We start from the raw sequence: 54,350 nt of genomic DNA, 5'->3' as shown, positions 1-54,350 counted from the left end.
AAAGCGGGAATTACATACACTAAAATGCACTGAACTTTCGCTGCTGAAAATTATTTCTTTTTATTTAGTTCTTTTGCGAGTTGCTCCCAATGTTCGGTTAAGTCATCAATATCTATAGGATTTGCAGCTTTTTGTTCGACTAATCGACCATTGATAAAAGCTCTAGACAATATAGTTTCTATTAGGAAGTCTTCATTATTGTCATAGGGTTGGTATTTTTCTTTAAGATTTATATCGAAAAGGCGTGCAGTACTGTTGGACCAGAAAGCTTTCCAACCACTTTTGTAGTCTTTAATTAAATCGTAGGTAGAGATTCCGGTTTGGCGATAAATCAGCTTAACTAAAATTTGCCCTTGTTTTCGAGATAGCTTTTTTAATTTTTCTTTGAATTCATTCTCCATAAAATCTTCAACTATCTTAAAGTATTTCTTTTTTTCCTTATTGGATTTGAGATTTCCCATAGTTTTGTTCATCAAAGACAATCTTTCGGCCGCAGTTTTGGCAAATGGATATACCTTATATACTCTATTTTGTAACAATAGAAATTGTTTCTGTTCTTCAGGATCAAATTTGACTTTGGAAATCACTAACTCTCTCAGATAAATAGTATCCATTTTGGTGGTATCAATTTCGTCGGTATCAACTTCTGGCTCATTTACTACTTGAGCAAATGAACCAAATGAAATAAGAAATAGGATTAGTAGAAATTTGTTCTTCAGCATGCTTACTAATTTTAATGTAAAAATATAGAATATCCTTAACAAGTGTGATGCCAAATTTATATTTTAGCAAAAAAAAATATATGGCAACAAAATCTATACTTACAAAATCATCGATAGCATTTTTAGAAAAGTACTTAAACAATCCATCGCCTACAGGATATGAAGTTGGCGGACAAAAAATATGGATGGACTATTTAAAACCTTATGTTGATACTTTTATAACGGACACTTATGGAACAGCAGTAGGAGTTATTAATCCTGATGCAGAATTTAAAGTTGTAATAGAAGGACATTCGGATGAGATTTCATGGTATGTGAATTACATTACTGATAACGGACTTATTTATGTAATACGAAATGGTGGTTCTGATCATCAGATTGCACCTTCAAAACGTGTAAATATTCATACTAAGAATGGTATTGTGAAAGGCGTTTTTGGTTGGCCTGCGATCCATACGAGAAATCGTGGTAAAGAAGAGGCTGCTACTTTACACAATATATTTATCGATTGTGGTTGTGCTACCAAAGAAGAAGTAGAAAAATTAGGCGTTCATGTGGGTTGTGTTATTACTTATCCAGATGAATTTATGATTTTGAACGAAAATAAGTTTGTTTGTAGAGCGATTGACAACAGAATGGGCGGTTTTATGATTGCTGAAGTGGCGCGTTTATTGAAAGAAAACAAAAAAGATTTGCCTTTTGGATTGTATATTGTGAATTCGGTACAAGAAGAAATTGGTCTTCGTGGTGCAGAAATGATTACCCAAACCATAAAACCAAACGTTGCAATTGTAACTGATGTTTGTCATGACACCACAACACCGATGATTGATAAAAAAATTGAAGGAGATTTACAGATGGGAAAAGGTCCGGTTATAGCCTATGCACCGGCTACTCAGAACATTCTTCGTGAATTGATTGTTACTACTGCTGAAGAAAAGAAAATTCCGTTTCAACGTCATGCGACCTCACGAGTAACAGGAACCGATACGGATGCCTTTGCTTATAGTAATGGTGGTGTAGCATCGGCGTTGATTTCACTGTCATTGCGCTATATGCACACAACGGTTGAAATGGTTCATCGGGAAGATGTTGAAAATGTTATTAAATTGATTTATGAGAGTTTGTTACAAATAGAAAACAATCACAATTTCTCTTACTTTAAATAGAGCTATTAAAATAAAAGTCCCAAAACGTAATTGCTTTGGGACTTTTTTATTCTTCAAATTATGATTTAAAAGCTTCTTTAGTTTTAAATTCAAAATTAGTAGACATTTTATTGGATGAATTGATTAAATCAAAATCAATTGGGTAAACTTCATTTGTAATTGTACTTTCAATTATTTGATTCTCCAATCGGATATAGTCTTCTATCGTTGGTTCAATAGTTAATGGTCGATATTGTTCGTCTTGGCTTTCTGTGATTTTTTTATTTTCTTCAATTGTTTCTTCGTTTGATTTTTTATAATGCGAGGAAATTACTGCTATTGATGCCATTACTTTATCTTCCGATTCTATATTTACCTTTGGTTTAGATAAATAATTTTCTGAAGTTACCTTCCAATCTACTTTTGATTCTGTTTTAGCTCCTTCTGTTTCTAGATTTTGTTGATCCATTTCGATTGATTTTGCAAATGAAGTTGTAACAAACATACTTGCAAAGATTCCTAAATAAATGATTGAATTTTTCATGATTTGTTTTTTTTAATGATGATGATTGATGATGATTTTTTTTAATAATAATTGTAATTTTTTAAAACTAATACCTTGTATTACATAGTAGTTATTTATAAACTTAAACTAATTCCTTATTTTCATGACTTTTAATTATTTACTGTTATAAAACAATAAGACGATGACGTTTAAAAATTGTTACACAAAGTTACGAATAAATAAAAAGACCACGATAAATCGTGGCCTTTTTATACTAATACTGAAAAGTTATTTTAAGTATTCTAATACATTCATCTCAATACGTTGATTGATATTTGAAATATCTGCTTTCATGAATTTTTCTCCCAAAATATTCTCATATAATTCGATATATCGTTCTGAAACCGATTCAATATAAGCATCGCTCATATCTGGAATTTGTTGTCCCTCTTTTCCTTGAAATCCATTTTCAATCAACCAACGACGCACGAATTCTTTAGACAATTGTTTCTGTTCTTCTCCGCAATTTTGCAGCTCTTGATACCCTTCACTATAAAAATAACGCGAAGAATCCGGTGTGTGAATTTCATCAATCAATACAATTACTCCGTCTTTGGTTTTTCCGAATTCATATTTAGTATCCACTAAAATTAATCCACGATTGGCCGCAATTTCTGTACCGCGTTGGTATAGAGCACGCGTGTATTTTTCAAGTATTAAATAGTCTTCTTCAGAAACAATTCCTTTGGCTAAAATATCTTCACGTGAAATATCTTCGTCGTGTGAACCATTGTCCGCTTTGGTAGTTGGTGTAATTATAGGCGTTGCAAATTGATCATTTTCTTTCAGTCCGTCTTCCAGTGTAACACCACAAATAGTTCTTTTTCCAAGTGCATATTCGCGAGCTGCGTGTCCTGAAAGATAACCTCGAATTACCATTTCTACTTTAAAAGGTTCGCAAAGATGTCCGACTGCCACATTGGGATCGGGTGTTGCAATCAACCAGTTGGGAACAATATCGGAAGTTAACTCCATGAATTTTGTTGCAATTTGGTTTAGAATTTGACCTTTATATGGAATGCCTTTTGGTAAAACGACGTCAAAAGCCGATAGCCTGTCGGTCGCAACCATTACTAAAAGTTCGTCGTTAATGTTGTATACTTCACGAACTTTACCGCGATACACTGATTTTTGATTGGGAAAATTAAAATGGGTTGTAGTTATTGTATTCATTATATAGTGTGTTGTTGTGTTGGGCAAAAATAGTTTGTTTTCAACACAAATACAATTATTTATTTGTTTAAAACATATCGTCTGATAAGTTTGTCAAACAAACGATACCCTAGAAATCTTCTAAGGTTTTTCATCAATTTGGCATCAAACCCTATGGAATATTTTTTAAATCCTTTGGTTGGATTTTCAGCAATTTTATATATTTTATCTAAAATTGTAGCGGATAAATCGTGATTGTCACACGTTTTTCGACTCATAATTCCGTCGATACTTTGCATCATATCATTATAAGACTCGACAGTAGATTTTTCGCATTTGGTTACATTTTTTTGAAAATTGGAAGGCACATTACCAAATTGAACCGTTGCAACACTAATATTAAAATCCATAAGTTCGTAAGCCATACATTCTGAAAAACTTTCAACAGCTTGTTTAGTGGGATGGTAAAAACTTCCTAAGGGTAAATTGACTAATCCAGCAATGGAAGTAATGTTAATAAACTGTCCTTTTTGTTGTGCTCTAAAATGGGGAATAAAAGCCCGACAGACCTTAACCACTCCAAGCCAATTGACTTTTACAATGCAATCGATTTTAGCATCTTCTGATAACTCCACAAAACTGCGGTAACCAATACCAGCATTATTGATAATAAGATCAATAGATTGGTATTTATTTAGAATTTCAATTTTTGCTTTTTCAATACTTTCAGAAGAAGTAACATCAAGTTCGTAGCATTTAATGTTTGGAACGTCTATAAATACAGCAGCTTCTTTGATGCAAATCATTGTGGCGATAACATTCCAATTCTTTTCAGAAAAATGTAGCGCGATTTCTTTGCCTAGTCCGCCAGAAGCGCCTGTAATGAGTATAGTTTTAATTTTTGGTTGGTTTTTAGGTTTCCAAATCTATAGTATTTTAGATACAAAACCAAAAAATGATGTTATTTAAAACAAAACTAGATTGAAGTGGTTATTTCTAGTTTACAGATTACCGTTGTAGCCCTGATTGAAGCGAAATCCTTTTTGTTATTTTTAAATCACAAAAAGATTGAAGCGAAAAGCAGGAATTGCAATAACTACAATTTCCAAACCATTCGCTCCAAATTTTAGTATTTAAAAATCTAATTAATCGTGATTTTCGATACTTTTATAAGCATCGATTACCTTTTTAACCAATCGGTGGCGGACAATATCTTTATCATCCAGGTAAATGATTCCGATGCCGTCGATATCTTTCAACACCAACAAAGCTTCTTTCAATCCTGAAATAGTTCTTCGAGGCAAATCGACTTGCCCAGGATCACCGGTGATGATGAATTTAGCGTTTTTTCCCATACGCGTCAAGAACATTTTCATTTGCGAATGCGTGGTGTTTTGTGCTTCATCCAGAATTACAAAGGCATTATCGAGAGTTCTACCACGCATAAAAGCCAAAGGAGCAATTTGAATAATTCCTTTTAAAATGTAATCTTCTAAGGTTTGCGGCGGTAACATATCGCGCAAAGCATCGTATAACGGTTGCATGTAAGGATCTAGTTTTTCTTTCATGTCACCGGGAAGAAACCCCAGATTTTCACCAGCTTCCACAGCAGGACGTGTTAAGATGATTCGCTTGACTTGCTTTTCCTTTAGTGCTTTAACCGCAAGGGCTACACCGGTATAAGTCTTGCCCGTTCCGGCTGGACCAACAGCAAATACCATGTCGTTTTTTAAAACTTGCTCAACCAATTTATGTTGGTTGGGCGTCATGGCTTTGATTAATTTTCCGCCTATGCCGTGTACCAAAATTTTGTCATGGTCGGGCATGCGTTGTTCTTCTTGTGAATTGCTTTGAATTACTCTATCAATAACATTGGTGTCAATATTATTGTACCGTGTAAAGTGTAGCATTAATCGATTGAATCGATTTTCAAACTCATCCAGTTCTTCTTTTTCGCCAAATGCCTTTAGTGTTGTGCCACGAGCAACAATTTTTAACTTCGGGTAATACTTTTTAATTGTTTCAAGATGAGTGTCTTGTGCACCCCAAAATTCTTTTGGAGCGATGTCGTGTAATTCAATAATACGTTCGTTCAAATGGAAGGCGTTTTTTAATTAATTTTTTGCTAAATATTATTAGCTTTGCAATCATTTCAAATTTAAGAAATACACTAATACGTTTCTCATTTAGTTATAAACAATTTTATGTCAATAATTACCCTTACTACCGATTACGGCTTGAAAGACCACTTTGTTGGGGCTTTAAAAGGGAAAATTATTTCGCAACACAACGAAGCGTTGGTTATTGATATTTCGCATCATATTGATCCGTTCAATACTAGCGAGGCAAGTTATATTATTGGTGCCGCTTACAGTAGTTTTCCAAAAGGAACGGTACACCTAATTGGTATTGATATTGAACTAAAAGAAAACAACCAACATGTAGCCATTGAGTGGAATGGGCATTATTTTATTGCAGCCGATAATGGAATTTTGAGTATGTTGATTCAGAAAATTAAACCTCAAAAAATGGTAGCTATCAACATTCACGACCGATTACTTCCAGAAGCTACCGATATGGATGTATTTGTTACCGTAGCGGTTCATATTGCCAAAGGTGGTTCGTTGAGTGTTATTGGGAAAGAAATAAAAACATTGAAAGAAGTAACCGAATTGCAACCTGTTCTTTCTCCAGATTCTATTAAAGGTTATGTGGTTTACATCGATCATTTTGGAAATGCGGTTACTAATATTTCTAGAAAATTATTTTTAGACGTGGCCAAAGGAAGACCTTATGAAGTGAATTTTAAAGGTAAAAAAGTCAAAACCATTTTTGCAAAATATTCAGATATTGAAACTGCCGATAAACAAACCACTACCATAATGGGTAAAAATTTAGTCATCTTTAACGAAGCTGGTTTTTTGGAAATTGGAATTTACAAAAGTAATCCAAAAATTGGTTCGGCTTCTTCGTTATTAGGATTGACCTATAGAGATTTTGTAATGATTAATTTTAATAACTAGTTTTATGTTGGTACGAATCGTAAAATTATCGTTTCACGAAGAAAATATTCCCGCTTTTTTGGAAAATTTTGAATTAATGAAAACCCATATACGAAATGCTCCGGGAAACCGTTTTCTTGAACTGTATCACGATAAAAACAATCCGTGTATCTTTTTCACTTATAGTTATTGGGAAACGGAAGACGATTTGGAAAACTACCGAAAATCGGCGTTATTTGACGAAGTTTGGACGTTTACCAAGAAATTATTCAATGATAAACCCGAAGCTTGGAGTGTTGATAAATTAGTTTCTTTGGAATAAAAAGAACATAGAAAATAGAATAAAGAGAATAGACAAAAAATTAGTGACTTAGCGCCTTTGTGGCAAATTAGATATGAAATCAATATTATTAAGAGAAATTAAATCCTTTTTTGGTTCGCCCATAGGATATTTGGTTATCGCCATTTTTCTGTTACTCAACGGATTATTTCTTTGGGTTTTTGAAGGCGATTACAACATACTCAACAGCGGTTTTGCCGATTTAACACCATTCTTTACCATCTCACCTTGGATATTAATTTTCTTAATTCCAGCTGTGACTATGCGTAGTTTCTCTGATGAGAAGAAACAAGGAACCATCGAATTGTTAATGACCAAACCTATTTCGATTTGGGAAATTGTGGGCGGTAAATTCTTTGGAGCATTTTTACTGATTGTTATTGCTATTATTCCAACATTTATTTACGTTCACGTGATTTCTGATCTGGGAATGCCACAAGGTAATATTGATATGGGAAGCACCATGGGTTCTTATTTCGGATTGTTGTTTTTAATTGCTGGATACACTGCTGTAGGTGTCTTCACTTCTACTCTTTCGGAGAATCAAATTGTGGCGTTTATCGTTTCAGTTTTCTTATGCTTTATTCTGTATTTTGGATTTCAAGGTGTGGCTTCACAAGTCAAAAATTTTGAAGATATCATCGCTTTTTTCGGTATGGATTATCACTTTAAAAGTATGAGTCGCGGCGTTATCGATACGCGTGATGTACTTTATTTTGTAAGTATTGCCGTTTTATTCCTATCGTTGACTGTTTATAAATTAAAATCGTTAAAATCGTAATGGAACATAAGAAACCTAACTTAAAAAATCTGCTTACTATTATTGGTATTATAGTAGTACTGAACTTTGCCGGAAATTTCTTTTTCAAACGTTTCGATTTAACTGCAGACAAACGTTATACCCTTTCTGAAACTTCTTTAATCATTATAAAAGAAGTCAAAGAACCCTTATATGTTGATGTCTTCTTAGAAGGCAATTTTCCGGGAGAATTCAAAAAACTACAAACCGAAACGCAACAATTATTAGAGGAATTCAAAGCCTACAATCCGAACATTATTTTCCAATTTGTCAATCCGTTGGAAAAAGAAGAAGAACGTGATAAAATCATGCAACAATTTTACGATAGAGGTTTAACTCCGCTAAACGTAACGATGGATGACAAAGGCAAACAAACACAAGAAGTTGTTTTTCCTTGGGCTGTGGTGACTTACGGAAATAAAAGCACCAAAGTGCCTTTGTTGAAAAACATGATGGGCGCTTCAACGGCCGAAAAAGTGGTAAGTTCGGTACAGCATTTAGAATACGCTTTTGCCAATGCTTTCAATACGGTATCTAAAACGCGTGAGAAAAAAGTCGCGATTATTAAAGGAAACGGTGAATTACACGAACTTCAAATCGCCGACTTTTTAAAATCAGTTCGTGAAAATTATTACATTGGTCCGTTTACCCTGGATTCGGTTGCCAAAGATCCAAACAATACCTTAAAAGCGCTTAAAAAATACGATTTGGCTGTTATTGCCAAACCTACAGAAGCCTTTACTGATGCCGAAAAGGAAGTGTTAGACCAATTCATTATCAATGGTGGAAAAACCCTTTGGTTGGTGGATCAAGTGAATATGGAAATGGACAGTTTGATGGGAACTGGTGAAAACTTAGCCTTTCCTAGAGATTTGAATTTAAATGATATGTTTTTCAAATATGGTATTCGCATCAAACCCGACTTAGTGAAAGATGTTATGGCCACTCCTATTTCGTTGGCAACAGGTCAACAAGGAAGTGCTACTCAATACACCAAATTTCCGTGGTTGTATTCGCCAATGATTTATCCAACTGAGAATAAAGACAAGTCTAAAATTAGTCCGATTGTAAGTAATTTGGATGGTATCAAATTTGAATTCGCCAGCCCGATTGAAGTACTTAAAAACGATATTAAAAAAACGGTGTTGTTGCAAAGTTCTCCCTATTCAAAAGCTGTTGGAACGCCAATAACCGTAAATCTGAATATGGTGGAAGAACGTCCAGATCAAAAAGAATTTACGGGTAAAGGAAATCTTCCTGTGGCCGTATTGATGGAAGGGAAATTCCATTCGGTATATCAAAATCGAGTATTACCTTTTAAAGAAACCAGCTTTACTCCTATTGGAAAAGAAAATAAAATGATTGTAATTTCTGATGGAAATGTCATCCAAAATCAATTGGACAAAAATTACCAACCGTTAGAATTAGGCTTTGACAAATGGACTAACAATCTGTATGCTAACAAAGAATTCATGATGAATTGTGTGAATTATTTACTCGATGATAACGGACTTATTAACATCCGTAGTAAAGAAGTTGATTTACCTATTCTAGATAAAGAAAAAGTACATGAAGAATATACATTTTCTCAGATCATAACTATCGGAGTGCCAATTGCAATTTTATTGGTATTCGGATTAGTATTTACTTTCCTAAGAAAAAGAAAGTACAGCAAGTAATGTTAATAAAAATCTTTTTGAAATCTATTTCTTTAAGATATATTTGTAAAAAATAATATAAGATGAAGTTTATTGTATCAAGCTCGTATTTATTAAAACAACTACAAGTTTTAGGTAGTGTTATTAACAGTAGCAATACCTTACCTATCCTAGATAACTTTTTATTTGAATTAGATAAAAAAGCGTTAACGGTTTCTTCTTCCGATTTAGAAACGACGATGTCGGCTACTTTAGAAATTGAATCAACCGATAACGGAAGCGTTGCAGTTCCTGCCAAATTATTATTAGACATTCTAAAAACGTTTCCAGAGCAGCCTTTAACGTTTACTGTAGAAGAAAATAGTACGATTGAAATCAGTTCAAATTCAGGGAAATATGCCATTGCGTATGCACCAGGAGAAGAATTTCCTAAATCGGTAATTTTAGAAGATCCATCATCTACCTTGGTTCCTGCTGAAGTATTAGCCACAGCCATTAGCAAAACTATTTTTGCTGCTGGAAACGACGATTTACGTCCGGTAATGAGCGGTGTATTCTTTCAATTTTCTCCAGAAGGATTAATTTTTGTAGCCACTGATGCTCACAAATTAGTAAAATATGCGCGTACCGATGTAAAAGCATCTCAAGTAGCTGATTTTATTATGCCAAAGAAACCTTTAAATATTTTGAAAAGTATTTTAGGTGCTTCTGATGCTGAAGTGAAAATAGATTACAACGATGCTAATGCAACATTCTCTTTTGAAAATTACATTTTAACATGTCGATTGATTGATGGAAAATATCCAAATTATGAAGCGGTTATTCCAAAAGAAAATCCAAATAAATTATTGATTGACAGAACACAATTCTTTAGTTCTGTACGTCGTGTTGCTATTTTTTCTAATAAAACAACACACCAAATTCGTTTGAAAATTGCTGGTGCTGAATTGAATATTTCTGCCGAAGATATTGATTATTCTAACAAAGCAGAAGAGCGTTTGACTTGTGATTACCAAGGCGACGATATGCAAATTGGATTTAATTCACGTTTTTTACTAGAAATGTTGAGCAACCTTCAATCGGACGAAATTCAATTAGAAATGTCCATGCCAAACCGTGCAGGAATCCTTACTCCTGTTGATGGTCTTGACGATGGCGAAACGGTAACCATGCTTGTTATGCCAGTGATGCTTAACAACTAAGATAGATTAACTAACCCAACCAACGGAAACCGTCTTGTTTATAAAACGAGACGGTTTTTTATTTAAAAAATAATATATTTGTTGAGACCATTAAATGGAGAACCGAAAATCCTTAAGAGTAGGAACAAACAAAAACCAATAAATTATGAAACAAAAACTAGTCGCTTTGATGATTTGTCTAGGGACATTCTCAGTAGCAACAGCTCAAAAATTAGACAAATTTGGAGCTGATTTAGCAAAAAAATCGGTTATGGGTAAAGAAATTAGAGTTCCTTACACCGATTTAACAAGTTATTTTGGTTATATCAAACCAGGATCAAAACCAGACGAAGTTAAAGGAGGTAAAAAAATGTATTACATATATGTTTGGATTCCTGTTGCTGCACCAGAAATTGGAATTCGAATGATTTCGCCAGCACCAGAAAACATGAAACCTAGTGATAAAGATTATGTTTCAGCAGATTATACTGCAAATGCTTCTGATACCAAAAGTTTCTTTGATACTTGGGTAACTTTTGAAAGAGCAGACGGAATTTTTAAATTAGAAGATGTTGCTACCAAAGCTAAAACAGCTAAATGGACTACAATTGAAACCAATGACGATTCAAGCGAAATGCCAGCACAACCTTCTGGAAGCAAATACAACTCACTAATGAGAATTACTAGCGATACATCTAACCCTACAAAATCAATTGTTATGGGATTGTATCGAATAGGATTTACAACTTATAAAACAGGTGATGTTCAAGGAAGTTTCTTAGCGCAATTGGGAGCTCCGATTAAATTACCTGGAGTTGCAGTAGCCGTTAAACCTGAAGATTTAGCTACGGCCGCAAAAAATTAATTTTTTTTTAAGCATAAAAGTTAAGCCGCAACTCATTGGAATTGCGGCTTTTTTTTCATTCATGTAATGCCAAAATTGGGATATTACAATGATAGGACATTTTTTCTGTAAAACTAGTTGTAAATAACCATTGAAAGAAATTACGTTTATAAGTTAGCATTGCTAAAACATCTATATTTTGATGCGTAATAAACTCTTCGATAGTTTCATTAACCTTTTCACTTGGAACAATGAAAAACTGAACGGGTTTATCTTTAAAATGTTCTTCCCAATCTTTGTAAGTCGCTACGGTATTATCAGAAGCTTTAGTTTCAACATACAAACATTTGACCATCGCTCCTGCTGACTTAGCAATTTTAATTACGTTACTAAGGGCTTCTTTATCTTTTTCACGGAATCGTGTAGTAAACCCAATAGTTTCAATTTTGTTGTATTTAGCACTTTCGGGAATACTCAAAACAGGTACACTTAAAATAGCAATAGCTTCTCCGGTATTGGTTCCTAGAAACATTTCTTTCCATCCACTAGCACCCGAAGTGCCCATTACTACAAAATCTATTTCATCGTTTTTAATAATTTCTTTTACATTATAAATCAAATCACCATCCATAAGCAGGTGACTCATTTTAATGTGTTCCAAATTATGTTCCAATGCAATAGCGCGAAGTTTCGGAATTTCATCTTTAAATCGATCGAAATTTGCCAATTCTAATGAATCGAAAACCTCTTTATAGTTTTGAGGAGCAAATTGGTTGTCAATAATTGGCAATTCATAGGTATGAAGCAAAATTAATTCACCCTGAATCAATTTGGCCAAACCTAAGGCGTGCACAAAGGCGTTGTTGGCAACCTCAGAAAAATCGGTGGGAAATAAAATTTTTTTCATTGTAATGATGGTATTGGTTTACACTATAAAGGTAGTGAATATCTACTCTTTAGAATATGACAACCATCATATTTACCAATCATTTAACATCAAATGACGCCCATCTTTTTCATTAAAAAAGTAGCACTTTTATTTTTACAAATGCCATCACGAAGTTTATAATCAAAATGCAATTCATTGGACACTATTTCTACTTCAAAACATTTATTGGTAAGTTGATTTGGATAGTCGTTGGTAGTCAAACATACCTCAATGTCGTGAGTGGCAATGGCGCCTATCGCTTCCTTAGTTATCATTTTCTTGATGACTTCAATGGTACCATTTTGCTTATCATCAGAATTGGTTCCTCTTAAAATTTCATCCAATAAAACAAAAGCACGAGAGCTTCCTAATAAATCCATAATCAATTTCAGACGTTTAATTTCAGCAAAGAAATACGATTCACTGTCGGATAAGGAATCGGATAATCGCATCGAAACCAACACAGGCATTGGATGCACTTTAGCAGCATTGGCACAAACTGGAGCACCAACACTGGTCAATACCATATTAATACCCAAACTCCTTAAAAACGTACTTTTACCCGACATATTAGAGCCCGTTAAAATCATAAAAGATTGTGGCTTGAACGTGACATCGTTTCCGATTCGGGATTTAGCATTCAGTAAAGGATGTGCTAAATTAGTGAACGAAATTTCATGATCAGAATTGATTTCTGGAAAGGCAAACGTTGGATTGTTATAACTAAAATTGGATAAACTCAGCAGCATTTCCATTTCTCCAATGATATCCAACCAATGCTTTAAGGAACTGGCATGACTTTTTTTCCAATTGATAAGTGCTTTTAAAGTGTGAATATGAAACAAAAAGGAGCCATTGAAAACAAGTGCAGCCGCAAAATTATTAACGCTGTCCATTCTGGAAAACAGTTCTGATAATTTTTTTAATTCAGAACTAACGTTACCATGCTTAGAATGCAATTGGTATTGCAAATCCTTTAGTTTTTTCGATTCAAAAATTTCATTTTCTATCGATTGAATCAACAAACTATATTGATTAATGGTTTTATTTAATGCAACCGTATTTGAAATTTCAATTTTAATTCTTTTAAAATAACCGCCTAAAATTCCGAGATTTAAAGCAAACAAATAGGAAATCACGGTGAGCATTGATGGGTTAGCCGTAGTCAAATACACTAAAAATGCCACTGTAAGTACTATTGGAGTCGCGAACGAAATAATTGTGTCTTTCAGGCTAAATTCGATACTTTTTGAATTCACCCATTTCATTAAGGTATCGTATACCACTTTCGAATCTTTTCCAACTCGAGCCAATGATGCGAAATCGTGACGCCAATTGAGTTTATCATTCAATTCTTTAATAGCTTCTTGATTTTCTATAATTTCAGCATTAGGCAACACCTTTAAAAGTTGTTTGGCTAAGATGGTTTTTCCAATGTAAGTATTCGTTCGATTTACATTCTGAAACAACGATTGATTGCCAAAAATATCCAAATCAAAACAATACGGATGCGAAAAATCATTGAATTCACTGCCATTAGCAAAGGGCATTTTCTTTTGAGTTACATATTCTAATTCCTCTTTATTAATAGCAATTAATGCTTCCTTCAAACGTTTTTTAGTCCCAACAACTTCATGTTTTTTCATTAAAACAAAAAAAGTAACCAAAAATACGAAAGCCAAAATTAGATAAAAGGAATGGCGATTTTCTAAAAAGCAATACCCCGAATATAAAATCGAAATGCCACACGCAAGTCGGATATAACTAATCATACTGTGTCTTTTGGATACTTCTTTAAGTTCGATTTCTAATTGATTGATTCGGGTGGTATACATTTCCATTTTAAACTAAGGTTTCCAACAAATATAGAATTTATTGCCCTATTGAAACCTTAAATTTTTGAAAGATTTCGTTACTTTTGCACCATGATACATCAAGAAACCATTGTTGCTTTGGCTACGCCTTCGGGTGCAGGTGCTGTTGCTATAATTAGAATGTCAGGAAATGACGCGATTTCGATTGCTTCAGAAGTTTTTCAATCGGTTTCTGGAAAAGATTTATCTCAACAAAAAACGCATACCATTCACCTCGGAACTATCGTTGATGGTACTAAAGTGTATGATCAAGTGTTGGTCTCAATTTTTAAAAATCCGAATTCGTACACCGGTGAAAATGTCATTGAAATTTCGTGTCACGGTTCGACGTTTATCCAGCAACAAATCATACAATTATTACTCCGAAAAGGATGTCGTATGGCGCAACCTGGAGAATTTACGTTGCGGGCTTTTTTAAACGGAAAATTAGATTTATCGCAAGCTGAAGCTGTAGCTGATTTGATTGCATCCGACAACGAAGCGTCGCATCAAATCGCAATGCAACAAATGCGTGGCGGATTCAGTAGTGAAATTGCTAAATTGCGTGAAGAGTTATTGAATTTTGCTTCTTTAATTGAATTGGAATTGGACTTTGCCGAGGAAGATGTAGAATTTGCTGACCGCACACAATTTCACAATTTATTGAACCGAATTGAATTTGTATTAAAACGATTAATCGATTCGTTTGCCGTTGGAAATGTTATTAAAAACGGTATTCCAGTTGCGATTGTTGGCGAACCCAACGTTGGAAAATCAACATTGTTGAATGCTTTATTGAATGAAGAACGCGCCATTGTCTCTGATATTGCAGGAACCACTCGTGATACAATTGAAGACGAATTGGTTATAGACGGAATCGGTTTCCGATTTATTGATACCGCTGGAATACGCGAAACCAAAGACGTAGTTGAAAGTATTGGTATCAAAAAAACATTTGAAAAAATAGAACAAGCACAGGTTGTACTTTTTTTAATTGACAGTTTACAATTGATCATTGAGAATGAGAATACTGTAAAAATTGAAATAGAAAAGATTAAAAATCAATTTCCTCAAAAACCGTTAATCGTTGTTACCAACAAGATTGACAAGTTAAATTCGGAGCAAAGAATTCAATTTGACAACCAATTATCAATTATCAATTATCAATTATTAATTGAAATTTCTGCTAAAAATAAAATGGGTATAGACGAATTAAAAAACCAACTCCTTTCGTTTGTAAACACTGGCGCACTACGAAATAACGAAACTATCGTCACCAATACAAGGCATTACGATTCGTTACTAAAAGCTTTAGAAGAAATACAAAAAGTGAAATTTGGGTTAAATTCCAATCTTCCCTCCGACCTTATGGCTATAGATATTCGTCAAGCATTGTACTATTTTGGCGAAATTACTGGCGAAGTTACTAACGATGAACTTTTAGGAAATATTTTTGCGAATTTCTGTATCGGAAAGTAAAGTAGGTAATAAATATACAAAAAACATCAAATAAAACTCAATAAATCAATTGGTTAGAATTTTATTAACTTGACATTAATTTACTATATTTTGCTACAAAATTGATTTTATTTGTTACATATTTGCTTTTATTTGTATCTTTGTTGCAAATTGTAGCAAATGAAAGTACATGTAAGAAAACGTAAAAATTCTAAAGGAGACAAATTCAATTTATCATTAGAAGTCTATAAAGGATATTCAAAAAATAATGATGGAAGCATCAAAGCTAATAGAGTAACAACAAAATTAGATTACTACCTCTACACCGACCCAAAAACACCAACTCAAAAGACCCACAACAAAGAAGTTGAAAAATTAGTTGATATTATCAGAGCTGAAAAGGAGAAAGATTTTATCAATAATAAATATGGCTTTAAACCTCAAAACAAGGGTAAGGCAAATTTCATAGACTATTTTAGAAAACTGACTAATGAACGTCTAGCGAGTAAAGGAAATTATGGAAATTGGGATAGTGTATTGAAACATTTAATTAAATATAGTGGAGAAAATACATCTTTAGAAAGTATCGATTTAGAATATTGTGAAGGTTTTAAAAAATATTTACTTGAAACGGCAAAAACCAGTTCAGAAAAAAACTTATCTTTAAATTCTGTGACATCATACTTCTGCAAATTAAGAGCAGCTCTCAACACCGCAGTTGATGAAGAACTCATAGTCGTCAATCCATCTTTAAAAGTTTCTATACCTAAAGAAGTTGAAGTTAAAAGAGAATATCTAACAGTTGAAGAAGTTAAACTTCTTTTTAATACTGAATGTAGATATGATGTTTTAAAAAGAGCATTTCTATTTTCCTGCTTGACTGGTTTACGTTGGTCAGACATAAATTTATTAGACTGGTCAGAATTAAAAAAAGAAGGAGAAAATTGGAAAATAACTTTTCATCAACAAAAGACAAAGGGGTTACAATATCATTATATTAATGAGCAAGCAAAGTCACTTTTAGGAGATGATGTGCAAAATTCAGGGAGAGTATTTTCTGGTTTAAGATACAGTGCTTATATGAATGTGGCATTATCGCAATGGGTTTTAAAGGCTGGAATACATAAAAATATAACTTTTCATTGTGCTAGACATACTTTCGCTACAATGCAACTTACTCTAGGCACTGATTTATTTACAGTTTCAAAATTACTAGGTCATAGTGAAATAAGGACTACCCAAGTTTATGCAAAAGTTATAGATCAGAAGAAAATAGATGCTGCAAATATTATCCCTAACTTCAATATTGAATAATAAAATGGCTAAAAACAAGAAAGGTTTAGGAACTTATTCAAACGATGGCTTAGGAAATTTTGATATTGCATTCTCACAGGAAGACATGTCAAACTTAATCTTGAGTATCCAAAACAATGAAAACAATATAAGAATTGATTACACAGAAATTATAAGTAGAATAGATTCTTACTTAAAAAACCATTTTGGAGCTATTCAAAATACTGAGGATTTTGTTAAATGGTACTTTGACAAACAAAAAATAAGACATCTTGCAAAGAATAAAATAAAAGTAACAGAAGACGATATTTTTTCTGCTTGTAAAGAATATGTTGAAAAATTAGATAAAATCAGGAACGGTCATAAAGCAGAAAATTTAAAGCTTAACTACGGAAAAATTAACAATAATAAAATTGTAAAACTTTTACATAGTAAATTACATCCGAGCAAAATTGATGTAAGTATTGAAGAATTTGAACAACATTTTGATGAAAGTTACAATGGTAGTCAAATTAAATGGGTTGGAACTGAAACAGAATTTGTTAATTTGTTTGCATCATTAAAATTTGAAAATACTGATTTGCTAAAAATATTGTCAATTCATTTCATAAACAATAAAAATAAGAAGTTCACGCCACAACAATTGTCGGTTTCCAAATCTAAATCTTCTGATGGAACGAAGTATTTCGGAAAAGTTTTTGTTGAGGAAATACTGAACGAAATTAAAAGTTTAAAAGGTTAGTACCAGTATCCTTAACTGCTACTAACCAATCCAATTTGACTTTCAATAGACCTTTGTTACCATAATTAAAAACTTTAATAATGGAAGCAAATAATATTGAATTAAAACTGGAAAATATTGAGAAACTCCTAACCTCTCAATCATTAATGAACAAGTCAATTTTCAACATTGACGAAGTCTCAATCTATACTGGTTTGTCCAAACTATACTTGTATAAGTTGACATCAAAGAACGGAATCCCACATTACAAACCAAATGGAAAAAATGTTTACTTCAAAAAAGAAGAAGTAGATAATTGGTTACTTCGTAATAGACAATCTACAAATGAAGAATTGAATAGTGAAGCTATCAATTATGCAGTGAATAAATTGAATAGTTCTATATAATAAGGTGTAACTATTGACTGAATATGTCAATTATGGTTGATACTATATGGATAGAATTATCTAATCAATATATCAAAGGTTTAAGAAACAAATCTGATACAATTGATTCAGAAACTGGAGAAGTAAAGTACTCAGTTGGTTATTCTGGCTGCATTAAAGTTAGAGAAGTAAAAGGAAAAATGATAATAGAATGTAGTTTACCAAAACTTTTGAAAGGAGATAACATTTATTCATTAAATTATTTTGAAGTAGTAATGGCTTTACAATTAATAGAAGAGAAATTAGGAATTTCAATAATGAAAGGAACAATAAGAAGATTAGATTGCGAAATTACAGTTGAAAGCATTTATAAACCAAGCACGTATTTTAGATATTTAGGTAATTGTAAATATTATTTAAGAACGGAAATACAAAAAACATCGCTTTATTATTTTAACAATTCAAGAGTAATAAATATTTATGATAAAGTAAAAGAGAGAAAAGACAAAAAAGAACTGTTACCTATTGAATTCGAGGGAAAAAATTTATTAAGATTTGAATGTAGATACAAAAATAAATATTTGAAAACTATTGCCAAGAAAAATTGTTTAGAAGTTCTAAAAGTTGAAGACTTAATCAATCCTACAATTTTCATTAACATTTCAGAAATAATTTTTCAGGAATATAAATCAATCGATAAACTCAATACGCCAGTAATAATAAACTTCAATAATTCAGCTAGATCTAAATTAAATTTAACTAAAAACTTAGCAAATATGGCAATAAAACTTCTTGGTGGCGTACAAGTAGTTCAAGAGATGATTGATGCTTCACGACCATATAATGAAGATGTACGAAGTGAATATTTTAGTAGAAGAAAAAAAGACATAAAAGAAATTGCGACGTATTCAAATATGGAACTAACCGAGAATTTTATATCAGAGATTGACCAAAAAATTCAAGAAAAACATCTTTTGTTATCAAAATCAAAACAAACACAACGAATAAATAATTATGAAAAAAAATAAAATGTTAGGAGAAACAGGAATTGATAAAGAATTATACAATTTGTATGGAGGTATTACTGATGAAGTTGTAATGTTTTGGACAGATTATATACCAAAATTTTATATTGATTGCTTTGGAAAAAGTGTAGCTAAGGACCATATCTATTCTAAAGTCATTGATGTCTATATTAAAATGACTGTAAATATTTTGGTTGATTGCAAAATTTCCAGTCAAAAAAGTTGGAGGTCAGAATCATGTATAAAATTTCAATGGCTATGTCCAACATACCAATTCAGTATTCTATTCAGGTTCTATGTTGAAATGCTAAAATACGACTTGAAAGACCCAGTATTTAGAGAGATACTTATGAGAAAAAATACTTATGAGTATAGAAAATATATAATTTCAAGAATATGGACACTTCCTTTTGATGATATATTAAATTTTTGGCTAAATGAATATTCTGATGATAATTACATGAAATATTTTTCTGAAAGAGAAGAGTATTGGAGACAAGGTGATTTGAAAAAATTAGAGAAAACACAAGAAATATTAATAAAAAAGCTTCTGAAAAAGGCTTAAAATTCAAATTTGACCTTTAAAAGTAGAAATCAAATGAAAAAACCATATAAAAAGCTATTAAAAAAACACAAAATGGTGTTAGAAATGATAAAAATGAAATCCATTTATCTTTAGAATTTATGACGAATTGTAAGCGAAAGTATATGATTTTTATTTTTGGTCTAAAACAATATTCAGTTTGACCAGAAACTATAAGGTTTCATTTACCTTTAAGCCTTTATAATACAAGGTATAGCTATTGACTAAAATTGTTTTAAAACAATAAAAAGTACTCGGAAAAAGTTTAAAAAAATATAACTTTCAACTAGACAAATCCGACACTTTTAAGTCGTTTTATAGATGTGACACATTGGACACATCGGACACTTTTACCTTACATATCGGACACTTTTGAAGGCACTAAAAATTACACTTGCCAGAAACATGAGTTTTTTAAAAATCTATATGTTAGCATTTTACGTGAAAATATTTTTGTTTTAAAACAAAAAAAACAGCTGAAAACGTTGGGTCAAAAGTCAAAATCTGTATAGATTTACAATAAATATATGACTTTTTGTATTTACACCATCGGATATGGAAATCGCTCGATTTCAGATTTTATTCAAATTTTAAAAGATAATCAAATTCAAGTCGTAGTAGATGTTAGGTCTATGCCCTACTCTCGCTATAGACCAGCTTTCAATTCTAAGGCACTAGCAAAAAATCTCACGGATGTTGGAATTGGTTATATGTTCAAAGGAAATGAGCTAGGCGGAATGCCAAAAGATGTTGCTCTTCAAAGCAATGATTTACCAGACTATGACAAGATAAGAAAAACGATTTCTTACCAGCAAGGACTTTACTATTTAGAATGCGGTATTGAGTTGGGATTTAGAATTGCTATTTTATGTGCTTGTTTAGACCACACCGACTGCCACCGGAACAAACTCATAGGGGTTGATATGGCAAGAAAAGGTTACGAAGTTTATCACATTAACAAAAACGGAGCGATTGCTCAAAACGAGAGGCTGTTTTAGTCTCTTTTTTTGTTTTTAAGAGTATAGCACTTATTAAACTACCATTTAACAAATGTTACAAATGAAATATATTAGTTATTACAGAGTATCAACAAAGAAACAAGAAAAGTCTGGACTTGGTTTGGATGCACAAAAGACAGCAGTTCAAAACTTCTTGGATAAAGAAAGTATTTTGATTGCAGAGTATCAAGAAGCCGAAAGCGGAAAAGACAACGAACGACCTCAACTGATTAAAGCAATTGAACACTGCAAATCTACTGGTGCAGTTCTTCTAATTGCAAAGCTAGATAGACTTTCCAGAAATGCAGCCTTCATACTCACATTGAGAGATTCTAAAATTGAATTTGTTTGCGCTGATATGCCTACAGCCAATTCTGTAACAATTGGTATAATGGCAATTTTAGCACAAGACGAAAGGGAACGCATCAGCCAGAGAACAAAAGTTGCACTTGCTGAACTTAAAGCTAGAGGTGTAAATCTTGGTTCGCCACAAAATTTAACTAACGAATCCAGATCAAGAAGTATTGAGGTAAGACGAAATAATGCTTTAGAAGACGAAAATAACAGAAAAGCTACGGCAATGATTATATTGATGAAAGACAGCGGAAAAAGCCTTTATTTCATCTCAAATCAACTAAATGAGAACGGATTTAAAACAAGAAATGGAAAGGAATTTAATCAGATGACTGTTAAACGATTGTACGATAGGTACGTGAATAATAAGTAATCTTGTTTTCAGCCAAATTATTTGACCTTTTCAAACAATTGAGAAAGTGAGATTTCAAGAGCTGTTGCAATTATAGCGAGAGTTGCAATGTTTGAGGTAACTACTGCCTTTTCGATTTTGTAAATATATTGGCGGTCTTTATTGACTATTTTAGCTAATTCAGTTTGGGTTAATCCCTTTAGTTTTCTATAATACACTATCTGCTCCCCAACTTTAATTGGGATGTCATTTTCTATTTTCTTTAATTCTAAATCGGACAAATTACGCATGAGTGCAATTTCCGTGCAAAAACAAGAATATTTGTAACCTTAAAATACTACATTTTTTATATATTTACACTTCAATATTTAAAACTATTAAAATGAAAAAAGTAAAATATGTACTAATTGGTATTGTTGCGTTAGGCGTTATAGGTGCAATTGTAAAAACAAATAAGAAAGACATGAATTCCAAAAATGTTTCAACTGAAAAAATTGAGGATGCACCTAAAAATATAGAGCAAGAGAAAAAATTAATAGACTTAGATAATTCAAAATTTTGGGATGAGTTTGACCCAATAGTGAAAATTAGAATTTATAAAATGATTGAAGAAAAAGATTGTTCTGGCTTACAAGATGAATTTAATACTACAGCAGACAATATGGATAAATTACAATCGGCTGGAAAAAGTGCATCAAGAAATATTGATTTAATGGATTTTTTAGAAGATAAAATGAAGGACTTAGATTGTCATAATTAAAATATAACTACAATTTAAAAGCATCAGTAATAAAAATTATTGATGCTTTTTTGTTTCAAGTCTAAAAAGAATGTTTTATTAAGAAAGCAATGACATTAACAATGTTTATAAATCTAAAATAAAATTACTTGAAATTTGTTTTAAAGCAGTATTTTTGAGGATTGTACATGTTATAAATTAAGAAATCTTATAAATATGAGTCAAGTAAAACCTCAATCAGAGCAAGAAGAAATAAAGATTGAAAATCCATTGGAGAAGAAAATAGAAACTTTTAAAAACATTATTCAAGATTGTAATATTAGTTTTTTGATTGGTTCTGGTTTATCAGTTCCATTTATGGGAACTTTGGGAGGCATTGAAACTTGGCTTACAAGTCTTGAAGAAAACAAAGAAATTTCTATTGAATTAAGGCAATACATCAAAGCATCTTTATATAAAAGTTATTTTGATGTGGCAATGAAAGATAATATTGATATTTTAGATTTCATATATGGCGAAAATGGTTGTTGGTCTTTAAGTTCAAAATCATCTGAATTAGAGAAAACCTATAATGCATATAAAAACTTTTTGAGAATCATTAATCAAGTTTTATATGAAAGACGGAGTAACACCGTAAATAAACAAGTTAATCTATTTACCACTAATATTGATGTTTTTTTTGAGAAAGTAATAGAGGATTTAGATTTACAATTTAATGATGGATTTAATGGAGTTTTTAGAAAGCAATTTCATTTAAGCAACTTCAAAAAATCATTTTACCAAAAAAGTCTGCATTATGATAATATAGCAGAAATTCCAGTTTTTAATTTATTGAAAATTCACGGTTCTGTAACTTGGAAATTAGATAATACAAATATTGAGTTTGCTGGATTAGATGTATTGAAAAATGTGATTAATGCAGCAGGTACATCGGATTTGATAGATATTGTTTCGTTAAGCAATAAAAAGTGGGACGATACCAAAACAAATTTAACTATTGAAGAAATTATAGAGGAAGCAACCACAAAAGACCCTATTCCATCAACTGCTGAATTTATTGAAGCTTACGAAAAGTTACAGGTTGTAAATCCTACAAAAGATAAGTTTAGAGATACGACTTTTAACAAAACTTACTATGAAATGCTTCGGCTTTATGCAAATGAATTGGAGAAAGAAAATTCCGTATTATTTGTAATGGGTTTTTCAATGGCAGACGAACATATAAGAGATATTACGTTTAGAGCCATTAAATCAAATCCTACTTTAAAAGTATTCATTTGCTCATATACGGAACAAGCTAAAGATATTAAGCGGAATTTGCAAAACGACCGTATTGATTTAAAAGACTTTCATAACGTTGAATTATTAAATCCAACAGATGAGTTTGATTTAAAAAAGATGAATGAATTACTGTTTAATCCTTTGTTAGAAAGCATATTATTAAGAAAAAATTTTGAAAAGTAATATGAAAACATCTTTACAAAAGGATTCTATATTTAAGGTTGGTAAAGTTACTTCGGTTGAGGGTAGAACTATTAAAATTGAGGTTGATAAAACTAAAAATAGTTCTCATTTGTTGTATGATGGAGAACTTTTAAGAAATATATCCGTTAATAGTTACATCAAAATAACAAAAGGATTTACTAAAATAATTGGTAAGGTTGAAGGCGAATTTATTGTTGAGGACAAGCAATATTCCGAAAAGAATTATACAAATGAAAGTAAGAAAATAAAACGTTTGTTAATTGTTAGCTTGCTTGGTTTTTTCAGTAAAAAAGGATTTGAAAGAGGTATTAAAGAACTTCCATTAATTAACAATGAATGTTTTTTATTGGAAAGAGAAGAATTTAAAGATGTTCACGATTTTGTAAAGAAAGGCGATGAACCGCTTGTAATTGGTACGCTAACTCACGAAAACGGACAAGAAATAAGCGTTGGTGTAAATGATTTATTTGCAAGTCATATTGGAATTTTCGGAAATACTGGAAGTGGAAAATCCTATACTTTGGCAAAGATTTATAGAGAATTATTTTTGAAATTCATTGACAATAAAAAATTTAAAGAGAATGCACAATTTTACTTTATAGATTTTAATGGAGAATATATTGAAGATAATGCAATTTTAGAAAAAAAACATAAGAATATTTTTTGTTTAAATACGAGGGTTTCAAAAGATATGTTTCCAATTTCAGAAGCCTATATTAAAGACCATCATTTTTGGGCGTTAGTTTTAGAAGCAACAGAAAAAACACAAAAACCATTTCTACAAAGAGCTATAGATAACGAGTATTTAGAAGATAAAATAACGGATAAAGATTGTTTAAAAAGTTTCCTAAAGCAATTGATTGCTAAAATTATTGATAAAGAAGACGATAATTTGAAAACAAATGTAGTAATTGATTTATTGCATAATGTTGAAGATTGCTTAACAAATAGTAATATTGATGAGGTTTTAGGAACACTTCGGGAAAAATTACAATTTCACAATAAAAATAAAACATTCTATTTTATTGCGGACGATGGAAATACTTACTATGATAATAATGCTATACCATATGTTAATGCAGTATTAGATGAAATTGAATTTGATGAAATACAAACCGATTTTTTAATCAAAATTAGGTTAAGAATTATTTTGCAGTATTATCACGAAATAATAAGTGGTTTTTCAAATATTGAACATCTTTCGCCATTAATAAAAAGAACGCCAACCAGAATAAACGATTTAAAAAAAATCATAACAATTCAAGATTTTGTTTCAGAAAAAAATATAACTGTTATTTCTTTGAGAGATGTAAACTTGCAAATGAGAAAAATGCTACCACTATTGATATGCAAACAATTATACGAAACAAAGAAGGAATTAAAAGAACAGGATAAAAAGAACGGACAAGAAAAATATCTAAATATTATAATTGATGAAGCACATAATATTTTATCGTCAGTATCTGAAAGAGAGAGCGAAACTTGGAAAGATTATAGGCTGGAAACATTTGAAGAAATTATAAAAGAAGGTAGAAAATTTGGAGTATTCTTAACCATAGCAAGTCAACGACCGTACGATATTTCAGCAACTATTATTTCGCAATTACATAATTTCTTTTTACATAGATTAATAAACAATAATGATATTACAGCAATTGAACGAACAGTTTCATATTTAGATAAACTTTCATTTGAAACTTTACCTATTTTACCCACAGGAACTTGTATATTAGCTGGGTTATCAGCTCAAATACCTGTAATGATAGATATTAGTAAAATCGACAAAAAATTTGAACCTGATAATAAAACTATGAAACCAACAGATAATTGGGGGTAATAAATAAGAATAATTTAAAAAAATGTTTTATTCGATGTTAAGAAAATGATTAATTAATTAATTTATCTAATAAATGAATTTACAAGAAACACATACAGCGGGTCCTCAAGCGATAGGGTTTGATTATCAATTCTATTACTTTATGTATTTAGCAATTGAGCTTAAACAGGGGCAAAAGATTGGTTTTGAGGTTAAAGATGATGTTCATATCGACAAGCATGACGGAACAACAATTTTGTATCAGACAAAACACACCATTGTAAAAAATACAGATGGGGATTTACAAAATTTAACTACATTAGACGTAGACTTATGGAAAACGTTAAGCAATTGGGTTGATTTTATTAATGCTGATGGGAAAAACTCTAGCTTTCTAAATGAGAATTCATTTATTTTGGTTACAAATAAAAGCGATAATAATAATGATTTTATAGCAACACTAAATCTATTCAAATCAGATAATGATATTGATAAAGTATCCTTGAAAATAAATGAATTGGAAAATAAAACTAAAGATGTTACATTAAAAAAATATCTTAAAAAAGTTAGCAAACTAAGCAAGAACAAACTGAAATTGTTCTTGAAAAAATTAATGATTGAAACTGATAATGACGGAATTATTGAAAAAATAAAAAATAGGCTTTTGGAAAAATATTACTTAGTTGATTTAGTGGATCCAATATTTGAAAGTTTATCGTCAAATCTAAATATGGCAAAATATTTAGATATTAAGGATCGAAAAAAATTTGAGATATCGAGTGAAGATTTTGCTAAACGGTTTGGAAAATGTTTTAAAGTGGCAACTGAAATTAAGCCCTTACCGAGAAGAGAATTCCCTATTTTATTGCCAGATGACTTAGAAAGTCAAATTTTTATAAAGCAATTGCTTGACATAGGAGAAATAAAAACAGGTTCAAACTATATTAGGGACTACACTACTCAAATGCTTAAATTTTTAAATCATTTTACTTATTGGTCTGAGGAAGAAAATTTTATTTTACTTACTGACATAGCAGAATTTAAAAATAATAGTATTCAAATATGGACAAATGAGTTCAAAGCGAAATATAGACAAATAGAGAGACAAATAAATGCAGGCTCATCTATTGATGATTTAGAAGATGAAGTCAAAAATCTAGCTATAGATTTAGTTGACTATATTAGAAAACAGGACTTATCTATACCTGGATTTTCTGCTTTAGGTGTTGAATTTAGTAATGGACATTATTATGCCCTATCCGATAATCTTGAAATAGGCTGGCATTTTGATTGGGGGAACAAATATAAAAAAGAATGAAAGAAATTTACTATGTATATAACAACGAAGCAATAGCAAGTTGTATTTTTTTGTCAATACTGAATAGGGTCGAGAAGTTAGATATTGCACGTTCGTGTCTGATATTGCCTTTTTTATTGGATGATAGAACGGTTAGTTATTTATCAAGAAACCAAGATACTGAATTAGAATTAGAACAATTAATAAAAGAACAGTCACGCTTGTTTACAACTTTTAATAAACGGTATTTATCACTGTTGCCAGTTGCGATAAATTCTTTGATATTATTGAATAATAGTAATCAAGTAAGTTTGGGAAGCGAAATATCAAATAATGCTATCATAAATTTAGAGAGAAAAGATTTAGGAGACAGATTTAATAGGATAGAAGAAGTTATACCGAAGTTTTTATCAATGTTGGAAAAAAATTCTACTGCTCAACTCTACAAAACATTAAAAGTACAATTATGAAATTTATACTTCACGAAATAAAGCTTTGGTTTAAGGATGAAAATTCAGCACCTAAAAGCTATCATTTTTTAGCCGATAAAGTAAATGTTATAACTGGTGATTCAACGACTGGTAAAACAAGTTTTTGGAATGTAATAGATTATTGCCTTTTGTCTGGCAAAGTAACCATTCCAACTGAAATCATAGACAAAGTTTTATGGTTTGGCATTCGATTTACTGTAAATGAAAAAGAAATATCTATAGTTAGAAGAACACCAAGTAATGGCTCAGTTTCTTCTGACGTTTATTTTAATTTAGGTGGTCTGCCTGAAATCCCTGAAGGAAATAAAGAAATTGCAGAAATTAAAACAATTTTAGATGAAGAATTTGGAATTAGTGATGCTTTAAGATTTCCTTATGGAAAAGGATTAGGCAAAACAACATTTAATATTTCGTACAGACACTTTCTTCTTTTTAACTCATTAACACAAACTATTATTGATGCACCTGAAACATATTTTGATACTACATTTTATGGAAAAGAAGAATACGATAAGGCGTTAAGTCATATTTTCGATTTAGTTATTGGTGTAAATGATATGGAAAACATCAAAGCCATTGAACGCTTACAAGAAATTGAAGCAGGACTAAAAGCAATTCAAAATCAAGAAAAGGGTAATCAGAGTAAAATCAAAAATTTTGAAGCAGAAATATTCAAGCTAGTTGAAAAATGTAAAATATATAAATTAGTTGAATACTCAGAGTCTATAGATAGTGTAGATAATGCAATATTGGTGATTCAAGATACGATAGCCAATACGAAAAAAGTTGCCGAAAATTCAAAATTATTTTCTGAAGTTGATGGCTTGTACAAAAGAAAAAATGTAATACAAGCCCAAATTAATGCTATAAGTCAATATCAAAAAGAATACGATATATATAAAAGAAACCTTAACAAATCTGCTGATAGTTTACAGCCAATTGAGTTTCTAAGTCAACAATTGTCAGATCAGTTAGTAGATTCATACGAAACAAAACTGTTTGTAGAATCATTAGAATCTTCTTTAAAAAATATCAAGTCCAATCTTTCAAAAAAAGCTTCGGAACCTCTTAAAGTTACAGGTGATGTAAAAGAATTACGAACGCAAATACAGGAGATAGATAAGCAAATAGCGAAACTGAACGAAATAAAAAAGAATTATCAATCCGAAGGAGAAAAATTTATTGTTCTTGGGGAAATAAAGTATGCTTATGAGCAGTTGTTGAAGAAGGAGGTAAACAAACCTATAGATAAAATCAAATTGAATAGCTTAAATGAGGAAAAAGAAAGATTATCAAAAGTCCCTCAAGAAACATCACAAATTAAATTTTTGATGAAAACAGAGTTGAATCAAAGTATTCAACGAAATTTCAATTTATTAAACTCTTTGCCAACCTATAAAAGTAGCCGCGTAGAGTTTAACAGTGATAAAATGATTCTACAGTTAATTCCTGATGGACAAATGTTTCCATTAGATAATGTGGGGAGTGCCTCGAACTATATGTTTATGCATTTATGTGTCTATTTGGGGTTACATGAACATGTATTAAATATTGAACAGGATCATATACCGGAATTTTTATTTGTTGACCAACCTAGTACTCCATATTATGAAGGGAAAAACGATGATAAAGCAAAACTAATTGACGCTTTTAAATTACTAAACTCTTTTGTTGATTATATCACGGTGAAAAAAAACAAACACTTTCAAATTATAATGGTTGAACATGCGTCTAAAGAGTACTGGATAGACAACGAATTACATTTTTTCCATACGGTAGATGAATTTATTGATGGAAAAGGATTAATACCTAATGAAATTTACAAGAAATAGCAAATGAAAGATATGACATTAGGAAAAATGGATAAACTAATTATCCATTTTGTTGGAAATAAAAACAACGGCGATGGCGTTCGTTTTTCTGATGAACTTACTAATTTTGAAAATATTGAACAGTATTTTAAAAAGTTAATTGAGACTAATTTCAAGTTAGATGAATTGTTTTCTTTTTATTCTTCAACAATTGAATTGAATCCAATGTATCAATTTATTAGTTCAATATTTGAAGATAACAATTCATTTGTAGAGCAGTCAAAAAATAGTGCTCGCTATTTATACGATAAAAGCACACATCCTCAGATTAAAAATGGGGAATTATTAATGGTATATTTTAAAGATTGTAAGATTGGCGAAGATCATGTAGATGCTGTAGGTATATTTAAATCTGAAAATAAAGATACAGTTCTTAAAGTTTGTAGTTCAAACAATGGTTTTAATTTAAAAGATGAAAAAGGGATGAATGTTAATAAATTAGACAAGGGGTGTCTAATTTTTAATATTCAGAAAGAGAATGGCTATCAAATAGCTGTAGTTGATAACACCAATCGTAGTACAGAAGCCCAATACTGGAAGGAACATTTTCTGAATTTACAGCCTATAAAAAATGATTTTCATCAAACTCAGCAATTTTTAGGAATGGCAAAACAATTTGTCACTAAACAATTATCTGAAAATTTTGATTTAACTAAAGCAGAACAAATAGATTTTTTAAATCGTTCAGTAGATTATTTTAAAAATAATAAAAAATTTAACAAACAAGAATTCGAGAAAAACGTCTTTGAAGATGACAGTTTAATTGAATCCTTTCAAAATTTTGATAAAACTTTTAGGAAAGATAATGAAATCGCTCCTCCTGAAAACTTTGAAATTTCAAATAAAGCCGTTAAAAAACAAGCTCGTGTTTTTAAAAGTGTATTAAAACTGGATAAAAATTTTCACATTTACATTCATGGGGACAAAAAACTTATTGAAAACGGAACAGACGAAACTGGAAGAAAATTCTATAAAATATATTATGAAGAAGAAAATTAGCAATAATATATATCTATTCCATAGATTTTTTTTATGTTAATTATGCTGTCAACTAATTAAAATAATATTACTACTTTAGTCTTTAAATAATAAAAAAAATGAACATAATAGCTGACCATAATAAATTAAAACAAGACCCTTTAGCTTCAATTTTAATACAAAAAATCGAAAGTTTAGAATTATCAAATACAAATTTATACTATAATTTTCCATTTTATAGAGGAGAAACTAAAGATGATTTAATACAAGCGCATGTTTTATTTGTTTCTAAAGAATTTGGAGTGATATTTTTTAGATGTATAAATAACATAGAAGCTTTTAATGATACAGAAAAAAAGAAAATGGATGATTTAGATAGCCATATTTATTCAAGAATTAATAAAGTTGATGAACTAAGATTAAAAAGAAGAGAACTGAAAATTAATGTAAGTCCAATAATATTTATTAACACTCCAGAAGAAATAACATTAGATGACTTTGCTAACTTGAATCAAATAAAAAATTTAGTTTATAATAACAAAAACGAAGTTCTCTCAGAAGAGGAATTTGTACTGTTAACATCTGCAATTGAAGGAACTGTTCATTTGAGAAACAAAAAAGAAAGAATAATTACGTCTGATAAAGAACTGTCAAAAGGAGAAATTTTAAACATTATACAAAATCAACATTCTTCATTTGATATTGAGCAAAAAAGAGCTGCTTTAAATATTATTGATTCCCCACAAAGAATTAGAGGTTTAGCAGGGTCTGGCAAGACAATTATTTTGACAATGAAAGTTGCACTGTATCATTTACAAAATCCTGAAGCAGAAATATTATATACATACTTTACTAAAGCTCTTTATGGACAGATTAGATATTTAATTGAAAAATATTATCGTGATTTTTCAGACAATAGAGAACCAGATTGGAATAAAATTCACATTTTACATGGATGGGGTGGAGCTGGATTAAGGGGGGTTTATTCAGACACATGCCAAGAAAACAGTATATATCCAATTAGTTTTATTGAAGCAAAAAAAGGAGATTCAAAAGATCCATTTAATTATATTTTTGAAAAATTATCAAAAGAAAATTTAAAAGAAAAATATGATTTAACATTAATTGACGAAGGTCAAGATTTCTCCTCTTCATTCTACAAAGTATGTAGAAAGATAACAAAAGATATGAGAATAGTTTGGGCTTATGACGACTTTCAAAATATTTTCGATGTAAACATTCAAGATGAAAAGGAAACTTTTGGAAAAAATGAAAAAGGTGAATATTATGTAGACTTTTCTAAAGATGAAAACAAATTGCAAGATATTGTTTTACATAAATGCTACAGAAATCCAAGATTAGCATTAATTAATGCTTTTGCCTTAGGATTAGGTATTTATAATGATAGAGTATTACAACGGTTAGAAAACAATAATCATTGGAATGATTTGGGGTTTGTTGTAGAAAGTGGGGATTCGTCAGATAATTCAGAAATGATAATTTCAAGACCTTTGGAAAATAGTCCAGTAAAGACCAATGAATTTTTTAAATCTGAATCTATTCAAATAGAAATTTTTAACGATGTAAATAAAGAATGTGATTTTATTTGTTCAAAAATAATTGATGATATAAGAAAAGAAAACTTAAGACCCGACGATATTTGTGTAATTGGACTTGACAGTAAAAATATAGGTGTATATTTTGACATAATAGTGAGTAAATTAAATAAAAATGGAATTTCAACATTTAATTTATTGAAAGCCTCAAACAATAATACCAGTTTTAGTATTGACAATCATGTAACCTTAACTACTTTAAATAAAGCTAAAGGTAATGAATCTGGAATGGTATATATCGTAGGAACTGAATATGCATTTATGAATAAAGATTATATTATTGATAGAAATAAAGTATTTACAGCAATTACAAGAAGTAAAGGTTGGGTAGTTTTAACAGGATTTGAAAAGGCAGGACAATGCAAGAAAGAAATGGACTTACTAAAGGCTAATAATTATAAATTCATTTTTAAACAACCTAGCAAATCTCAAACAAGAACAATATTAAGAGGTATAACCAAACAGCAAAGTATTTTAAATGAAATAAATAATAAAATGCAAGAACTTACAAAAATTGGTTTATCACAAGATGAAATAATTAGTATGTTAAAAGATTTAGACCAAAATAAAAAATGATGAATCGATCAAAATTTTTAACATCAATTAATGATTCAATATCATTATTGAAAAAATTTAATCTATATAAATCAACAGGTCCAAAAGGAAATGGTATTTATTCAGATGAGTTTCTAAAAGTTTGTAAAAAAAATAATTTAGTTGATATTTATAAGTGTGCTATTGAAAATTTCGATTATGATATTTTACTTAAAGATGATTCTATAATTCAATTTCTTTATGATGAAGGAGATTTAAGATATGCCTTTATCCAAAACCCATACAATTTTATTTCAAAGGAGGAATATGCCATTCAAATTTATACAACCGAAGAGTTAGAAGATTTTTCAGAATTTGAACTATCTGAATTAATAAATGAAAATGAGTACGAACAATTTTTAAATGAACAAAAATTAAACTCTATAGCAAACTATTTTCGCTATGATTGTAGTAAAGCTGGTTATTTTCCATTAGTACATTCATATTCACATATTCATATTGGAATGAATGAAAATATTAGAATACCAACTTCAAAATATATTACTCCTTTAAAGTTCACAAAATTTTGTATAAAAAATACCTACTATGATAATTGGAAATCTTATTTTGAAGAAAATTCAACTTTTTTAAATGAGATTGTAAAAATTAAAAGTGAATGTATGCAGTTGCCAACCTTCAAATGGTCGAGCGATGAAAATAATGAACTTTTTTTATCGTAAATAAGTAATAATATTTTAATGAAATCTTTCTCCTTAACAAGACAAGAATTATACGAACAAGTGTGGTCTAAGCCAATGGTAACATTAGCAAAAGAGTATTCACTATCTGATAATGGATTGAGGAAAATATGTAAAAAACATGATGTTCCAATTCCACCTATGGGACATTGGCAAAAAATTCAATTTAATAAAAAAACCACTAAAATTCCACTCCCAAAAAAGGAAAAAGAGGAAGAAATTAAAATTAACATTCAGGATGCAAAACTGATTACTAATACAGAAAATCCAATAAAAAATGCTGTAGCAGAAAAAATTAGAAACAATAGTTCTTTAATTTTAAAAGTTGCAGATAGATTAAGTAAGCCTGATGATATAATTGTTAAAACTCAAGAAAATATTGAGAAGAAAAAGGTTTCAGAATCTTACAGTCCATTGAAAGGAACAGTGCAAACTGATAGAGGTTTTCCTAGTATAATTGTTTCGCCAAAAAACATTTCTCGCTCATTAAGAATATTAGATAATCTAATTAAAAACTTTAGGTTATTGGGCTATAAAATTGATTTACGTGATGAAGGACTAAACATTGTTGCTTACGATGATGATAAAATGTCAATCTATATTCGTGAAAAAAGCAATGCAGTAGATACTACAAGTGATTACGGATGGAAATCAAGGGATTTGGTAGCAAATGGTAAATTATCCGTTAAAGTTCATCGTTTTGGAACATTTGAGTTTGCGGATACAAATAAATTGCTTGTAGAAGATCAGATTGAAAAAATCTTAATAAAGATTGAAAGTGAATTTCAAGAAATGCACTATAGAAGAAAGCAACGAGAAATTGAGCAACAAAAATATGAAGAACTTAAAAAGATTGAACAAGCCAAGCAACAGCTAAAAGCAGATGAATTAAACAAGTTCATTGAGTTTTATAATGATGCACACCGCTGGAAAAAGTTCACAATATTGAAAGAGTATCATACCTTCTTAGAAAGCCAAGAAAATAAAACTGCCGAATTGCAAGAGTGGCTAAGTTGGGCAAAATCAAAACTTGATTGGTATAATCCTATGGTTGATATTGAAGATGAATTATTGTCTGATGTAGATAAAGATAGTTTAACATTCAAAAAGAAATCTGGAAATAATTTTTATTTTTGACTATCTTTGACTTTTAAATATCCTTTATTTACTGGGCTTTTGTTGCATATTTGCTACTGCAAAAATGAGAATGTATGCCAAGCCTAATAAATACAATGCTTTAGAAATTTACTTCACTTTTTGTATCGGAAAGTAATCTTTTAAAAAAAACAAACTGATTTAAATTCATTTTTTTCTTCTAAAAGCAAAAAAAGCTAAACTTTTTTCATAACTTTATGGAATTCAATAGTATTTCTCAATAATTGAAAACACTGTTCTATGGTAAAAAAAGTATGTACAAAATTAGCCAATTGGTTTTTACTACGTCCAAAGTTTACTGCAATGGTAGCTTTTTGCATAGCGATGTTCTTGGTTGGGTTTGTTGTTTCATTGCGATATAAAATTGCTAAAGACAATCAACATAGGGAAATGTCAAATGTTCTCAATGTTGTCCATCAAAATATGGAGCAAGTATTGAAAAACGGCTATACGGCTACTCTAACTTTGGCGCTTACGATTGACGATAAAGGAATTCCAGAAAATTTTGAAAAAATTGGAAAAAAATTAGTGGACAATAATTCATCTATCGATGCAGTACAACTTGTACCTGGTGGCGTTATTAAATATATTTATCCCATTAAAGGCAATGAAGCTGCAATGAATTATGATATTTTACACACTAAAGATGTTAAACAAGAGGCACAAAAATCGATAAAAACAAAAATCATTTATTTTGCAGGACCTTTGCACTTAAAACAAGGAGGTGTGGCCATTATTGGACGATTGCCTGTGTATAAAAACAACACCTTTTGGGGGTTTTCTGCAGTTATTATTCGATTAGAAACCTTGATTAAAAACTCTGGAATACAATCGATTGACAAGTCTAAATATTACTTCCAATTTTCTAAAAAAAATCTAATTACTGGAAAAGAAGAATTTTTCTTTCCTAATACCACTGATTTTTCAAAAAAATATTATCAATCAATAGAAATCCCAGATGGCAATTGGAAATTATATTTGATTGCAAGCAATCAAAATTTTGTTTTTTATCAAATCATCACTTCTTCAATATTGGGGTTATTACTAGCAATAATGATCGGAATTTGGGTACACACTATAATCAAGAAACCTGCTGAACAACAAAAATTAATCCTAAAACAAGCACAAAAGTTAGTTGATTCTGAAGTGAAATTTAAAACCTTATTCGATCAAGCTCCAGTTGGAATAGCCAAAATAGCTACAGAAACTGGACAATTTATTGAAGTAAATACCGAATATTGTCATATTACTGGATATAATGAAGCAGAGTTAAAAGGATTGAACTTTAGAGAAATTACTCATGCTGATGATGTATATGAAGATGCGGAGAATATGAAAAAACTGGTGAATGGAGAAATTAATGAATTTGCTATGGAGAAAAGGTACATCAACAAATCTGGTAAAATAATTTGGGTGAATTTAATTGTAGCTCCGTTGTGGAAAAAAGGAGAAAAACCAAAAACTCACATTGCAATTGTAGAAGATATTACCGAAAAAAAAGAAGCTGAACAAAGTTTGAAAAAATCATTTGACTTGGTTAATGAACAAAATAAAAGACTTTTAAATTTCTCCTACATAGTATCACATAACCTAAGATCGCATTCTAGTAACATCAATTCGATATCCAATTTATTAGAAGACTCCGATAACGAAACGGAAACTAAAGAACTAACCAGTATGTTAAAGAAAGTTTCTGTATCATTAAATGAAACCATGTCAAATTTGAATGATGTTATTAATATTCAATCAAACATTCATTTGACCGTTGAAAACTTGAACTTGCATAATTATGTAAATTCAACGGTTAACGCACTTTTGGAACAAATACATTCTAAAGGAGCCACCGTAATTAATGACGTCGACAAAGAAATTACAGTAAAATACAATCCGGCCTATTTAGAAAGTATTTTGCTGAATTTTATTTCCAATTCTCTAAAATATTCACACCCTGATAGAAAACCAGTTATCACGATACGTTTTGACAGCTCTAAAAATGAACTAAAAATTACGGATAATGGCTTAGGAATTGATCTTAAAAAATACGGAAACAGTATTTTTGGTATGTACAAAACCTTTCACAACAATAAAGATGCGAAAGGTATTGGATTATTTATTACTAAAAATCAGATTGAGGCTATGGGAGGAAAAGTTTCTGTGGAAAGTGATACCAAAGTTGGAAGCACATTCACAGTACATTTTAAATAATTATTCTTTGATAATTTTTCTTTCGATAGTTAAACCATTTGTAGTAATTTTTAAAAGGTAAATTCCTGAATTATAATTCGAAATATCAATTAATGCTTGATTACTAGCTTTAGTTTCAGATAATTTATTCCCTAAAATAGAATACAAAGAAATCGTTGAATCATCCGTCAATCCCGAAATGGCAAAAACATTTTTAGTCGGATTTGGATACACAACTATGTTAGAATTTGCAAAAGTTGGAGTTGCTAAATTGGCATGCCAAACGTCACCAACGTGAGAACCCCAAATATAATTGGCTAAATCTGGATAATCAATAAAAGGATTTCGATTCATTTGCCAAGTATAAATATAGTTGTTTCTATTCATTTCATAATCATCAGAAACATCAGTATGATTCCATGTTAATAAAGAAGATAAATCGCCAATTTGTCCAATAATTCCGTCTGTAGGATTTCCATTAACAACATTCAATCCGTTATAACGAACTGCCATGTAAAAAATAGCACGGGCTACATCTCCTTTCCAACTTCCAGGTGCACCGGTTGGCCCGTTGTAATCGACTCCATAATTTCGATTATTTCTAGATGAATTTTCTTGACCGTCAACGGCTCTTAAATGATGTGCATCCGATAAACCTGCACCAATATCATTTGGGCCTGACAAAGCATAGGTGTTAATGCCATCTGCTGGTAGGTTGTATAAATCGCCATAATTTCCACGAGATTGACAATATATATGCTCTCTATTCCATTTTCCTATAATGCTATTTCCAGTTTGATAATCAATTTTTGATCGAGGTTGTTCCGTATAAATCATCCAAACTTGGTTGCTATTTTCAGGATTTTGATCGGCTGTTTTTAAAATATCAACAATATCTCCGTATGTATGTGCCCGAACGACAGAGGGATTGGCTATTATATCTTGAAGTGCTTGTTTTAAAGCTGTTCCTGATAAACCTTCTAGCGAACTGTAATAACCCGAAGGAGCTGTACTTAGTACATTTCCATAGGTAGGATTAGATGGTGTTCCAAAAGGTAATACGATGAAATTGATATCATTAACCCTAACAATTACATTATTATTATATAAACTATAGGTTGTAGGAATAGCGTTGGCTACAATTTTGAGTTCTTCATCACCTTCATTAACACCATCATTAAGAATTTGTATTGTGGTACTTCCCGAAGTTGCTCCAACCGGAATGGTTACACTAGTTGTCCCTGAATAATCATTAACATTGAATGCACCATTGGCAAGTGTGAAATTAATAACCAAATCACTGCCCGTAACTGGTTGCGTTGAAGTGTAAGTAATGACTAAACTTTGCCCTTCTGTAATCGTACTAGAACTCGTAGCTAAACTCAAATAAGTTAAAACAATACCAGAACCATCGTTGTTCATACCTGGTGTTGGGGTTTTAATTTCATAAGTCCCATCTGGTTTACGCTGAATTGATTTTGAAGCCGTATAAAGCCCTTGATTATCATAAGTACAAACCGAATTATTTAAAACGGTCATTAAAGCCGAAGCCTGAACGGTTGTACTGTTAGTGTAACAAAATGAATCTATTACATTAGAAGAAGTTGCTGGAGTATTTAATGGAAAATCTGATGCATCGCCGAGATATAATGCTACAGCATCTGGACCATTTTGTATGGTGGCATTCGGGATTATAATAGCTGGTGTTGGGGAAACAGCAGGATTTCCAAAATGAATTATTCCATTAACGTCTGTTACATAACTATCCAAATCTAAAGCATAATAGCTAGCAGTGCCAGTGCCATTAGTTAGACCATTGTAAAAAACTAACACATAACCGTCTAATGGAAAATTGGGCGTAGTCGATTTTAACTCTATGAATTCCAAAGTATCTGTACCAGGAGTATCAGCATCTAATTCATTTATAACCACCTGAGAATGAAGCATTGCACTACAGAATAGCGCCAATGCCAGAACGATTTTTTTATACATTTATTATTAAATTACAAACAAATTTAATTTTTTAATATGAATAACAATGTTAAAGTGTGTCTTTTTAAATAAAAATTAATTCGATTGTAAAACAAATCTTAAAAACGAGCTGAATAATTTAATTTTAAATACTTTTGCAAAAAATTTTTAAACCCACATTCATAATGAAAAAAATAATTTTTATAATCGCTCTTTCTTTAGCAATAATTAGTTGTAGTAAAGTAGCCAAAGGAGAATTCCTATTATCTGGAGAAGCCAAAGGAATACCTAATGGACAAACCGTTTTTCTAAAACAAAAAAACACTAATGGTGTAGTAATCAGTGTAGATTCAACAAAAATTAAAGATGGAAAGTTTCAATTTAAAGGAAAAGCCAACGAATTAAACATGTCTGTTGTATTCATTAAAGGGCTTCAACAACCTATTCCATTCATCCTTGAAAGTGGTGAAATTGAAGTAAAAATAGATAAAGACAGTATCTGGAAATCAGAAATTGGAGGAACATTCAACAATGATGCATTTCAAAAATTCAACACTAAAAGAAATGAAATTCAAAAGAGATTAGTGGATTACCAAAATAATACGTTTCAAAAATACATCGATGCTAGAAAAAAGAACGATGCCATTACGGTAAAAAATCTAGAATTAGGTTTTGAAAAAATTCAGAAAGAAAATGATGAATTTATGTCTAAATTTCCAGAAGAAAACAAGGATACTTATATTTCGTTATTATTAATTGAAGACATGTTTAATTCGCCTAAATTTAATTTGGAAAACGTAAAAAAATTATACAATAGTTTGGATGAGTCCTTGAAAAAAACAGTTGTTGGTAAAGGAATTGAAGCTAAATTAAAAGCGATAGAAAATAACAACAAAATCAAACCAGAAAATGCATTAATTGGAAAATTAGCCCCTGAATTTTCAGCAAAGACGCCACAAGGAAAAATGGTGAGTTTGAAAGAGTCATTGGGTAAAATAACAATTATTGATTTTTGGGCTTCTTGGTGTGGACCATGCCGACAAGAAAATCCGAATATGGTCGCATTATACAACGAACTTCATAGCAAAGGATTGAATGTTATTGGTGTTTCGTTAGACAATGATGTCAACGAATGGAACAAAGCGATTGCTAAAGATAAAATTACTTGGACGCAAGTATCTACTTTAAAAAGAGATCAGGATCCAATTTCAGGAATGTATGGCGTTGAACAAATTCCGAGTACTTTTATATTAGACCGATCAGGAATTGTAATTGCTAAAGATCTAAGAGGTGAAGAGCTACGAACCAAAATTAAAGAACTTTTAAATGTAAAATAATCATTTAAAACTAAAACCTCCACAAGGAGGTTTTTTTTATTTTATTCAAAACCAAAAGGTTAAAATTAAATCGAAAATTAAGTTTTAAATAAATTTGGAAACATCAAAAGTGTTGCTATATTTGCATCCTCGTTAAGCGAATGGGGAGATACTCAAGCGGCCAACGAGGGCGGACTGTAAATCCGCTGATTACATCTTCGCAGGTTCGAATCCTGCTCTCCCCACAAATAAAAAAACAAAATGTCTCAAAACCCTGCAAATCTTAGGATTTGCAGGGTTTTTGTTTTTCTGATACCTCCAAAATATTCATTCAATCTTAAATCTTAGGGAGCAAAATCGAGACCCTTCATTTTAACCAAACATAGGGTCTCGCCAAATCTTCTTAAGCCTTACAAACACTGTACTTTTAGCCAGTTCACTAACCCGTTCAAAAGCTGTACATCTTGTTTGTTATTAGTCAGGAATTTAAATTGAATAATAATTAAAAGGTTACCACCATGAAAACAAAAATCACCTTGCATTTCTATCCAAGAGAAACAAAAACTAATGCTAACGGTCAAACTCCAATCTATATCCGGTTAACCATCGATGGAGAGCGAACCGAATTCAGTTCTAAAAAATTCATTGAAAAAGGCAAATGGTCATCAGAATTAGCCAAAATGAAAGGCACTACAGAAGAAGCTCGTTCAATAAATAGTTACCTTGACATGATGCGTTCAAAGGTTTTAGGCGCTGAAATGACTCTCTTGCATAAGGAAGAACCGGTAACTGTTGAAAACGTGAAATCGATAATAAGTGGTATATACAAAAACCATAGGACGTTAGTAACGGTATTTCAAGACCATAACAATAAAATGCGTGAATTAGTCGGAAAGCAATACGCTCGTGGTACACTGCAACGATTTGAAGTAACATTGAATCATATACAAAACTTCCTTTCCTGGAAAAACAATGATGGCGATATTGCCTTAATAAAAATTGACCATGCGTTTATTACTGATTTTGAATTCTATCTGCGTAGTGTAAAAGTTTGTTCCAACAATACGGCTGTAAAATACGTTCGAAACTTTCGCAAGATTATAAACATATGTTTGAATAATGATTGGTTAGAAAAAAATCCATTTAGCAAATACGAAGGCAAAGTTTATGAAGTTGACAAAGAGTTTTTGACCGAAGAGGAAATTCAAAAAATCTACTCCAAAAAGTTTATGAATAAGCGATTAGAACAAGTGCGGGACATTTTCATTTTCTGCTGCTTCACAGGTTTGGCCTATATCGATGTACAGCAACTTCGCAAAGACCATTTAGGAATTGGAATCGATGGTAATAAATGGATATTCAAAAACCGTCAAAAAACAGACACCAGGTCTAAAATCCCACTATTACCTGTTGCTGAAGAGTTGATTCAAAAATATGCAGAACATCCAAAGTGCTTAAACGAAGATAGAATTCTGCCTGTATTAAGCAATCAGAAGATGAATAGCTATCTCAAAGAGATTGGTGATGTTTGTGGCATCCAAAAAGAAATTACATTTCACATGGCCAGACATTCATTTGCAACTTCTGTAACGCTCACTAATGGCGTTCCTATAGAAAGCGTTAGCAAAATGTTAGGTCACAAAAGCCTCAGAACTACGCAACATTATGCCAAAATAGTAGATAAAAGAGTAAGTGATGACATGGCAATTTTAAAACAAAAACTACAGTCTCAAAACTTTGCCAAAAGCTCGTAACTATGCCAGTGTAAATTAAGAAACTTGAAGTTTTTTATAGTATTAAATTCCCGAATCACACACTATACTTTTTGATTCGGGAATTTTCTTTATATAGCTTTGTCCATACTTCCTCATTACTTCCGGAGACTTCTTTACGCTATATCATTACATGGACACAGAACAAAACCACCAACGAATAAAAACTATTTACCGCATGTTGTTAGAGATGGCAACAGGTAACTTGGCTTTTCGGATAAAGCTCGACGGTGAAGACCATCAATTCGATGAAGTGGCCCACCTGCTAAATGAAGTTGCTGAAAAAATGCAATTGGCAAACTACTTAAATCCAAACAATTTCACGCACCCAATTTTGACTGGTAATGACGCTGCGACAGTAATCATCCAAAAAGTCCAGGATTACATCTTAAATAATTTAGAGGAACCGCTGCCAACAACAAAAGAACTTTCTAAAATGTTTGGTACAAACGAATTCTTTTTGAAAGATCATTTCAGAAAAATACTCAAAACGAGTATCTATCAATTCTACAATGATGAACGCTTAAAAAAAGCTCATTTTTTAATAGAGAAAACAGCAATTCCATTAAAGGAAATATCATTTCTCTGCGGTTTTAACGACTATACTAATTTTTTTAAGGCCTTTAGGAAAAAGTACAAATATGCGCCGAGCGACCTCAGTCGGAACAAGAATGACAATTAAGCAACAATTCCATTTTGCATAATCAAATTCCCAAATCGCCATTTTTTAAACATTTCATTTACAGAATTTTACAGCATCTAAAATACTGGCAATGAAAATCAGAATCACCATTAAAAAGTACTTCATAGACATCGTTGGCTACTTGTTTATTACCCTTTTCACCTATGCTGCTTTCAGCAAATTATCAGACTACGAAAGCTTCACCATTCAACTCGGACAATCTCCATTATTAAGTGCCTTTGCCGGTTGGGTCTCTTGGTTCATTCCTGCTCTGGAAATTGGTATTGCCATTTTAATCATGTTCAATCGTACACGGTTCTTTGCCTTAGTAGCTTCCTTTGGGTTAATGATGATGTTCTCCGCTTACATCTTTATCATTCTGCATTACAGCGAATTCGTTCCTTGTTCCTGCGGCGGAATCCTCGAAAAAATGACATGGAACCAGCACTTGGTTTTTAACGTAGTCTTTTGCTTTCTTGCAGCAGTTGCTATTATTCTTTCATTAGAACAATTGCCACTACAAAACAAAATCTGGAAAACAAGGTATAAACTAATCGTCCTACTCACTACTAGTATTTTCTCTATTGGTTTGGTTCTTTTCCTATTTCTTAAATCAGAGCAAATCATCCATCAGGAAAACAACTTTGTCCGCAGATATCCACCGCATCTTTACAGTAAATCAGGGCAATTAACCTTACCATACAATGGCTATTATTTTGCAGGAATGGCCAATGGTATTCTTTATTTAGGAAATTATGCTGCACCACTCTCAATAACAGCTATCAGTAGTGATTTGAAAAGTATTGGCAATTACAAAATCGTACTAAATAATTACAAACTGCCTTTTACTTCAGTACAAGTTCGTGTTATTGATCACTGGTTTTATCTAACTGACGGAACAGTGCCATGTCTATTTATCGGTAAAACAACAAACTGGAAAGCAACCCAAATTCAAGAAACAAAAACCTATTTCTCAGCCTTTGAACCTATCGATTCTACAGCAGCAATCTTCCGAAGTAAAAGCTTAAAAACAGGACAAAGCATACTAGGAACCATGACCTTTTCAAACAATAAAACAAGGGTAATCTATGGCGAAGGGCTTTTGCAAAAACAAATTGAGGGCATCTTCGATTGTGACGGACTACTGCACTACAATCCCCAAATTCAAAAACTTATTTACAGCTATTACTACCGCAATCAATTTATTGTCGCCGATAAATCATTAAAACTTTCCTATCGTGGCAAAACCATTGATACGACAACTACGGCTAAAATTAAAATTGCCACCTTGAGCAACGGTGACCGAAAAATGGCAGAACCACCATTAATGGTTAATAAACTAAGCAGTACTTCAGGCAATCAATTATTTATCAATTCCAATCTTCGAGGTCGTTATGAATCACTTACCCTTTGGAAACAAACTTCAGTGATTGATGTTTACAACCTCAACACCAAAGCTTACGAGTATAGTTTTTATGTCTATAACCTAAACGATAAAAAACCACAAACAATGTGGGCTAGAAAAGACAAAGTGTACTTCCTGTTTAATAACACTCTGGTAGCCTACCAACTCGATAATACAGCAAGGCGATAAACGATATAGCATCAGGAATAAGATCGAACACCTGTAGAAAAAAGTAGATCAAATCAATAATTTAATTTTTTACATCATGAAAAATGGAAAAATGTTGTTGTCTGTAATCCTTTTTACAGCAGCAGTAGCCAGTGCCTTCACTACTACAGCATCTAAAAATGCTAAAGCAGTAAGCTCAGTGCCGGGCTACATCAAACAAGGTCCTACTTGTGTGTTTAAAAACAATTGTGACAACGTGAACACAGGAGTTTTGTGTACCGAAACCCAAACGGGCGGAGCACAAATCTTCGGTATGACCGATGCCACTCATTGTGCGGTTCAGTTGTGGAGACTTAACTAAACCATTAAACACAAAAAAGCAGTTCCTAATCGCTAGGAACTGCTTTTGATTTTATTAAAGATAAGTTATTGCATGCCTTTTGCAATCCATTCCGGCGCTGAAGCATCTTTTAAATAAGTAGCAAGCCATTGTTCAAATCGATGGGTAAAGTCTTCTCTACTATCACTTTCAGTCAATATATGTCCATTATTGGGGTAAACTAACATAATGGATTTCTTTCCTAGCCGTCGAAGGGCATTGTAAAATTCTATACTTTGGTGATAATCCACTTGCCGGTCCTGTTCACCTGTCCAAATGAGCATAGGAGCAGTAATCTTCGGAGCCTGCATAACAGGTGAATTCCTTAAGAAACCTTCCATATTAGCATACATCGGTTGCTGCATTCGATACTGGTGATCTTCAAATCGCCAAGTTTCTACTTTACCGGTATTCCAACCAATCGAAAGATAAGTGTTCACCAAATCAGAAGAGCCTGCACCCGAAACAATGGTAGTGAAAATGTCCGTTTGCGTAGCTATAAAATTAGCTTCATAGCCTCCAAACGAATGACCGGTTAAAGCTATTTTGCCAGGTTGTACTATTCCGATAGCCATTACTGCTTTAGTAGCGCTGACCACACAATCCGTTGCCGAAACGCCAACGTCATCCATAGTATACGATATATCAGGGTGCAGCACCAAATAGCCTTGCGCATTCAAATTACTGGTATTAATACCAATGTTGTTGTGCAGTGTCGGGTTAACATATCGATGAACCTCCCGACTCAACCGCTCATAAATATACACTACCATTGGGTATTTTAGTAACGGATTGTAGTTTGCTGGATAGTACAATGCTCCTTGCAAGTGCTGATTTTTAGAATTAGTGTAACTAATAAGTTGTGAGTTACCCCAATGATAAGTAAAATGATGAGGATTACTTTGCACCACAATTTTAGGTGCATTTTTCAATCTCCCAATAGCCATAATAGCCGGTGGCACATCAAAATCCTGTTCCGCATAATAGTAGGTATCACTTGTAGTGGTATAACCTAATTGGGTAATGCTTTTATCTTTAAATACAATTGGCTTTTCAGCCCCATGCCAAACATAAAACCCAGATTGTTTAGTATCCTTTCCAAAAGCTTGTAGGTAAAGGGTATGGTTTAAATCCAATTCCCGAAAAGTAAAGCCATCAAAGTTCATCGTCAGTTTCACTTCTCCCAATGGATAAACCAATCGAAAAGAAATACCTCGTTCTCTTCCTTTCGTAAGTCGCTTGGCTTTCAAGTCGGCCAAACTAACGCACCACAAGTCATATTGATCATAAAGTAAAATCTCTTTATCATCTTTCGTCCATCCTACAATACCACAAGCGGGTTTTACCCCCGAATTATCCTTTGCTTCATCAGCTAAGGATACACTAATTCCAATACTGACATTTAAATGCTTTTTACTAGCTATATCATAAATCCACCATTGCTTATTTTTAAAATAAGCTACGTATTTACCTGCATACGATGGGGTTATTTCCGCAATATCACACATTTGATCCGCCAAGAATTTAGTTTTTTCTCCACTTGATAAATTTGTAATATAAAAATCGGCTGTAAAATCTTGTGTAAACTGCGGTCTATCCCCCATCGGATTAAAAGTAACCGCAAAGTACTGGTCACCAGTCAACAAGAGCTTCGGCAACTCTGTGCTTGTTATCCGTAAAAACCTCCCACTGTCAGGCCACCAAACCGCACATTTCGAGGCCTTGTCAAACCGACCTGTTCGTTGCATCTGCGGATAAGGCCAAGTATCATTCCCATTCCAAACCTGTACTATCGGTTTTTCCGTAATCGTGGCAGATTCCTCTGTAACGTAAAAGAACACCCGCTTTACATCATCCGAAATAGTAAATCGAGTCCACAGTGGTGCTTCAATTGTACTGCGTTTCGCTATGGAAGGAATGGTATTAGCATCAAAATCATAAAGCTTATTTTCTTTGAATCGATACAAATACAAATTTTTACCATTACGAATGTTAAGCGTGTCTTTATAACTTTTTACAAAAGCAAATGCCCCTCCTTTGCGTTGCCAAACAACATTTTCATAAGTAGCCTCACTATCAGATTCCAATTTCTGAAAATGTTCTCTATTACCATCAAAAGGACAATAATGCAACGAAGCTTTTTCTTTAGCTATAGTATAAACCATACCGGTACCTGTCGGATTAACATAAAATTCAGTAACAGCCTCTATCGTTTCTGTTCCTCTACTATCAAGGCGTGCTATAGTAAGTTGATGCTTATCGGTCAAAGTAACCAAAGTAGTGCCATCACTCGAAAAAGCAAAGTGCACAATTCCATTAAGTTGCTCAACAATTCCTGTTTTCAAATTCAAAACCGAAAGCACATTGTCGGGTAGCATACAAGCAAAAGATCCATCCTTGGCAAACCTACCATCATATCCTTTGGCAAAAGAATAGGTTCTACTCGCTTCCTTATTCCGCACAAAAAGGGTGTCCATACCACTCTCATACGCCAAATGATAACTCACCCAATTCCCTTTAGCCGATACCGCTTGCATTTCCATAGTGCTCCACAGATGATAGTCTTCTTCCGTAAGCGGCTTTTTGTTCGTAACCTGCCCCATGACAGAGCAGGAAACAAACACAAAAAAAATAATAAATGGATTTCTCATACTAATAACCGGCATTCTGCGGCGCAAGATTAGGGTTAATCAATAATTCCGATTGTGGTACCGGCCAAAGACCATCTGTGGTATTCCATCCGGGTTTCACAGGGGTTAAGGTTGCATCCAAGTTTCCGCTTCGTTGCAAATCAAAAAAGCGCATACCCAACTCCGTAAAAAACTCAAACCGCCGCTCTTCCATAACTGCTGTAACTAAATCAGTGGCGGTAACTGCTGTGGTAGGACTTAAACCCGCATTGTTGCGTACAAAGTCCAAGTCTTCTTTAGCGCCTATCAAATCCCCTTGCCGCGCTCGGGCTTCCGCTCTAATCAAATACTGCTCCGCCAATCGCAGCATAATCGAATAAGAGGTAGTAGTAGTCGAACTATTATCCTGTTGGTATTTATAGGGCTGATACCAAGTAGTCGTGCCATCGGTAATACTTCTAATCCAGTGGTTCTTGCGTTGGTCATTTGGGGCAAACGCAGTATACAATAGTGGATTCAATGCCACCGTAGGCGGTGGACCAGCATTAAATACAAACAAAGCACCTTCCTGAGCATTAGCATAGCCACCACCGGCCGAAAACTGCCAAATAGTACTCGTGCATTCTTTTAAAAATACTTTGTCTAAATCCGGTTCCCAAACATACATTGCCGTTTGGTTCAACACAGCCGAAGCTTCATTACTGGCTTGCACCAATTGCCCGGTATACAAATACAATCGGGCAAGCAACGCTCTGGCAGCATATTGGTTGGGTCTTATTCTTTCATAACTAATATAGCTCTCTGGCAACAACGTAGCCGCTTCCTCCAAATCAGCAATACATAAATTATAAACTGCCATAGTCGTCAATCGATGCACAGTACTGTTCTGCTGATAGTCCGTCGAAGTAATATAGGGACAACCACCATAAACGCCTGCCAAATACGAATGCAACAACGCTCTAACAAAAAGGGCTTCGCCTATCAGTTGATTTTTTTGTGTAGTAGTCATTCCTGTCGAAGCAGTAACACCTTCAATCACGGCATTTGCCGAATAAATCTGATTATAGGTGCTGTTCCACAATTGTTGTACATAGCCATTGGTAGCCGTCAAACTGTTAGTATAAAAAGGTTCAGCTGTAGTTATTCCTGTTTGATAACACACCAACTCATCGATGTATTGCCCCAGTAAGTTGGAAAGCCCTACCGACTTGCCCGTTAGCAACCCATTGTCACGCATTTTAGCATAAACGTCTTTCATGGCAGCTGTGGCCGTAGTGTTGTTTTCAAACACCGCGACACCCGTCAGCTGTGAATTCGGCTGGTCAACATCCACAAAGTTATCGCAACCGGTAGCCAGGCAGAGTAACAGTCCCCAAATTGCCACCGGCCAAAATATTGATATCGTTTTTAGTTTATTTTTCATGTCTCTTTTTTTAAAATTTAAACTCGGCTCCTAAACTGATGATGCGCAAAGGAGGCAAATAATTAAAGCTTCTAAATTCAGGATCACCGTCTTTATACGGTGTAATCAATAGTAGGTTCTGTCCTTGCAAAGTCAACTTACATTGCAATCCCTTCACATAGCTAGGTACTACATACGATAGGGCTACATTTTTCAATCGGAAGTACGAAGCATCACTCACAGCAGCATCACTAGTGGCATAACGTCCATAAGCATTTACCGCATCACTATTCAACCCTGTGGTGTAAATTTGATGCGTAGCGATATCACCCGCTTGCTGCCAACCGCCCACAACAGAGGCTGGTTGATTTCCAAAAGCACCGGGAGCCGAATACTGTGTAGCCGCATTCCAGTTCAATTGCTTCACAAACTGAAACAAAAAGTCCAATTGAAAGTTTTTATAACGCACCTGGTTTTGCAAGCCACCATAATAAGTCGGGCTAAAATCTTTAACCGTTTGGGCGTCGGCAATGGTCAACTGACCGTCACCATTCACATCTTCAAACTCATAAACACCCGTTTGCGGATTCACACCGGTAAAGTGATACAGTTTTTTAATGTTGATAGACTCCCCTATCACATATTGATTACTGTAGGTGCTGCTGGCAAGTCCGGGAAAAGCAATCAACTTGTTTTTAGGCACGGTAAGGTTAAAATTCGTAGTCCAACCAAAAGAATCCTTTTGCAAATTCACCGTGCGCAAGGTCAGCTCCAATCCGGTATTCTCAACTGTTGCAGCCAAGTTCGATTGCATCGAAGTAAACCCGGTAGTTGCAGCTAACGGCATACCAATTAACTGGTTCGAAGAACGATTTCGATACCAACTCACCGTAGTAAAAATTCTGTCTTTCAAAAAACCAAGCTCCAAGGCCGCTTCCAACTTTCTATTGGTCTCCCAACTAAAATCAGGGTTATACAACCGTATCGGGCTCAATCCCACCGTACCGTCATACACCGTACCGCTCGATTGATAGGTATTTAAAAACTGATAATCGCCAATTTGATCATTACCCGTAATCCCATAACTGGCTCTCAGTTTTCCAAAACTTAAAAAGGCCAACTTTTCTTTAACTCCTTTCTCTTCCGAGAACAACCAGGCAGCACCCACAGCTCCAAAATTCGCAAACTGCTTACCCGGACCAAATCGGCTCGAACCATCACGGCGACCGGTCAGGTTCAGAATATATTTGTCCTGCCACGAAAAGTTTACCCTTCCAAAAAATGCCTGATAGCGGTATTCCGTCACATCATCATAAAAAGTTTTACTAAAACTGGCTGAAGCCAAGTTATACAGCAAACTATTACTGGTAAACCCCGACCCATATTGCAGCATACTGTTACTTTCTTGATTTTGAAAAGTCCCACCAACCAAGGCAGTCACTTTGCCTTTACCAACAGTGCGTTGCCATTGCAATTGCGGTTCTACAATCCACGATTGTCGGCTTGAGGTCGTCAAAAAGATAGACGAATATTCCGCTCCGGCTTCATATACAGGGTCATAAATGGTCGAAGGATCGGTACGGCTTTCATGATGCCTCAAGTCGGTAAAACCCAAACTGGTCTTCGCCATAAAACCATAAGGCAACTGATACGAAAACGTACTGTTAGCCACCAAACTATTCGTTTTCGCTAAAGATTCTGAGTTCAAAGCCGCTAATGGATTTTCCCAAGTGCTGTTTTCCCAATTTAGGTTGCCATCGGCATCATACAGCGCAGGAGCATTCGGAGCAAGGTTTCTCGAAATCCGCGTAAGGTCGGCTGCAGGTTGATCATTATCCTGCACATCATAACCACCCGAGAACACTACTTTAAATCGTTTATCATCACTCTCATGGTCCAAACTCACATGCACTGCTCCTTTTTTATAGTCAAAGTCTCCCGGAAATACCGTGCTTTGGGTATACGTGTTCCCACTAACCAAAAAATGGGTTTGTGACGAACCTCCCGAAACACTGGCTTGCAGGGTCTTAATTACGGCTGTTCCGCCTGTCAATTCCTTTTGCCAGTCGGTGTAGCGGTTAGCATCCCAAGTACCATTAACATCATAAGCATTATAGGGATAAGTAGTAATACCATCATTAGCAAAAGCCTGTTGGCGTATCGCAAGGTATTGTGCAGTATTCAGTAAGTCTAGCTTTTTGGTAATTTGCCCGGTTCCGGTACCAGCACTGGCAGTAAATTGAGTTTTCCCTGCCTTGCCTTTTTTAGTGGTTATCAGCACCACACCATTAGCACCACGAGAGCCATAAATAGCCGTAGCATCGGCATCTTTCAAAATCTCAATGCTTTCAATATCACTGGGGTTGATAGCGTTGAGCGGACTCGTAGCAGTAGGTAAAGTCGATGAGGTTTGCGAATCTCCAATGGCATCCGAGGCAAACGGCACACCGTCTATAACATACAACGGCGCATTGCCACCGCTACGCATACTATTAAGCCCTCTAATTCTAATATCAAATCCGCCGCCCGGTACTCCGGTAGTTTGCACTATATCCACACCGGCCATTCGTCCTTGCATAGCAGAAAGCACATTAGACACAGGTTGTTTTTCAATGTCTTTAGATGTTATTTTAGCAATACTTCCCGTGCGTTCCTTGTCTTTTACAGTATAATAACCCGCATTAATAGTAACTTCTTTCAGCGTAGTCGAATCCTCCTGCATGGTTACATTGATAACAGAACGGCTATCAATGGAGACAGTCACTTCCTTATAACCGACATAACTAAAGACAAGAACTTCATCAGTTTTTGCGGTAATCGAATACTTTCCGGTATTGTCAGATATAGTTGCTGTAGAAGTTCCCTTTACGGTAATGGTTACTCCCGGCAGTACTCCGTTACTATCGGTCACAGTTCCTGTAATTTGCTGTTTGTCACCCTGAGCCTGTCGAAGGGTCTCATTGTGTTCAGTCTTTTCTCTTGCCTCTTGCTTCTTGTCTCTAAAAGAAAAAGCCATTTGAAAATAAAGACAAAGTCCGGCAGCAAAAAGCCACCTCCCTTTGCCAATACGATTTTTATTCATAATATTGGTTGGGTTAAATGAAACATTAGTTTTGTTTGTCTACCGGTCCTCTGTTCAACCGCCAAGAAGATGCAGAGGGCCTTTTTTTTGTGTCATTGCGAGGATGGAATCCGTGGCAATCTGTCTTAGTTTGAAGTTTAGTTTAGTGAGTTATACCATAGGCTGTAGGGTTTAATGATTCGTAAATGTTTTAAAAACCTGCGCGGGGTATAGTAACTTAACTAACCCAACTAAAAAAAACTATACCGAATCCCCGCAGGGATAATCGGTCTAGCAATAATTTATAATGAATCGTGGAGCCAAAGTTTAGGCCATTAAAAAAGGCGCGGAACTCAGCTTATATCGACCTAAGGTACTGGTATACCCGTACACGAATAAGTGAGCCCACGCCAAAGGACGTGAGCATCTGACTTATCATCCCGTGTACAAAAATTACCAGTTTTTAGGTCGGGATTCAAAGCGAATGCTTCAAATATTTTAAAATGAAGAATCGCAAATTTAATACTATTTATAGCATTATGCTGACAAATATAAAAAACATTACCGACATATATGTCGTTGCGATAAACTTTTTTTCTGTGTCAATTTGAAATCAAATGAAGCAGATAAAAAACATCCAACTTTTAACGGCGATAAGGAAGGTTTTACAAGAACTTCGTGCAGAAACTTCACTGACACAAGATGCTGTCATTACTGATATTTTTGATTCAAAAAATGTTACCATAAATTTAGCCAGGATTGAGACAGGTTCTGGTGATGTATCGCCTAGCACAATATTTTTACTTTGCGAATATTATAAAATTTCAATATCATCATTTTTTAAAAGAGTTGAGGAAGTAGACAAAAAGTTAAAAATTAGCGATAAAAAGTAATTACATTTCTATAAATACCACGAAAATTTAGATGTCTCCGGGCATCTTTTTTTTATTCCCAAATTGAATTATTAAATACTCCCGAATTGCATACTCTCTTATCGTAACACTTTATATTTTGAGTTCATCTAAAACTCAAACAATGAAATGGTATGAAATTGTAATGGCAATAACGGTAATAATTATTGGTGCTTACATACGCAACAAAGTCTATGAGCATAAGAGAAATCACTTCAAAAACGATAGTTGGAAGAACAGGAGAAAATGAAAGATTTTTCGCGACATCTTTTTAATTTATTAAATATAAAATGTTAGTTATCTTTGAAATAGTCATTTCAAGAAAACTATGTCAGAATCTCATGAATTAGATTGGAAAATTTACGAATCAATCACAAAGTACATTTACGAAACGCTCGGACATCAGTCCGGAGTTACAATTAAAGGGTATGGCCAAACGTGTAAGGTAGTCGGTAAGTCCGGAGTTAGTCACCAAATTGATGTATTAACGAACCATTATGACGAAAACAATAGCTATGACACGGCCATTGAATGTAAATATTGGAAACAGAAAGTAAATAAGGATGTTGTAATGAAATTAGCTGCTATCATGGAAGATGCTGCTATCAGTAAAGGAATTATTGTTACGCGGAGTGGATTTACTAAAGATGGTGAGGATTATGCAAAATTTAAAAACATTGGCTTAGTAACATTAAGGGAATGGAGCGAGAATGACCAGAATACAACGCCAAAGGAAATTGAATTTGGAATTTTGCAAATTAATATGAACATCAAGGTTACTGGTCCGAAGCTTTTACAAATTGACTTAGGTAATAATAGATTCCTGGATGTAGAGGATGAATTTGATCTTTTTAATTATTATGTAGAATTAAAAGATAAAAATCGAATTCCTTTCTACAACTACGTTAAAAATTTTCGATTACATATATCAGATCAAAACAAAATGGAAGTTGAAATTAGCAAATCCTACCAACTACCGCAAAGCCAACTTTTCAGACGAGGCATAAGTGAAAGTATTGAATTTGACGAAGTTATTATTACCGGTAAATTGACTGAAAGAGATGAAAGCAAAAATTTAGAATTTAGGCTGGTCGACAAAGTATGGCTGCTAATGAAATCTATTTTTGATGAACGAACGTTTACTTTCTCTCAGAATGGTTTAATTATCGAGGATAAGACATAAACCAACACGGGAGAGCAAAGGATGGAAAGCTACTTTTACTGAGTTTCTGCAAAAGCTGTTTTGATTCGATTAATAAGCAAATTTATAAAAACATGACAACAAATCCACTTTGGTACAAGCTTATTAAGTTATTAAAATCGAATGGAACAATTACTACTGGTTTAACCGTTCCTTACATTTTTGGTGCATATGAAATAATTGGCGAGCCGTTTTTAAATATTAAAGAAGTGGTTGACTGCATTTTCGAAAATTCATTAGATAAATTTCCCTTAATACAAAAATGTCCTGATATTCAGCATCATGTTGTAATGGTAGAAAAGAAGGAAATTTGCAATAGATATTTTAGTAAATTTATTCGATTTGAAAACAAAGAAAATGGCAATAAGCTGTTCATTAGCAACAATACTGATTTAGGTAAAACATATGACAAAGTTTGCCTTAATTTAGAAATGCTTTATTTTATGCCAATTAAGCAAAAGTGCTACAGCTGGAATAAAACGGAAAATAGATGGGAAAATTTTTCTCAAAAGGAAATAGAATTAATAAAAAGTATAAAATTGAAAACTGAATCATTATAAAATGGACGATTGCTGGATTTGCGGTAATATTGCCGACTCTGAAGAACATAAATTTAAAGCTTCCGATATAAAGAAGTATCACGGAAAAAAAATAGATGCATTTTATATTAGTGGAACTGTTACAAAACTAAGTTCCTATAAAGATAAAAGCTTAAAATTTCCAAAAGTAATTTGTGTCAATTGTAACAACGTTTTGACTCGACCACATGATGATGCCTATGATCAATTTATTGACTATTGCTTTAAAAACAATACTAGTATAGTAGAATTGCCAATTTTAAATTTTGAGAAGATTTACGGAGAATCTTGGCAAACTAAAAAGCTTGATTTATTCCGTTATTATGCAAAGCATGCGGGCTGTAAAATAGTAACGTCTAATGTTAAAGCAGATGTCAGAGACCTGGCTCAATTTATTAAGGGTGGAATTGAAGTTAGTGATTTCGTTTTACGATTTGAGCAGAAGGATGGTGTTCGGGCAATAATGCATGCATTTAATCTTGGCAGCAAATATCATCATCTTTACAATTCAGAAACTATAAAATGGGATTATCCTTTCTCCCCTAAGTTTGGTGGCTGGCTAACAAATAATTATATTACTGCAAATTG

At 32.8% G+C, this 54,350-nt stretch carries 47 protein-coding genes and 1 tRNA gene (1 of these 48 only partly in view); 36 read left to right on the top strand and 12 right to left on the bottom strand.

Going from position 1 to position 54,350, the window contains the following annotated elements; translation table 11 throughout:
• Positions 1-50 precede the first annotated feature (50 nt).
• Positions 51-722, bottom strand: coding sequence for a DUF4294 domain-containing protein (locus ACODSI_RS11540; protein ID WP_488917006.1), 672 nt, complete (start codon positions 720-722; stop codon positions 51-53).
• 80 nt (positions 723-802) lie between these two features.
• On the opposite strand from ACODSI_RS11540, the gene ACODSI_RS11535 reads away from it, so the two are divergent.
• Positions 803-1,891, top strand: coding sequence for a M42 family metallopeptidase (locus ACODSI_RS11535; RefSeq protein ID WP_488917005.1), 1,089 nt, complete (start codon positions 803-805; stop codon positions 1,889-1,891).
• A 58-nt stretch (positions 1,892-1,949) separates the two neighbouring features.
• On the opposite strand, the gene ACODSI_RS11530 is transcribed toward ACODSI_RS11535, so the two are convergent.
• The 4 genes from ACODSI_RS11530 to ACODSI_RS11515 all read right to left on the bottom strand — a co-directional run bounded on the left by ACODSI_RS11530 (position 1,950) and on the right by ACODSI_RS11515 (position 5,683).
• Positions 1,950-2,414: a hypothetical protein gene (locus tag ACODSI_RS11530; protein ID WP_488917004.1), complete on the bottom strand. Its 465-nt coding sequence runs from the start codon at positions 2,412-2,414 to the stop codon at positions 1,950-1,952.
• A 249-nt stretch (positions 2,415-2,663) separates the two neighbouring features.
• Entirely contained in the window at positions 2,664-3,608 is a 945-nt protein-coding gene (locus tag ACODSI_RS11525; RefSeq protein ID WP_488917003.1) for a phosphoribosylaminoimidazolesuccinocarboxamide synthase, read from the bottom strand.
• Between the two features lie 59 nt (positions 3,609-3,667).
• The gene (locus ACODSI_RS11520; RefSeq protein WP_488917008.1) at positions 3,668-4,438 is read right to left on the bottom strand and encodes an SDR family NAD(P)-dependent oxidoreductase; all 771 of its coding nucleotides are present in this window, start codon (positions 4,436-4,438) and stop codon (positions 3,668-3,670) included.
• A 294-nt stretch (positions 4,439-4,732) separates the two neighbouring features.
• Entirely contained in the window at positions 4,733-5,683 is a 951-nt protein-coding gene (locus ACODSI_RS11515) for a PhoH family protein (protein WP_488917002.1), read from the bottom strand.
• 108 nt (positions 5,684-5,791) lie between these two features.
• On the opposite strand from ACODSI_RS11515, the gene ACODSI_RS11510 reads away from it, so the two are divergent.
• The 6 genes from ACODSI_RS11510 to ACODSI_RS11485 all read left to right on the top strand — a co-directional run bounded on the left by ACODSI_RS11510 (position 5,792) and on the right by ACODSI_RS11485 (position 11,432).
• Complete coding sequence (locus ACODSI_RS11510; protein ID WP_488917001.1) at positions 5,792-6,610, top strand: SAM hydrolase/SAM-dependent halogenase family protein; 819 nt, start codon at positions 5,792-5,794, stop codon at positions 6,608-6,610.
• Positions 6,611-6,614: 4 nt separating this feature from the next.
• A complete protein-coding gene (locus tag ACODSI_RS11505; protein ID WP_488917000.1) occupies positions 6,615-6,911 on the top strand; it encodes a putative quinol monooxygenase in 297 nt (98 codons plus the stop codon).
• A gap of 73 nt (positions 6,912-6,984) precedes the next feature.
• Complete coding sequence (gldF, locus tag ACODSI_RS11500) at positions 6,985-7,710, top strand: gliding motility-associated ABC transporter permease subunit GldF (protein WP_488916999.1); 726 nt, start codon at positions 6,985-6,987, stop codon at positions 7,708-7,710.
• On the top strand, positions 7,710-9,407 hold the full coding sequence (gldG, locus tag ACODSI_RS11495) for a gliding motility-associated ABC transporter substrate-binding protein GldG (RefSeq protein WP_488916998.1): 1,698 nt from the start codon (positions 7,710-7,712) through the stop codon (positions 9,405-9,407). Before gldF ends, gldG begins: the two co-directional genes overlap by 1 nt.
• 62 nt (positions 9,408-9,469) lie before the next feature.
• Positions 9,470-10,588, top strand: a complete 1,119-nt coding sequence (dnaN, locus tag ACODSI_RS11490) for a DNA polymerase III subunit beta (RefSeq protein WP_488916997.1) — start codon at positions 9,470-9,472, stop codon at positions 10,586-10,588.
• A gap of 145 nt (positions 10,589-10,733) precedes the next feature.
• Positions 10,734-11,432 (top strand): Lipl32 family lipoprotein, encoded by a 699-nt coding sequence (locus ACODSI_RS11485; RefSeq protein ID WP_488916996.1) that lies wholly within the window; start codon positions 10,734-10,736, stop codon positions 11,430-11,432.
• Between the two features lie 55 nt (positions 11,433-11,487).
• Here ACODSI_RS11485 and ACODSI_RS11480 read toward each other — a convergent pair whose 3' ends face one another.
• Positions 11,488-12,318: a universal stress protein gene (locus ACODSI_RS11480; RefSeq protein ID WP_488916995.1), complete on the bottom strand. Its 831-nt coding sequence runs from the start codon at positions 12,316-12,318 to the stop codon at positions 11,488-11,490.
• 89 nt (positions 12,319-12,407) lie between these two features.
• The gene (locus ACODSI_RS11475; protein ID WP_488916994.1) at positions 12,408-14,180 is read right to left on the bottom strand and encodes a MutS-related protein; all 1,773 of its coding nucleotides are present in this window, start codon (positions 14,178-14,180) and stop codon (positions 12,408-12,410) included.
• A gap of 84 nt (positions 14,181-14,264) precedes the next feature.
• On the opposite strand from ACODSI_RS11475, the gene mnmE reads away from it, so the two are divergent.
• The 8 genes from mnmE (at position 14,265) to ACODSI_RS11435 (ending at position 21,383) form a co-directional block, all read left to right on the top strand.
• Entirely contained in the window at positions 14,265-15,671 is a 1,407-nt protein-coding gene (gene mnmE, locus ACODSI_RS11470) for a tRNA uridine-5-carboxymethylaminomethyl(34) synthesis GTPase MnmE (RefSeq protein WP_488916993.1), read from the top strand.
• A 159-nt stretch (positions 15,672-15,830) separates the two neighbouring features.
• Entirely contained in the window at positions 15,831-16,964 is a 1,134-nt protein-coding gene (locus ACODSI_RS11465) for a site-specific integrase (protein WP_488916992.1), read from the top strand.
• Positions 16,957-17,685: a hypothetical protein gene (locus tag ACODSI_RS11460; protein ID WP_488916991.1), complete on the top strand. Its 729-nt coding sequence runs from the start codon at positions 16,957-16,959 to the stop codon at positions 17,683-17,685. Before ACODSI_RS11465 ends, ACODSI_RS11460 begins: the two co-directional genes overlap by 8 nt.
• Before the next feature lie 80 nt (positions 17,686-17,765).
• Positions 17,766-18,071: an excisionase family DNA-binding protein gene (locus ACODSI_RS11455; protein WP_488916990.1), complete on the top strand. Its 306-nt coding sequence runs from the start codon at positions 17,766-17,768 to the stop codon at positions 18,069-18,071.
• 32 nt (positions 18,072-18,103) lie between these two features.
• On the top strand, positions 18,104-19,078 hold the full coding sequence (locus tag ACODSI_RS11450; RefSeq protein WP_488916989.1) for a phage/plasmid replication domain-containing protein: 975 nt from the start codon (positions 18,104-18,106) through the stop codon (positions 19,076-19,078).
• A complete protein-coding gene (locus ACODSI_RS11445) occupies positions 19,065-19,640 on the top strand; it encodes a hypothetical protein (RefSeq protein ID WP_488916988.1) in 576 nt (191 codons plus the stop codon). The genes ACODSI_RS11450 and ACODSI_RS11445 overlap by 14 nt, the downstream gene beginning before the upstream one ends.
• Before the next feature lie 545 nt (positions 19,641-20,185).
• Positions 20,186-20,656 carry a DUF488 domain-containing protein gene (locus ACODSI_RS11440; protein WP_488916987.1) on the top strand — a complete coding sequence of 157 codons (471 nt, stop codon included), beginning with the start codon at positions 20,186-20,188 and terminating at the stop codon, positions 20,654-20,656.
• Between the two features lie 61 nt (positions 20,657-20,717).
• On the top strand, positions 20,718-21,383 hold the full coding sequence (locus ACODSI_RS11435) for a recombinase family protein (RefSeq protein WP_488916986.1): 666 nt from the start codon (positions 20,718-20,720) through the stop codon (positions 21,381-21,383).
• A gap of 17 nt (positions 21,384-21,400) precedes the next feature.
• On the opposite strand, the gene ACODSI_RS11430 is transcribed toward ACODSI_RS11435, so the two are convergent.
• A complete protein-coding gene (locus ACODSI_RS11430) occupies positions 21,401-21,652 on the bottom strand; it encodes a helix-turn-helix domain-containing protein (RefSeq protein ID WP_298138647.1) in 252 nt (83 codons plus the stop codon).
• 92 nt (positions 21,653-21,744) lie between these two features.
• On the opposite strand from ACODSI_RS11430, the gene ACODSI_RS11425 reads away from it, so the two are divergent.
• The 11 genes from ACODSI_RS11425 to ACODSI_RS11375 all read left to right on the top strand — a co-directional run bounded on the left by ACODSI_RS11425 (position 21,745) and on the right by ACODSI_RS11375 (position 36,307).
• Positions 21,745-22,122 (top strand): hypothetical protein, encoded by a 378-nt coding sequence (locus ACODSI_RS11425; RefSeq protein ID WP_488916985.1) that lies wholly within the window; start codon positions 21,745-21,747, stop codon positions 22,120-22,122.
• Between the two features lie 195 nt (positions 22,123-22,317).
• Positions 22,318-23,565 (top strand): hypothetical protein, encoded by a 1,248-nt coding sequence (locus ACODSI_RS11420; protein WP_488916984.1) that lies wholly within the window; start codon positions 22,318-22,320, stop codon positions 23,563-23,565.
• 1 nt (position 23,566) lies between these two features.
• Positions 23,567-25,423, top strand: a complete 1,857-nt coding sequence (locus ACODSI_RS11415) for an ATP-binding protein (RefSeq protein WP_488916983.1) — start codon at positions 23,567-23,569, stop codon at positions 25,421-25,423.
• 73 nt (positions 25,424-25,496) lie between these two features.
• Positions 25,497-26,720, top strand: coding sequence for a hypothetical protein (locus ACODSI_RS11410; protein WP_488916982.1), 1,224 nt, complete (start codon positions 25,497-25,499; stop codon positions 26,718-26,720).
• The gene (locus ACODSI_RS11405) at positions 26,717-27,169 is read left to right on the top strand and encodes a hypothetical protein (RefSeq protein ID WP_488916981.1); all 453 of its coding nucleotides are present in this window, start codon (positions 26,717-26,719) and stop codon (positions 27,167-27,169) included. The genes ACODSI_RS11410 and ACODSI_RS11405 overlap by 4 nt, the downstream gene beginning before the upstream one ends.
• A complete protein-coding gene (locus ACODSI_RS11400; protein ID WP_488916980.1) occupies positions 27,166-29,022 on the top strand; it encodes a DUF3732 domain-containing protein in 1,857 nt (618 codons plus the stop codon). The genes ACODSI_RS11405 and ACODSI_RS11400 overlap by 4 nt, the downstream gene beginning before the upstream one ends.
• Positions 29,023-29,025: 3 nt before the next feature.
• Positions 29,026-30,060, top strand: a complete 1,035-nt coding sequence (locus ACODSI_RS11395) for a nucleoid-associated protein (protein WP_488916979.1) — start codon at positions 29,026-29,028, stop codon at positions 30,058-30,060.
• Between the two features lie 98 nt (positions 30,061-30,158).
• Positions 30,159-32,231, top strand: a complete 2,073-nt coding sequence (locus ACODSI_RS11390; protein ID WP_488916978.1) for a DEAD/DEAH box helicase — start codon at positions 30,159-30,161, stop codon at positions 32,229-32,231.
• Positions 32,231-32,929, top strand: a complete 699-nt coding sequence (locus tag ACODSI_RS11385) for a DUF2290 domain-containing protein (RefSeq protein ID WP_488916977.1) — start codon at positions 32,231-32,233, stop codon at positions 32,927-32,929. The genes ACODSI_RS11390 and ACODSI_RS11385 overlap by 1 nt, the downstream gene beginning before the upstream one ends.
• An 18-nt stretch (positions 32,930-32,947) precedes the next feature.
• Complete coding sequence (locus ACODSI_RS11380; protein ID WP_488916976.1) at positions 32,948-34,084, top strand: hypothetical protein; 1,137 nt, start codon at positions 32,948-32,950, stop codon at positions 34,082-34,084.
• A gap of 258 nt (positions 34,085-34,342) precedes the next feature.
• Positions 34,343-36,307 (top strand): PAS domain S-box protein, encoded by a 1,965-nt coding sequence (locus ACODSI_RS11375; protein ID WP_488916975.1) that lies wholly within the window; start codon positions 34,343-34,345, stop codon positions 36,305-36,307.
• Here the strand turns inward: ACODSI_RS11375 and ACODSI_RS11370 are convergent, their stop codons facing one another.
• Positions 36,308-38,278, bottom strand: coding sequence for an endonuclease (locus ACODSI_RS11370; protein ID WP_488916974.1), 1,971 nt, complete (start codon positions 38,276-38,278; stop codon positions 36,308-36,310).
• A gap of 164 nt (positions 38,279-38,442) precedes the next feature.
• Between ACODSI_RS11370 and ACODSI_RS11365 the strand changes: the two genes are divergently transcribed.
• From ACODSI_RS11365 to ACODSI_RS11340, 6 genes are all read left to right on the top strand, one after another.
• On the top strand, positions 38,443-39,594 hold the full coding sequence (locus tag ACODSI_RS11365; RefSeq protein WP_488916973.1) for a redoxin domain-containing protein: 1,152 nt from the start codon (positions 38,443-38,445) through the stop codon (positions 39,592-39,594).
• A gap of 142 nt (positions 39,595-39,736) precedes the next feature.
• Positions 39,737-39,818 (top strand) — tRNA-Tyr (locus ACODSI_RS11360).
• Between the two features lie 273 nt (positions 39,819-40,091).
• Complete coding sequence (locus ACODSI_RS11355; RefSeq protein WP_488916972.1) at positions 40,092-41,327, top strand: site-specific integrase; 1,236 nt, start codon at positions 40,092-40,094, stop codon at positions 41,325-41,327.
• 151 nt (positions 41,328-41,478) lie between these two features.
• The gene (locus tag ACODSI_RS11350; protein WP_488916971.1) at positions 41,479-42,027 is read left to right on the top strand and encodes a helix-turn-helix domain-containing protein; all 549 of its coding nucleotides are present in this window, start codon (positions 41,479-41,481) and stop codon (positions 42,025-42,027) included.
• A gap of 91 nt (positions 42,028-42,118) precedes the next feature.
• Complete coding sequence (locus ACODSI_RS11345) at positions 42,119-43,621, top strand: MauE/DoxX family redox-associated membrane protein (protein WP_488916970.1); 1,503 nt, start codon at positions 42,119-42,121, stop codon at positions 43,619-43,621.
• A 76-nt stretch (positions 43,622-43,697) separates the two neighbouring features.
• On the top strand, positions 43,698-43,961 hold the full coding sequence (locus ACODSI_RS11340) for a DUF6520 family protein (protein ID WP_488916969.1): 264 nt from the start codon (positions 43,698-43,700) through the stop codon (positions 43,959-43,961).
• A gap of 65 nt (positions 43,962-44,026) precedes the next feature.
• Here the strand turns inward: ACODSI_RS11340 and ACODSI_RS11335 are convergent, their stop codons facing one another.
• Genes ACODSI_RS11335 through ACODSI_RS11325 form a run of 3 tightly spaced genes read right to left on the bottom strand, consistent with a single transcriptional unit; the run spans position 44,027 to position 51,093 of the window.
• Positions 44,027-46,630: an alpha/beta hydrolase family protein gene (locus ACODSI_RS11335; protein WP_488916968.1), complete on the bottom strand. Its 2,604-nt coding sequence runs from the start codon at positions 46,628-46,630 to the stop codon at positions 44,027-44,029.
• 1 nt (position 46,631) lies between these two features.
• Positions 46,632-48,032: a RagB/SusD family nutrient uptake outer membrane protein gene (locus ACODSI_RS11330; RefSeq protein ID WP_488916967.1), complete on the bottom strand. Its 1,401-nt coding sequence runs from the start codon at positions 48,030-48,032 to the stop codon at positions 46,632-46,634.
• Positions 48,033-48,042: 10 nt separating this feature from the next.
• On the bottom strand, positions 48,043-51,093 hold the full coding sequence (locus tag ACODSI_RS11325) for a SusC/RagA family TonB-linked outer membrane protein (RefSeq protein WP_488916966.1): 3,051 nt from the start codon (positions 51,091-51,093) through the stop codon (positions 48,043-48,045).
• A 596-nt stretch (positions 51,094-51,689) separates the two neighbouring features.
• On the opposite strand from ACODSI_RS11325, the gene ACODSI_RS11320 reads away from it, so the two are divergent.
• The 4 genes from ACODSI_RS11320 to ACODSI_RS11305 form a co-directional block, all read left to right on the top strand.
• Entirely contained in the window at positions 51,690-51,965 is a 276-nt protein-coding gene (locus ACODSI_RS11320; RefSeq protein WP_488916965.1) for a helix-turn-helix domain-containing protein, read from the top strand.
• 346 nt (positions 51,966-52,311) lie between these two features.
• Positions 52,312-53,166, top strand: coding sequence for a restriction endonuclease (locus ACODSI_RS11315; RefSeq protein WP_488916964.1), 855 nt, complete (start codon positions 52,312-52,314; stop codon positions 53,164-53,166).
• A gap of 92 nt (positions 53,167-53,258) precedes the next feature.
• Positions 53,259-53,744: a hypothetical protein gene (locus ACODSI_RS11310; protein ID WP_488916963.1), complete on the top strand. Its 486-nt coding sequence runs from the start codon at positions 53,259-53,261 to the stop codon at positions 53,742-53,744.
• A 1-nt stretch (position 53,745) separates the two neighbouring features.
• Positions 53,746-54,350, top strand: partial view of a hypothetical protein gene (locus ACODSI_RS11305; protein ID WP_488916962.1) — the 5' portion only. The gene runs 274 nt beyond the window's last position; the window shows 605 of its 879 coding nt (coding positions 1-605); the start codon lies at positions 53,746-53,748; the stop codon falls past the right edge of the window.

The sequence above is a fragment of the Flavobacterium sp. FG139 genome, from assembly GCF_057809695.1.
The sequence above is the reverse complement of the archived record's forward strand: the minus strand, read 5'-3'. Positions and strand labels throughout refer to the sequence as shown.

What these genes read in the sequence shown, in the direction of transcription:
- ACODSI_RS11540 (WP_488917006.1), bottom strand. Translation starts at nt 722, where the DNA reads ATGCTGAAGAACAAATTTCTACTAATCCTATTTCTTATTTCATTTGGT.
- ACODSI_RS11535 (WP_488917005.1), top strand. Translation starts at nt 803, where the DNA reads ATGGCAACAAAATCTATACTTACAAAATCATCGATAGCATTTTTAGAA.
- ACODSI_RS11530 (WP_488917004.1), bottom strand. Translation starts at nt 2,414, where the DNA reads ATGAAAAATTCAATCATTTATTTAGGAATCTTTGCAAGTATGTTTGTT.
- ACODSI_RS11525 (WP_488917003.1), bottom strand. Translation starts at nt 3,608, where the DNA reads ATGAATACAATAACTACAACCCATTTTAATTTTCCCAATCAAAAATCA.
- ACODSI_RS11510 (WP_488917001.1), top strand. Translation starts at nt 5,792, where the DNA reads ATGTCAATAATTACCCTTACTACCGATTACGGCTTGAAAGACCACTTT.
- ACODSI_RS11505 (WP_488917000.1), top strand. Translation starts at nt 6,615, where the DNA reads ATGTTGGTACGAATCGTAAAATTATCGTTTCACGAAGAAAATATTCCC.
- gldF (WP_488916999.1), top strand. Translation starts at nt 6,985, where the DNA reads ATGAAATCAATATTATTAAGAGAAATTAAATCCTTTTTTGGTTCGCCC.
- gldG (WP_488916998.1), top strand. Translation starts at nt 7,710, where the DNA reads ATGGAACATAAGAAACCTAACTTAAAAAATCTGCTTACTATTATTGGT.
- dnaN (WP_488916997.1), top strand. Translation starts at nt 9,470, where the DNA reads ATGAAGTTTATTGTATCAAGCTCGTATTTATTAAAACAACTACAAGTT.
- ACODSI_RS11485 (WP_488916996.1), top strand. Translation starts at nt 10,734, where the DNA reads ATGAAACAAAAACTAGTCGCTTTGATGATTTGTCTAGGGACATTCTCA.
- ACODSI_RS11480 (WP_488916995.1), bottom strand. Translation starts at nt 12,318, where the DNA reads ATGAAAAAAATTTTATTTCCCACCGATTTTTCTGAGGTTGCCAACAAC.
- ACODSI_RS11475 (WP_488916994.1), bottom strand. Translation starts at nt 14,180, where the DNA reads ATGGAAATGTATACCACCCGAATCAATCAATTAGAAATCGAACTTAAA.
- mnmE (WP_488916993.1), top strand. Translation starts at nt 14,265, where the DNA reads ATGATACATCAAGAAACCATTGTTGCTTTGGCTACGCCTTCGGGTGCA.
- ACODSI_RS11465 (WP_488916992.1), top strand. Translation starts at nt 15,831, where the DNA reads ATGAAAGTACATGTAAGAAAACGTAAAAATTCTAAAGGAGACAAATTC.
- ACODSI_RS11455 (WP_488916990.1), top strand. Translation starts at nt 17,766, where the DNA reads ATGGAAGCAAATAATATTGAATTAAAACTGGAAAATATTGAGAAACTC.
- ACODSI_RS11450 (WP_488916989.1), top strand. Translation starts at nt 18,104, where the DNA reads ATGGTTGATACTATATGGATAGAATTATCTAATCAATATATCAAAGGT.
- ACODSI_RS11445 (WP_488916988.1), top strand. Translation starts at nt 19,065, where the DNA reads ATGAAAAAAAATAAAATGTTAGGAGAAACAGGAATTGATAAAGAATTA.
- ACODSI_RS11440 (WP_488916987.1), top strand. Translation starts at nt 20,186, where the DNA reads ATGACTTTTTGTATTTACACCATCGGATATGGAAATCGCTCGATTTCA.
- ACODSI_RS11435 (WP_488916986.1), top strand. Translation starts at nt 20,718, where the DNA reads ATGAAATATATTAGTTATTACAGAGTATCAACAAAGAAACAAGAAAAG.
- ACODSI_RS11430 (WP_298138647.1), bottom strand. Translation starts at nt 21,652, where the DNA reads ATGCGTAATTTGTCCGATTTAGAATTAAAGAAAATAGAAAATGACATC.
- ACODSI_RS11425 (WP_488916985.1), top strand. Translation starts at nt 21,745, where the DNA reads ATGAAAAAAGTAAAATATGTACTAATTGGTATTGTTGCGTTAGGCGTT.
- ACODSI_RS11420 (WP_488916984.1), top strand. Translation starts at nt 22,318, where the DNA reads ATGAGTCAAGTAAAACCTCAATCAGAGCAAGAAGAAATAAAGATTGAA.
- ACODSI_RS11415 (WP_488916983.1), top strand. Translation starts at nt 23,567, where the DNA reads ATGAAAACATCTTTACAAAAGGATTCTATATTTAAGGTTGGTAAAGTT.
- ACODSI_RS11410 (WP_488916982.1), top strand. Translation starts at nt 25,497, where the DNA reads ATGAATTTACAAGAAACACATACAGCGGGTCCTCAAGCGATAGGGTTT.
- ACODSI_RS11405 (WP_488916981.1), top strand. Translation starts at nt 26,717, where the DNA reads ATGAAAGAAATTTACTATGTATATAACAACGAAGCAATAGCAAGTTGT.
- ACODSI_RS11400 (WP_488916980.1), top strand. Translation starts at nt 27,166, where the DNA reads ATGAAATTTATACTTCACGAAATAAAGCTTTGGTTTAAGGATGAAAAT.
- ACODSI_RS11395 (WP_488916979.1), top strand. Translation starts at nt 29,026, where the DNA reads ATGAAAGATATGACATTAGGAAAAATGGATAAACTAATTATCCATTTT.
- ACODSI_RS11390 (WP_488916978.1), top strand. Translation starts at nt 30,159, where the DNA reads ATGAACATAATAGCTGACCATAATAAATTAAAACAAGACCCTTTAGCT.
- ACODSI_RS11385 (WP_488916977.1), top strand. Translation starts at nt 32,231, where the DNA reads ATGAATCGATCAAAATTTTTAACATCAATTAATGATTCAATATCATTA.
- ACODSI_RS11380 (WP_488916976.1), top strand. Translation starts at nt 32,948, where the DNA reads ATGAAATCTTTCTCCTTAACAAGACAAGAATTATACGAACAAGTGTGG.
- ACODSI_RS11375 (WP_488916975.1), top strand. Translation starts at nt 34,343, where the DNA reads ATGGTAAAAAAAGTATGTACAAAATTAGCCAATTGGTTTTTACTACGT.
- ACODSI_RS11370 (WP_488916974.1), bottom strand. Translation starts at nt 38,278, where the DNA reads ATGTATAAAAAAATCGTTCTGGCATTGGCGCTATTCTGTAGTGCAATG.
- ACODSI_RS11365 (WP_488916973.1), top strand. Translation starts at nt 38,443, where the DNA reads ATGAAAAAAATAATTTTTATAATCGCTCTTTCTTTAGCAATAATTAGT.
- ACODSI_RS11355 (WP_488916972.1), top strand. Translation starts at nt 40,092, where the DNA reads ATGAAAACAAAAATCACCTTGCATTTCTATCCAAGAGAAACAAAAACT.
- ACODSI_RS11350 (WP_488916971.1), top strand. Translation starts at nt 41,479, where the DNA reads ATGGACACAGAACAAAACCACCAACGAATAAAAACTATTTACCGCATG.
- ACODSI_RS11345 (WP_488916970.1), top strand. Translation starts at nt 42,119, where the DNA reads ATGAAAATCAGAATCACCATTAAAAAGTACTTCATAGACATCGTTGGC.
- ACODSI_RS11340 (WP_488916969.1), top strand. Translation starts at nt 43,698, where the DNA reads ATGAAAAATGGAAAAATGTTGTTGTCTGTAATCCTTTTTACAGCAGCA.
- ACODSI_RS11335 (WP_488916968.1), bottom strand. Translation starts at nt 46,630, where the DNA reads ATGAGAAATCCATTTATTATTTTTTTTGTGTTTGTTTCCTGCTCTGTC.
- ACODSI_RS11330 (WP_488916967.1), bottom strand. Translation starts at nt 48,032, where the DNA reads ATGAAAAATAAACTAAAAACGATATCAATATTTTGGCCGGTGGCAATT.
- ACODSI_RS11325 (WP_488916966.1), bottom strand. Translation starts at nt 51,093, where the DNA reads ATGAATAAAAATCGTATTGGCAAAGGGAGGTGGCTTTTTGCTGCCGGA.
- ACODSI_RS11320 (WP_488916965.1), top strand. Translation starts at nt 51,690, where the DNA reads ATGAAGCAGATAAAAAACATCCAACTTTTAACGGCGATAAGGAAGGTT.
- ACODSI_RS11315 (WP_488916964.1), top strand. Translation starts at nt 52,312, where the DNA reads ATGTCAGAATCTCATGAATTAGATTGGAAAATTTACGAATCAATCACA.
- ACODSI_RS11310 (WP_488916963.1), top strand. Translation starts at nt 53,259, where the DNA reads ATGACAACAAATCCACTTTGGTACAAGCTTATTAAGTTATTAAAATCG.